The organism is Amycolatopsis alba DSM 44262, assembly GCF_000384215.1.
GTDB classification, from domain to species: domain Bacteria; phylum Actinomycetota; class Actinomycetes; order Mycobacteriales; family Pseudonocardiaceae; genus Amycolatopsis; species Amycolatopsis alba.
The window spans coordinates 1,138,278-1,195,948 of sequence record NZ_KB913032.1 but is presented as its reverse complement, the minus strand read 5'-3'; the positions used below and the strand labels follow the sequence as shown (position 1 = coordinate 1,195,948).

The window sequence follows — 57,671 nt, the reverse complement described above, 5'->3', positions numbered from 1 at the left end:
TCGTTCGCGGCGGTCTCGGTCGCGTAGGACCTCGGCCTGACCGATCACGGCGCCCCGGTACGGGCGCAGGTCGAAGGTGAAGTACGCCTTCGAGGCGTGGAAACCGCGGTCCGTCCATGCACCGACCGGGACGTCTTCACCGGTGGCGGTGAAGGTCTTCGTCGGCGACGACAGATCTGTGTAGACGCCTGGCGCGGACTCGGCGGTCTCGGCGGTGGCCGACGCCGGTGTGGCCGTGAGCAGGGCGGAGAACGCCAGCGTGGCGGCTCCGAGCACGACGGATCTTCGGGCGAACTTGATCATTGATCCCCCTGGAGAAGTGGTGGTTCCACCGGCTTGTCGATCAAGGGGATCGTCGGGTTACCGCGAATCGGGCAATTGGGCCGGACGGCGTAGACTGCCCCAGCGCCGCAGGACGACCGGAGTGACCAGGGTCGCCTCACCGTGTCTCGTGACATCCTGGAACAAGACATATACTTAGCGGAACGAACTAATGCGACCCCATCAGGAACTCAGTCGTTCCGGGCATCCAGATCGTTACCGATCAGCGGGCTTTCGCGTCTGTCCAACTGATGCCGACGTGTTTCACAGGTGTTAAAGTCGCGCTAACGAACGGGCCATCGTCGTCCCGTGCGCATCCCCCGGCCGGCCCGTCCGGCCGCTGAGCACGACGACGAAGGAGGTCCCTTCATGATCTTCTCCGCCATTCCAGGCAAACAGGGGCTTTACGACCCCGAATCCGAACAGGACTCCTGCGGTGTGGCCATGGTGGCCGACGTCCGCGGGCGGCGTTCGCACGGCATCGTCACCGACGGTCTGTCCGCGCTGACGAACCTCGACCACCGCGGTGCCGCCGGAGCGGAGCCGACCAGCGGCGACGGTGCGGGCATCCTGGTGCAGCTCCCCGACGAGCTGCTGCGGGCGGAAGTGGAGTTCACCCTGCCCGCGGCGGACGCCGCAGGTCAGCAGACCTACGCGACCGGGATCGGTTTCCTGCCCTCGGACATCGAGGAGCGGAACAAGGCCATCGCCCTGATCGAGCGGATCGCCGTCGAAGAGGGCCTCGACGTCCTCGGCTGGCGTGAGGTCCCGGTCGACGCCGATCGCGCCGACATCGGCCCGACGGCGCGTTCGGTGATGCCGCATTTCGCGATGCTGTTCGTCGCGGGCGCGGAGACCGGCGGGCGATGTCCCGGCGGGCTCGAACTGGACCGCCTGGCCTTCTGTCTCCGCAAACGTGTCGAGAACGAAAGCGTGACCGCGGGCTGCGGCACCTACTTCCCGTCGCTGTCCTCGCGGACCATCGTCTACAAGGGAATGCTGACCCCCGAGCAGCTCCCGCTCTTCTTCACCGACCTGACCGACACCCGGCTCACCAGCGCCATCGCGCTCGTGCACTCCCGGTTCTCCACCAACACCTTCCCGTCGTGGCCGCTGGCGCATCCGTTCCGGTTCGTCGCGCACAACGGCGAGATCAACACCATCCGGGGCAACCGCAACCGCATGCGCGCCCGTGAGGCGCTGCTCGAATCGGACCTCATCCCCGGCGACCTCACCCGGCTGTACCCGATCTGCTCGGCCGACGCGTCGGACTCCGCCTCGTTCGACGAGGTACTGGAGCTGCTGCACCTCGGCGGGCGGTCGCTGCCGCACGCGGTGCTGATGATGATCCCCGAAGCGTGGGAGAACCACGCCGGGATGGACGCACAGCGTCGTGCGTTCTACCAGTTCCATGCCAGCCTCATGGAGCCGTGGGACGGCCCGGCCTGTGTCACCTTCACCGACGGCACGCTCGTCGGCGCGGTGCTGGACCGCAACGGCCTGCGCCCCGCCCGCTGGTGGCGCACCGCCGACGACCGTGTCGTGCTGGCCAGTGAGGCCGGTGTCCTCGACGTCGCCCCCGCGGACGTCGTCGCCAAGGGCCGCCTCAAGCCCGGCCGTATGTTCCTGGTGGACACCGAAGCAGGCCGGATCGTCGACGACGAAGAGGTCAAGTCCGAGCTGGCGAAGGAACTCCCGTACGAGGGCTGGCTGCACGCCGGTCTGCTGCAGATCGCCGACCTCCCGGACCGCGACCACATCGTGCAGAGCCACGATTCCGTGCTGCGGCGCCAGCTTTCCTTCGGCTACACCGAAGAAGAGCTGAAGATCCTCCTCGCGCCGATGGTGGTCAAGGGCATGGAGCCGATCGGCTCGATGGGCTCGGACACCCCGCCCGCGGTGCTGTCGAAGCGTTCGCGGCTGCTCTACGACTACTTCAAGCAGAACTTCGCGCAGGTCACCAACCCGCCGCTGGACGCGATCCGCGAAGAGCTCGTCACCTCGATGAGCCGGATCATGGGACCCGAGCGGAACCTGCTCGCTCCGGGGCCGGCCTCCTGCCGCCACGTGCAGCTGCCGTATCCGGTGATCGACAACGACGAACTCGCCAAGCTGATCCACATCAACGACGACGGCGACCTCCCCGGCTTCGCGTGCAGTGTCCTTTCCGGACTGTACGAAGTGGACGGAGGTGCCGACGCGCTGGCGTCCGCGATCGAACGGGTCCGGCGCGAGGCCTCCGAGGCGATCGCGGCTGGCGCGCGCACGCTCGTGCTGTCCGACCGCGACTCCGACCACCGCATGGCGCCGATCCCGTCGCTGCTGCTGGTGTCCTCGGTGCACCACCATCTGGTGCGCACCAAGGAAAGGCTCCGCGTCGCGCTGGTCGTCGAGACCGGTGACGCCCGCGAGGTCCACCACATCGCGCTGCTGCTCGGCTACGGCGCCGCGGCGGTGAACCCGTATCTGGCCTTCGAGACCATCGAGGACATGATCTCGACCGGCGCGATCACCGGGATCGAACCCGCCACGGCGATCCGCAGCTACGTCAAGGCGCTCGTGAAGGGCGTCCTGAAGATCATGTCGAAGATGGGCATCTCGACCGTCGGCGCGTACACCGCGGCGCAGGTCTTCGAATCCTTCGGCCTGGCCCAGGATCTGCTCGACGAGTACTTCACCGGGACGTCGTCGAAGCTCGGCGGAGTCGGGCTGAGCGTGCTCGCCGAAGAGGTCGCCACGCGGCACCGCCGCGCGTACCCGGACAACCCGACCGACCGGGTCCACCGCGGACTCGAGACCGGGGGCGAATACGCGTACCGCCGCGAGGGCGAACTGCACCTGTTCACCCCGGAGACCGTCTTCCTGTTGCAGCACGCGACGAAGACCGGCCGCGAAGAGGTGTACAAGCAGTACTCCGACGAGGTGCACCGCCTGTACCGCCAGGGTGGCGCGCTGCGCGGGCTGTTCTCCTTCCGCGAGGGCACGCGCGAGCCCGTCCCGCTGGACGAGGTCGAGCCCGTCGAGGCGATCTTCAAGCGGTTCAACACCGGCGCGATGTCCTACGGCTCGATTTCGGCCGAGGCGCACGAAACGATGGCCATCGCGATGAACCGCATCGGTGGCCGGTCCAACACCGGCGAGGGCGGGGAAGACCCCGAACGCCTCTACGACCCGGAGCGGCGCAGCGCGATCAAGCAGGTCGCGAGCGGCCGGTTCGGCGTCACCAGCGAGTACCTGGTCAACGCCGACGACATCCAGATCAAGATGGCGCAGGGCGCGAAGCCGGGCGAGGGCGGGCAGCTGCCGCCGAACAAGGTGTACCCGTGGATCGCCCGCACGCGGCACTCGACGCCGGGCGTCGGGCTCATCTCGCCGCCGCCGCATCACGACATCTACTCGATCGAGGATCTTGCCCAGCTGATCCACGACCTCAAGAACGCCAACGAAAACGCCCGCATCCACGTGAAGCTGGTGTCCTCGCTCGGCGTCGGCACGGTCGCGGCGGGGGTGTCCAAGGCGCACGCCGACGTCGTGCTGATCTCCGGGCACGACGGCGGCACCGGCGCCTCCCCGATGAACTCGCTCAAGCACGCGGGGACGCCGTGGGAGATCGGCCTCGCCGAAACGCAGCAGACGTTGCTGCTCAACGGTTTGCGTGACCGGATCACCGTGCAGGTCGACGGCGCGATGAAGACCGGCCGCGACGTCGTCATCGCCGCGCTGCTCGGCGCGGAGGAGTACGGCTTCGCGACGGCGCCGCTGATCGTCGAGGGCTGCGTCATGATGCGCGTCTGCCACCTCGACACCTGCCCGGTCGGCATCGCGACCCAGAGCCCGGATCTGCGCAAGCGGTACACCGGCCAGGCCGACCACGTCGTGAACTACTTCCGGTTCGTCGCCGAAGAGGTCCGGGAAACGTTGGCGGCACTCGGTTTCCGCACGCTCGACGAGGCCATCGGGCACGCCGGGATGCTGAACACCGACGAGGCGATCGAGCACTGGAAGGCCTCCGGGCTCGACCTCTCGCCGATCTTCGAGATGCCAGCCGAGACCCCCTACGGCGGGGCGAAGCGGCGCACGCGGACACAGGACCACGGCCTGGAGCACGCGCTCGACCGCACGCTGATCCAGCTCGCCGAGGCGGCGCTGGAGGACGCGCATCCGGTCCGGCTGGAACTGCCGGTGCGGAACGTGAACCGGACCGTCGGCACGCTGCTGGGTTCCGAGATCACCCGCCGCTACGGCGGCGAGGGCCTGCCCGAGGACACGATCCATGTGCTGCTGACCGGTTCCGCCGGTCAGTCGCTCGGCGCGTTCCTGCCGCGCGGCATCACGCTCGACATGGTCGGCGACGCGAACGACTACGTCGGCAAGGGCCTTTCGGGCGGGCGGATCGTCGTGCGCCCGCATCCGGACGCGAAGTTCGCCGCGGAAGGCCAGACCATCGCCGGGAACACTCTCGCCTACGGTGCCACCGGCGGCGAGATGTTCCTGCGCGGCCAGGTCGGTGAACGCTTCTGCGTGCGCAACTCCGGTGCGGTCGTCGTCGCCGAGGGCGTCGGCGACCACGCCTTCGAGTACATGACCGGCGGCCAGGCCGTGGTGCTCGGCCCTACCGGGCGCAACCTCGCGGCGGGTATGTCCGGCGGCGAGGCCTACGTGCTCGACCTCGACCGTGGCAAGGTCAACGAGGAGATGGTGAACCTTCAGGCGCCGTCCTCCGACGACCTCGCCTGGCTCAAGAAGACCGTGCAGAAGCACTACGACCTCACACGTTCGGCCGTGGCCGCATCGCTGCTCGGCGACTGGCCGCGTCGCTCGGCGGCGTTCACCAAGGTGATGCCCCGCGACTACCAGCGTGTCCTTGACGCGGCGAAGGCGGCGCGCGCCGCGGGCCGCGACGTCGACGAAGCGATCATGGAGGCCGCTCGTGGCTGATCCGACGGGTTTCCTCAAGTACGAACGCGAAGAGCCGAATAAGAAGTCCAAAGAGGACCGACTCGCCACGTGGGGCGAGGTGTACGCCGACGTGGAACCCGCCGAGCGCAACGAAAAGGTGCGCAAGCAGGCTTCGCGGTGCATGGACTGCGGTATCCCGTTCTGTCACTCCGGTGGTTCCGGCTGCCCGCTGGGCAACCTGATCCCGGAGTGGAACGACCTGGTGCGCCGCGGCGACTGGGCCGCGGCGAGCGACCGGCTCCACGCGACCAACAACTTCCCCGAGTTCACCGGGAAGCTGTGCCCCGCGCCGTGCGAGGCGGGCTGCGTGCTGTCGATCTCGCCGTTGTCCGGCGGACCGGTCTCGATCAAGCGGGTCGAGCAGACGATCGCCGACCAGTCCTGGGAAGCGGGCTACGTGCAGCCGCAGATCTCGGCGGTGTCGTCGGGGCAGCGGGTCGCGGTCGTCGGCTCCGGCCCGGCCGGGCTCGCCGCCGCGCAGCAGCTGACCCGCGCCGGCCACGAAGTGACCGTCTACGAGCGGGACGACCGGCTCGGTGGCCTGCTGCGGTACGGCATCCCCGAGTTCAAGATGGAGAAGAAGGTCCTCGACCGGCGGCTCGCGCAACTCCGCAAGGAGGGCACGAAGTTCGTCACCGGCTGCGAGGTCGGCGTCGATCTGACCGTCGAGGACCTTCGGGCCGGTCACGACGCGGTGGTGCTCGCCGTGGGCGCGCTGCGCGGCCGGGACGACACGACCACGCCGGGTCGTGAGCTGTCCGGGATCCACCTGGCGATGGAACATCTGGTCCCGGCCAACAAGTACGTCGAGGGCGACGGGCCGTCGCCGGTCGACGCGGCGGGCAAGCACGTCGTCATCATCGGCGGCGGTGACACCGGGGCCGACTCCTACGGCACCGCGACCCGGCAGGGCGCGCTTTCGGTGACGCAGCTGGACCAGTACCCGACGCCACCGTCCACAAGAGACGACGAGCGGTCACCGTGGCCGACCTGGCCGTACATTTTGCGCACCTACCCGGCGCACGAGGAGGCGGGCGAGCGCAAGTTCGCCGTCGCGGTGAAGCGTTTCGTCGGCGACGAGAACGGAAACGTGCGCGCCGTTGAAGTGCAGCAGGTGCGGGTCCAGAAGGATCCGGAAACCGGACGGCGGGAGGTCATCCCGGTCAACGACGAGGTCGAGGAACTGCCCGCCGGTCTCGTGCTGTTCGCGATCGGGTTCGAAGGTGTCGAGCACATGCCGCTGCTGGACGGGCTCGGGCTGTCGCTGACCAAACGCGGCACGCTTTCGTGCGGCTCGGACTGGCAGACCTCCTCGCCCGGCGTGTTCGTCTGCGGCGACGCGCATCGCGGCGCCTCGCTGGTGGTGTGGGCGATCGCCGAGGGACGCTCGGTGGCGAGCGCGGTGGACGCCTATCTCACCGGTGCTTCGGACCTGCCCGCTCCCGTGCACCCGACGGCGCTCCCGCTCGCCGTCGTCTGATCCCGGCGCGCGCCGACAGCGTGGTCGGCGCGTTCCGTCCTGCCCAAGGTGGAGGGCGGGGATCAGCCTCCGGGACGACGCGGTAGGGCCGATGGCCGCGCCAAGCTCGGCGCATGAGAAAAACGCTGGCAATACTGGCTTTCCTGCCACTGGCCGCGGCGCTTCCAGCGACCGCCGAAGCAGCTCCGGCGCTCAAGTGGACGTCTCCCTGCCCGGATTACGGCATGACGCCCTCGCCGACCGCGGGCCTCGAATGCGCGACACTCCAGGTGCCGCTGGACTACGCGGACCCCGGCGGCCGGACCATCGAACTCACCGTGTCCCGCAAGGCGAGCACCTCGCCGAAGCGTCGCGGCGTGCTGCTGATGAACCCCGGTGGCCCTGGGAGCCCCGGCCTGGCGATGCCCGCCCAGCTCGCGCAGCGCCAGGGGAACAGCGGCCTGCTCGAAAGCTACGACGTCATCGGTTTCGACCCGCGCGGGACCACCTACAGCACACCGGTGACCTGTGACCTGACCGAGGAACAGCGGTACATCCTCACCGGCCCGTACGCCGAAGGCCCGCGTGACGTCACCGAGAAGGCGGCGAAGTCCAGGGTGGTGGCGAGGAAGTGTGCCGAGTCGAAGACCGCGGATCTCCTGCCGCAGATGACCACCGCCAACACCGCGCGCGACCTGGACCGGATCCGCGAGGCGCTGGGGGAGCGGAAGATCTCCTACTACGGTGTCTCGTACGGGAGCTATCTCGGCGCTTCCTACGCGTCGATGTTCCCGGCGAAGACGGACCGGATCGTGCTGGACAGCCTCTTGGGTCCCGGCGGGCTGGATGTCCGGGCGCACCAGCGGATCGCGGACGGTTTCGACGACCGCTTCGGCGATTTCACGGCGTGGGCGGCGGCGCGGGACGACCTCTACCACCTCGGGCGGACACCGGCCGAGGTGACGGCGAAGTTCTTCGAACTGGCCGAAAAGCGTGGCCAGGGAATCCGTATCGACACCTGGGGCGCGCTGTACGACGACGCGAACTTCCCCGGTCTCGCCGAGAACTGGGCCTCTCCGACGGTCAAGGCGCAGGGCGGACCGCTCGACAACGACAATCACGCCGCCTTGCAGCTCCAGGTGCTGTGCAACGACTCCGACTGGCCGGAAAGCGTGCGCTACTACCAAAAGGCGGTCGAACGCGCCCGCGTGACGCATCCGATGTTCGGTCCAGCCGCCGCGAACATCACCCCGTGCGCGTTCTGGCCGGTGGAGCGCCGCGAACCCCCGGTGCGGATCACCGATCGCGGACCGGCGAACATCCTGCTGGTGCAGAACCTCCGCGATCCGTCGACGCCGCTGTCCGGTGCTCGTGAACTGCGTTCGGCGCTGGGCGGGCGGGCCAAGTTCGTCACGGTCGACGCCGGCGGGCACGGCGTTTTCACCAAGGAGAACGCCTGCGGCAACGACTTCGTCGTGCGGTACCTGCGGGACGGTGCCCTCCCGGCCGCCGATTCCCACTGCCCGGCTCACCTGGCGAAGTAGATGACGATCATCGTCAGCCAGTAACCGAGGCCGCCGACCAGGATCCCCAGCAGGACCCCGGCGGCGGCTTCGGGGTAGGTGCGTTCGCGCCGGGCGACGAGCGACCAGCACACCCCGGCGACGAGGAGCCAGCCGAGGTGCATCAGCGGTCCGAAGGTGAACGTCAGCACGACGATCGCGCCGGACACGGTCGTGGTGTGCGGCGCGATCCCGAAGCCGAAGGCCTTGAACAGCGACCACACCGCGAGTGTCAGGAGCGCCGCCACGGCCAAGGCGGACAGCGGCCCCCAGCCGGCGGGCCAGGAGGCTCCCCAGGTGACCGCGATCGGCAGTAGGGGAATCCAGATCCACAGCGCCAGAACGTTCGTACCGAGCCGGGCGAGACCATGCACACCGGTGAATCTACCGCCGATTCGCCCGTATGGGCCGAATGGCTCATACCCGGCCGAGGATGCGGCCGAACGGCCGCTTGTACGCACGGTAGCGGGACAAATACTTTCGAACTGTTGTGCAAGTCATACGGCAATTCACCGGTGGCGAAAGGTGGTACGCCATGAAGAGGACGGCTTCCCGGACGGGGATCCTGGCGGCGCTCGTGGGGCTGGCGGTGACAGCGCTGACAGCGGTCGCGAGTCCCGCTCAAGCCGCACCGGCCCACCGTGAAGCGGCGGTCGACGCGAAGGCCGTCGCCGCCTACTGGACGCCCGAGCGGATGCGGTCGGCGGTGCCGATCGAGCAGCTGGTCAAGGCGCCCGCCTTCACGCCGAAAGATGTCGCGAAGGGGCAGAGCGCGATCATCCAGAGCAATCCCAACGGCGGCGGCGCGTGGACGGGGGCGGGCAAGGTCGTGCAGACCGCCGGCCGCGTGTTCTTCACCATGGGCGGGCGGAACGCGTCGTGCTCCGGTGACGCGGTCACCAGCGCGAACGGCAGCGTCGTCATCACCGCCGGGCACTGCGTGAAGTACCAAGGGGCCTGGCACACCAACTGGACCTTCGCGCCCGGTTACGACAATGGCAACACCCCCTACGGCACCTGGGCCGCGAAGGGCACGCTGACCACTCCGCAGTGGGAAGCGAGCGAGGACATGAACTACGACGTCGGCGCGGCCGTGGTCAACCCGCTCAACGGGCAGAAGCTGACCGACGTCGTCGGCGCGCAGGGCATCGCGTTCAACCAGGCACGCAACCAGTCGATGTACACGTTCGGGTACCCGGCGGCGGCGCCGTACGACGGCACGAAGCTGATCTACTGCAGCGGGAGCACGTTCACCGACTTCCTGCTCACGAAGGACCACGGGATGAACTGCAACATGACCGGTGGTTCGAGCGGCGGCCCGTGGTTCCTCAACTTCAGCGAGGCGACCGGCGCCGGCGTCCAGGCCTCGGTGAACAGCTTCGGCTACAACTTCCTGCCGGGCTACATGTTCGGCCCGTATTTCGGCACGGACGCGCAGAACCTCTACAACAAGGCGCAGGCCGCCTGATCAGCGCGCCGCCCGTCCACCGTTTGGGACTTTTGTCCCGGTGGGCGGGCGGCTTTCCACTCGGCATATCCTGGTGCCTGTGAACTGGACAGTGGACGTTCCCGTCGACACGCTCCCCGAACTGCCTCCTCTGCCTCCTGGGCTTCGCGAAAGGCTCGACGACGCGCTTTCCCGGCCCGCCGCGCAGCAGCCCGACTGGCCGGACGCCGAGCTGACGAAGCGGGTCCGCGGCGTGCTGGAAAGCGTGCCGCCGATCACCGTCCCGGCCGAGATCGACAGGCTCTCCGACAGGCTCGCCATGGTCGCCCGCGGCGAGGCGTTCCTGCTGCAGGGTGGTGACTGCGCGGAGACGTTCGAGTCGAACACCGAGCCGCACATCCGCGCCAACCTGCGCACCCTGCTGCAGATGGCCGTCGTCCTCACCTACGGCGCGAGCCTCCCGGTGGTGAAGGTCGGCCGGATCGCGGGCCAGTACGCGAAGCCGCGTTCGGCGTCCACCGACGCGCTCGGGCTGCCCGTGTACCGCGGCGACATCATCAACTCGCTCGTCGCCAAGCCCGAACTCCGCGTGCCCGACCCCGGCCGGATGATCCGCGCCTACGCCAACGCGGGCGCCGCGATGAACCTCGTCCGCGCGCTCACCGGCGCCGGCATGGCGGACCTGCACCAGGTGCACGACTGGAACAAGGACTTCGTGAAGTCCTCGCCCGCCAGCGAGCGCTACGAGGCCCTCGCCGCCGAGATCGACCGCGGCCTGCGGTTCATGTCGGCCTGCGGCGTCACCGACACCTCGCTCCAGTCCACCGAGATCTTCGCCAGCCACGAGGCGCTGCTCCTGGACTACGAGCGCTCCATGCTGCGGATGGACCGTGCGGACGCGGCGAACCCCAAGCTGTACAACCTGTCCTCGCACTTCCTCTGGGTGGGCGAACGGACCCGGCAGCTCGACGGCGCGCACATCGCCTTCGCGGAACTGCTGGCCAACCCGATCGGCCTCAAGATCGGCCCGACGACCACGCCCGAGCAGGCCGTCGAGTACGTCCGGCGGCTCGACCCGCGCAACGAGCCCGGCCGCCTGACGCTGATCGCCCGGATGGGCAACGGCAAGGTCCGCGAGGTGCTGCCAGGGATCGTCGAGAAGGTCGAGGCGTCCGGGCACAAGGTCATCTGGCAGTGCGACCCGATGCACGGCAACACCCACGAAGCGTCGACCGGGTACAAGACCCGGCACTTCGACCGGATCGTGGACGAGGTGCAGGGCTTCTTCGAGGTGCACCGCAAGCTCGGCACCTACCCCGGCGGTATCCACGTCGAGCTCACCGGCGAAGACGTCACCGAATGCCTCGGCGGCGCGCAGGAGATCTCGGACCTGGACCTTTCGGGCCGGTACGAGACCGCTTGCGACCCGCGCCTGAACACGCAGCAGTCGCTGGAACTGGCTTTCCTGGTCGCGGAGATGCTGCGCGGCTGATCCGGGTTCCTCGAACGCGGTGAAGGGGCCTTTCAACGCGAAATTTGCGTTGAAGGGCCCCTTCGCTGCGTCCAGGGCAGGCCTTCGGTTGGGCTCGGGATGTTGCGAAAGCCACTTTCGCAACCATCAGCGTTGCGAAAGTGGCTTTCGCAACACCGCCGGCCACCGGACCGCGCCCGGCCCGTTGCGAAGGGGGCCTTCGCAACGCCTGCGTCCGCCCTGGCGCCCGGCCAGACCCCAAGACGTTGCGAAAGTGGCTTTCACAACCTTCAACGTTGCGAAAGTGGCTTTCGCAACGCCGCAGACCCAGACCCCAAGACGTCCCGAAAGTGGCTTTCGCGACACCGGACGTCCCGAAAGTGGCTTTCGCGACGCATCGCGTCAGCGCCAGCGCCACCCAGGCCCCAAGTACATGAAGGGGGTCCTTCACGTCACGCGCTAAGCGGTGTCCAGCAGCCTCGCGGCCGACTTGAGCACGCCGTCCCGCAGCGAGCCCACATCCGAGACCGCCGCCCCGTTCGCCTGAAGTCCGATGTGGACGGAGTCGCGGTAGGTCGCCACCGCGATCCCGATCGCCTGCCGCGGCGCCAGCGGCACGAACGGGTACACGCCCTCGATCTTCGTCCCGTCGAGGCTGAGCCGGTTGGGCGGCACCGGCACCGTGGTCACCACGAGGTCGAACAGCAGCGGCGCGGCGAGCCCGGCGGCCTTCGAACCGAGCCGGTGCAGCATCGGCGGCATCCGGTCGGCGAGCAGCGGGAACGCGCCGGCGCCCCGGCTGGGGCCCGCTGCCTTGTTCCGGCTCATCTCACGCTGGACGGCCAGTAGCCGTTCCACCGGATCGTCGAGGCCGACCGGCAGGTCGCAGAGATAACCGGACAGCTTGTTGCCGCCCAGTTGCTCGGCGGACCGTCCGCGCATGCTCACCGGGATGAGCGCGCGCAGAGTCCGGTCGTCGGCGCGCTGGCCGCGGTTGATCATCCATTCGCGCAGGGCACCGCTGAGGATCGCCAGCACGACGTCGTTGGCGGTACCGCCGTGGGCCCGGCGGATCCGCCGGAGCTCGCCGGTGTCCAGCCGGACGAAGCCGAGTCGTCGTTCCGTCGACGGCGGCGCGCTGATCGGGGACAGCGGCGAACGGGTAGCGCGGACGACGGAAGACGCGATCCCGGCCGATGCCCCGGCCTGGGCCAGGGTGGTGCCGAGGGCGTCCCTGACAGCGTCCACAGGGGAGCGTGGGGCCGGTGGTTCGGCGCCGCCGCGCCCGCGCTTCGTCACCCGCGGAAGCCCGTCGAGCAGGCCGACGGCGACGGCGTACGCGCCCGCCCCGTCGGTGAGGGCGTGGTGCAGTTTCAGCAGCAACGCGAACTCCCCGTCCGGCAGGCCGGTGACGAGATGCAAGTCCCACAAGGGCTTTCCGGTGTCAAGCGGCCGTCCCATCCACCGCGAAGCGTAGGCGGAGAGTGGGTCCGGTTCGTACAGGGAGCTCAGGTGGTGATGTGAAATATGTTCACTGGCAACGAAATCCGGGTCCTCGGCCCAGATGGCGGCGCCGGGCGGGAACAGCGCGGTGCGAGGGCGCTGACGCAGCTTCTCCAGTCGCGCGGCCCGTTCGGCGAGCAGCGCGGTCAGCTTGCGCGCGTGCACCTGCCCGCGCGGGCGGAAGGTGACCACCGCGCCCATGTGCATGGGCGTCGTTTCGCTTTCCAGGCAAAGGAAAGCGACATCGAGTGCGCTCAGCTGCAGGCCTGACATCATCTGCCTTTCCTTGACGCTCCGGCTAGGGCACAACTGCACCAGCCTGACATGACGGGCGGGTGGTCGTCATGTTTCCGGGGCGCTAACTACCACTGGTTTCACTCGAACGATGGGATCACGTTCGGACATGGACCACGGCTCTGCGGCAGATGGTGGAGAGGGCCCCGCGCGGGATCTCGTTGGCGGATCATCGGAGGAAACCGGCAGACTGCACGACCATGACCGACGAACCGAAGCGTCCCGAACCGCCGCTCACCGGCGACGAGCGCACCCAGCTGAACGGCTTTCTCGATTTTCTCCGCGCCACCGTGGTGTGGAAGTGCTCCGGCCTCACCGACGAGCAGGCCCGGCGGCCGTTCGTGCCCAGTGAGCTGACCACCGTCGCCGGTCTGCTCGGGCATCTGACCCTGGTCGAGCAGTACTGGTTCAACGTGGTGCTCAACGGGCAGGAGGACGTCTGGAAGGAGGCTCTCGAAGCCGATCCCGACGCCGAGTTCCGGGTCGCCATGCAGACCCCGGTCGAGCAGCTGATCGCCGCCTACGAGGCCGAGTGCGAGCGGAGCCGCGAGATCGTCGCCGGGATGAGCCTGGACGACAAGGTCCCCTTCCGCGGCGATCGCGAGGTCAACGTCCGGTTCGTGGTCGCGCACATGATCGAGGAGACCGGCAGGCACGCCGGCCACCTCGACCTGTTGCGCGAACTGACCGACGGTCTCACCGGGGAGTGAGCTTGCGAGGGGGCAGTGTCTCTCCGAGCGCGCTGTCGGATTTCCGTAGCCGGGCCGCGGCACGAGTGGTCACTCACTCAGCCTTGTCGGCGGCCCGCCTCCGCAAATCCGAGGCCTTCGGCCGACAAGAAACGCGCGCGCGTTTCTCACCTGGCCTGCCGACCTCAGGAAACACGTCGGCGGCGAGGGGGCAGCGGGAAGAACCCGCTGGTCCGCTCGACGTACGTCGCGTATCCCGGCCGGGACCGCTGCAAACCCTTTTCCAGCAAAGGTTTTCCGGTGCCCTTGGCCAGCGTGTAGGTCATCGCGATCGGTGACAGGATCGTCGCCGCCCCCACCCAGCTCGAACACGCCAGCAGGTACAGGCCCCACCACACGCACGCGTCCCCGAAGTAGTTGGGATGCCGGGTGTAGCGCCACAGCCCGCTGTCGAGGACCTTCCCCTTGTTGTCCGGGTCGGCCTTGAAGCGGCGCAGCTGGTCGTCGCCGATCGTCTCGAACCCGAAGCCGACCAGCCATACCGCGACGCCGAGCCACGCCGTCACGCCGAAGGAGCCGCCGTACATCGCGAACTGGACCGGCAGCGAGACGAACCAGAGCACCACCGCCTGGACCAGGTAGACGCGGACGAACAGCTTGAGCGCCGGATTCGGGCCGGCGTTCTCCGCCATCCGCACGTAGCGCGGGTCTTCGGGCAGCTTGTGGTTGCGCAGGTGGAGGTGGACGCCGAGGCGCACACCCCAGACCGCGGTCAGCAGCGCGGTGACCACGCGCAGCGCCACGGACCCGTCCCCGAGCGGGGCCGCGACCACCGCGACGAGCGCGAAGCCCGGCCCCCAGAGCGTGTCGACGGTGTCGTACCGCTTGCGCCACCGCGCGATGCCGAAGGTGACGACGAAGGCCGCGAGCGTCGCGCCCGCCGTGACCGCGAGGGTCCCTCCGAGGGACATCAGGACCACTCCCTGGTGGCGGGCAGCGCACTCAAGCCTTCGTCCGAGGAACGGACCGCGAGGATCTGGTCCACGCCCATCCGGTTCTCTTCGAACGCGAGCGCGCCGCCGACCAGGTAGAGCCGCCAGACCCGCGCGCCGGATTCACCGATCAGCGCCACGACGTCGTCCCAGTTGCTCTCGAGCGTTTTCTCCCATGCCCGGACCGTACGCACGTAGTGCTCGCGAAGCGCGTGGACGTCGCGGATCTCGAAACCGGCGGTCTCCAGGTGCCCGAGCGTGCGGCTCAGTGGCCGCATCGTCATGTCGGGGGCGATGTAGCGCTCGATGAACGCGCCGCCGCCCGGTGCCACCGCGCCGCGGGACATCTGCTGGAGCACCAGCCGTCCGGTGGGCTTGAGCATGCAGAACAGGGTCCGCGTGTACTCGGGGTAGTTCTCCTCGCCGACGTGCTCGCCCATCTCGATGGTGGCGACCGCGTCGAACGGCTCGTCCGTCAGCTCGCGATAGTCCTGGCGACGGACCTCGACGCGGTCCTCCAGGTCGTGCTGGGCGAGGCGGCCGCGGATGTGCTGCAGCTGTTCCGCCGAGAGTGTGATGCCGACGGCCTCGACGCCGTGGTGCTTCGCCGCGTGCACCAGGAGCGAGCCCCAGCCGCAGCCGACGTCGAGCAGCCGCATCCCCGGCCGCAGTCCGAGCTTGCGGCAGATCAGTTCGAGTTTGTCCCACTGGGCCTGTTCGAGGTCGTAGCCGTCCTCCTCGGACGTCCAGTACGCCGACGAATAGGCCATCGATTCGTCCATCAGCAGCTGGTAGAAGGCGTTGCCGAGGTCGTAGTGGTGCGCGATCGCGGACTTGTCGCGGAGCAGGGTGTGCAGCTTCCCGGACAGCCTGGCCTCCTCGGCGGGCGGCTTGGGCGGCGGCCCGACGACACCGAGGCTCACCGCGATCCGCGCAGCCTCGGCCCACTCGCGCGGACCGAGTTTCGCGCCGCGCGCGGCACCCGAGCGGCTCAGCGCCCAGATCCGCCGGAATCCGTCGGCGAGGTCGCCCTCGACGTCGAGATCACCTGAGACATAGGCCCTGGCCAGGCCCAATTCACCGGGGGAGTAGAGGAGACGGCGCAGGGCGCGTCGGTTGCGGAGGACCACGGTCGGGGCATCCGGCGGACCGGCGCGTACGCCGTCCCAGGTACGGAGACCGACCGGCAGGGAGCCACCGAGGAGCCGCTCGACGAACGGCACTAGGCGGGACGCGGGACTGTTGGGCATAGTCGTCATTCGACCCCGGACAGGAAAAGGATGGGTCGGACGATGCCCCGGTTCACCCGGTCCAATCCGGCCCGGCCCCTGTTCCGAATCCCTTTCGTGCACAACAAGGGTCTACGCATCGGAGTCATCGGCAGCGGCGTGGCCGGCCTCACGGCCGCCTACCTGCTGCAACGCCGCTATGAAGTACTGCTGTTCGAAGCCGACGACAGGCTGGGCGGGCACGCGCACACCCACGACGTCCCGAGCGCGCACGGCGGCACCGTCGGCGTCGACTCGGGGTTCATCGTGCACAACGAGCGGACCTATCCGAACCTGCTCCGCCTGTTCGCCGAGCTGGGCGTCGCCACCCGCGACACCGAGATGTCCATGAGCATCCGCTGTGACGGCTGCGGCCTCCAGTACGCCGGTGCCAAGGGGCTGAAGGGCCTGTTCGCCCAGCCGCGCAACCTCGCCCGCGGGCGTTATCTGCGGATGCTCGCCGACGTCAAGCGCTTCCACAAGCACGCGAAGCGCGTCCTCGAATCGCCCGAGGCCGGGGACGTCACCCTCAGCGCGTTCCTCGCGATCGGCGGGTACACGAAGTACTTCGTCGACCACTTCATGCTCCCGGTGGTCTCGACCGTCTGGTCGGCCGACCGGAACGACACGCTCCAGTACCCCGCGCGCTACCTGTTCGAGTTCCTGCGCAACCACGGGATGCTGTCGGTCGGCGGGTCGCCGAAATGGCGCACCGTCGTCGGCGGCTCCCGCGAGTACGTCGACCTGGCCGCGAAGCAGCTGACCGCCGTTCACCTGTCGACGCCGGTCCGCTCGGTCAAGCGCACCGGGCGGGGGATCGAGGTCCGCGACGACGCCGACACCCGGCACCGGCTCGACAAGGTCGTCCTGGCCACGCACGCAGACCAGGCGCTGAAGCTGCTCGCGGCGCCGACCGAGGCCGAGAGCGAGATCCTCGGCTCGTTCCGGTATTCCAGCAACGAGGCGTGGCTGCACACCGACACCGGCGTGCTCCCGACGGCGGAATCGGCGCGGGCGGGCTGGAACTACGCCACCCCGGCCTGCGGCGCGAACGCGGGCGCGGTCCAGGTCTCCTACGACATGAACCGCCTGATGCGGCTCGACGAGCCGACCGGCTACGTCGTCACGCTGAACCCCGGCAGCGCTCCCGGCGACGATTCGGTGCTGGCCAAGATGACCTACGAACACCCCGTCTACACCCCGGAATCCGTGGCCGCCCAGCGTCGCCTGCCCGAACTCAACGACGACGTGGTCGCCTTCGCGGGTGCCTATCACGGCTGGGGATTCCACGAGGACGGCTGCGCGTCCGGGGTCCGCGCGGCCGAGAACTTCGGAGTGCGATGGTGACCGTCATGGCTGTGCTCTACGACTCCACGGTGGCGCATGTCCGGCGCAACGATCCGCCGATCTCGTTCGCCCACCGCGTCTATCTGTGGTTCATCGACCTCGATGCACCACCGAAGCTGCCTTGGTGGCTGCGCCCCTTCGCCCGCTTCGACCCGCGAGACCACTTCGCGCCCGAGGACACCTCCAGCATCCGGTCCAAATTGGACCGCTGGCTCGCCGCACGCGGCGTAGACCTGGAGGGCGGCCGGGTGCTGATGCTCGCCGGCGCGCGGATGCTCGGCCACAACTTCAACCCGATCACCCTCTACTGGTGCCACCGGCCCGACGGCGAACTCGAATGCGTCGTCGCCGAGGTCCACAACACCTACCGCGGCAGGCACGCGTATCTCCTGCGTCCCGACGCGGACGGGAACGCCTTCGCGGACAAGGAGTTCTACGTCTCACCGTTCCAGTCGATGGACGGCGAGTACCGGATGGAGGTACCGAAGCCGGAGTCGCTGCTCTCGGTCAAGATCGCCCTCCGCCAGGGCGGGACGACACCGCTGACGGCGTCGCTGCGCGGGGTGCGGCGGCCCGCGACCGTCAAGTGGCTGGCGCATCTGCTGATCACCCGCCCGCTCATGCCGCACCGGGTGTCCGCGCTGATCCGGCGGCACGGGGTCAAACTGTGGGTGAAGAAGGCGCCGATGACCCCGCGGACGCCGCAGACGGCCGGAGGCAGACTTGATGGATGAATCGGCACGTCCGCGCCGGATGGCGCCCGTCCCCGCACCGGACGGCGAACCGGCGGGCCCGACGGCCGAGGACCTGCTCGTGCGGGTCGCGAAGGGGGACGAGCGGGCCTTCGACGCTTTGTACGACCGGCTCGCCGGTCCGATCCTCGGCCTGGTGCGGCGGATCCTCCGCGACGCCGCACAATCCGAAGAGGTCACTCAGGAGGTCATGGTGGAGTTGTGGCGCACGGCCACGCGCTACTCCCCGGAGCGGGGGAGCGCGCTGAACTGGGCCATGACGCTCGCGCACCGCCGTGCCGTCGACCGTGTCCGCTCGGCACGGGCCAGTTCGGAACGCGAGGTCAAGGCGACCTTCGAGGCCGCCCGCGCGAGGCCCTTCGACGAGGTGGCCGAGGCCGTCGCGGCCCGCTGGGAACGTTCGCAGGTGCGCCGCTGCCTGACCAGTCTCACCGAGCTGCAACGGGAATCCGTGCTGCTCGCCTACTACCAGGGCTATACCTACCGCGAGGTCTCAGAGGTACTGCAGACCCCGCACGGGACCATCAAGACCCGTCTCCGGGACGGCCTGATCAGGCTCCGGGACTGTTTGGGGGTGACGGCATGACCATGCCCGAAATGCACACGCTCACCGGGGCGTACGCCGTCGACGCGCTGTCCGAAGTGGAGCGTGCCCAGTTCCAGCGGCACCTCGGGGAGTGCGCTTCGTGCGCTCAAGAGGTCCTCGAACTGCAGATGACCGCGACCCGGCTCGGCGCCGCGATGGCCGAGGACCCGCCGCCCGAACTCAAGCGCCGGGTGCTCGCGGAGACGATGGCGACCAGGCAGCTGCCGCCGAAGACGCGCTTCGCGTCCGGAGAACGCGTCAAGGACCGCCGTCGTGCGCCGGGCTGGGCGATCGCCGCCGTCGCGGCGGCCGTCGTCGGGCTGGCGGGCACCGCCGTGTTCGGCGGCATCGCCTACGACAACCACGCGCAGCTGACCGCCGCGAGGGAACGGGCCGCGCAGTACGCGGACCGGTACACGCCGGTCGCCGACGTCCTTTCGGCCGAGGATCTCCGCACCGGGCACGCCGAAACCTCCGCCGGGGGCGGCGGGACCGTGATGATGTCGCGCGCGAAGGACAGGCTCGTCTTCATGGCGGCTCAGCTGCCGAAGAACGATCCGGGCCGGACGTACCAGGCCTGGCTGATGTATCCGGGTACGGCGCCCAAGCCCGCCGGGCTCATTTCCGGTGGTCAGGACGGTGCGCTGCTGGTCGCCGAGGGTCTCGGCGGCGCCGAGAAGTTCGCGCTCAGCGTCGAACAGGCGGGCGGATCACCGACCGGATCGCCGTCGAAAGACGTCGTCATGGTCATGTCGATGCCCACCTGATCTCCGCTTGTACCAGGCCGCCGTCCGGCGCTTTCTCCGGGGCCAACTCTTGCGCCGGGGAACATGTTGTGGCAAAACACCTTTGCGACACACGGCGTGGCTACTGGATTCGAGCCTGCCTGGTGCATACCGTCCTGCTTCAACGTCGGCAGTTGACATAACTCTCAATCTGAACTTCAGCTCGAGGGTTCGGCACAGGCCCAGCGACCGGCGGGCAGCACGGGCACACACGATCAGGAAGGCGGCCCCGATGACGCCCCCGCACAACTACCTTGCGGTGATCAAGGTCGTCGGTATCGGCGGCGGCGGAGTGAACGCCGTCAACCGCATGATCGAGGTCGGCCTCAAGGGCGTCGAGTTCATCGCGGTGAACACCGACGCTCAGGCACTGCTCATGTCCGACGCCGACGTCAAGCTCGACATCGGCCGGGAACTGACTCGCGGCCTCGGTGCCGGCGCCGCCCCCGAGGTGGGGCAGAAGGCCGCCGAGGACCACCGCGAAGAGATCGAAGAGGTCATCAAGGGCGCCGACATGGTGTTCGTGACCGCGGGTGAGGGCGGTGGCACCGGCACCGGTGGCGCGCCCGTCGTCGCCCAGATCGCGCGGAAGCTCGGCGCGCTGACCATCGGCGTCGTCACCCGCCCGTTCACCTTCGAGGGCAAGCGCCGCAGCAAGCAGGCCGAAGACGGCATCCAGCAGCTGCGCAACGAGTGCGACACCCTCATCGTCATCCCGAACGACCGGCTGCTGCAGCTGGGCGACATCGGTGTCTCGCTGATGGACGCGTTCCGCTCGGCCGACGAGGTCCTGCTTTCGGGTGTCCAGGGCATCACCGATCTGATCACCACGCCGGGTCTGATCAACCTGGACTTCGCCGACGTCAAGAGCGTCATGTCCGGCGCGGGCTCCGCGCTGATGGGCATCGGCTCGGCGCGCGGTGAGGGCCGGGCGATCCAGGCGGCGGAGAAGGCGATCAACTCGCCGCTGCTGGAAGCGTCGATGGACGGGGCGCACGGCGCGCTGCTGTCGATCGCGGGCGGGTCCGACCTCGGCCTGTTCGAGATCAACGAGGCCGCGTCGCTGGTGCAGGAATCCGCGCACCCCGACGCCAACATCATCTTCGGGACGATCATCGACGACTCGCTCGGCGACGAGGTCCGGGTCACCGTGATCGCGGCCGGTTTCGACGCCGGCACGCCGACCCACAAGAAGCTCGACCCGTCGACGTTCGGTTCCCGCTCGAACTCGACCGCGTCCGCCCAGGCGGGCCAGGTCAACGGCGGCGGGGCGACACCGGTGCAAGGCCCGCCTTCGGGTGCCACGCCGGTTCCGTCGACCGGGTCGAACGGCTACCCGGTCGCGCCGCCGCGCACGCACTCGCCGATGCCCGCCCGCAACGAGGGCAACGGCTCGCTGACCGGCGGGCTCCCGCAGTCCGGCGGCGGTTCGCGCGGCTACTCGCCGATCGGGTCGAACTCGACCCACGGCAGCCTGCCCAGCCGGGCCACCCCGGTGCACGACGACCCGTCGGACGACGAGGTCGACGTGCCGCCTTTCATGCGGCGGTAGTTCGCCAGTACGTTCCGTGAAGGCCTCCTTGACTACAGTCGAGGGGGCCTTCACTCAGGTCTAGGAGGAATTCGTGCGGGTACGGCGAGTTGTCACGACAAGGGCGGGCGGGGCTTCCCAGCCGCCTTACGACACCTTCAACCTCGGTGATCACGTCGGTGACGACGCGGGCGACGTCTACGCGAACCGCAAACGCCTCGCCGCCGAACTCGGCCTCACCGAAGACAGGCTGGCGTGGATGGAACAGGTCCACGGCCGGACCGCCACCGTCGTCGACGGATCCGAAACCTCCGCCGCCGAAGCGACCGACGCGCTCGTGACGGCCCAGGCGGGCCTCGCGCTCGTAGTGCTCGTCGCCGACTGCGTGCCCCTGATGCTGGCCGACGCCGAAGCCGGTGTCGTCGCCGCCGTCCACGCGGGCCGCGTCGGCGCCAGGATCGGTGTCGTCCCCGCCGCGATCGAGGCGATGCGCTCGCTCGGCGCCGAACCGGGCCGGACCGAAGCGCTGCTCGGCCCCGCGATCTGCGGCGACTGCTACGAAGTCCCCGCCGACATGGCCGCCGACGTCGAGAAGCACGTGCCCGGCAGCGCCTGCAAAACCCGCAAAGGCACGCCGGGACTCGACTTGCGCGCCGGCCTCTGGCGCCAGCTGGCCGACCTCGGCGTCGGCAAGATCGGCGTCGATCCGCGCTGTACCAACGAAGACAAGACCTTGTTCAGTTTCCGTCGCGACGGCACCACCGGCCGGATCGCCGGAATCACGTGGCTGGACGCGTCGTGAGTGACGCCCGTAAGGGGGAGCTTGCCGCTTCCCTCGCCGAAGTCGAAGAGCGGATCGGCGCCGCATGCAAGGCCGCGGGCCGGGCGCGCGACGAGGTCAAACTGCTCGCGGTCACCAAGACCTTCCCGGCACTCGACGCCGCGCTGCTCGCCGATCTCGGCGCGCTCGACCTCGCCGAGAACCGCGATCAAGAGGCGGGGGCGAAGGCCGAAGAAGTCGCCGGTCTGCGCCCGGACGCCCGGATCCGCTGGCATATGGTCGGCAGTCTGCAGCGGAACAAGGCCAAATCGGTCGTGCGCTGGGCCGACGAGGTCCAGTCCGTCGACTCCGAGCGCCTGGCCGACGCGCTGGGAAAAGCGACCAGGTCGGCGCTCGATTCCGGGCAACGCGATCACCCGTTGGACGTCCTCATTCAAGTAAGTCTCGATGACGATCCGAAGCGCGGGGGCACTCGGGTGAGCGAACTGGGCCAGTTGGCGGAGCGGATAGCCCATGTGGGTGATATACGCCTCCGAGGGCTTATGGCGGTGGCTCCGCTGGGTATAGACCCCGCAGAGGCGTTCGAGAAGCTGGCTCGCGCGTCGGAGCGTCTACGGGAGGATCACCCAAATGCCCGTGAGATCTCCGCCGGAATGAGCAATGATCTCGAGCAGGCGATCGCGCACGGCTCGACCTGTGTGCGTGTCGGAACCGCGTTGCTCGGTGGGCGCGGTTTAGCCTCGCCTTAGGGAATACCGTCTCGTCGTTACGGGGAGTGGCGGCGAGGGCGGGGGAGTACGTGCGGGACGCGGCTAAGGCTAGGGAGAGGCATGAGCGCGCTGCAGAAGCTGAAGGCCTACTTCGGGATGGTGCCCGCGGACGAAGACGGCTATGACGTCGAAGAGGACTACCGGCGAGGTTACGCCTCAAAGGAATATGCCGACGACGAGTACGACTACGACGACGAGCCGCCGTCCCGGTCACGGGGAGGACGTTACCGGGACGTCGATGACACTTATGACGAGCCTGCGCCCCGGCCCCGGTCACGCTCCGTGCCCAGTCCGGAGCCTGCCGTCCACGGGGCATTGGCGATCGACCGCCAGCCGGAGCCGGTCGCGCGGCTTCGTCCGGTCACCGAGCCGGTGCGTGCCGCGGTGCGTGACCCGTTGAGCCGGATCACCACACTGCACCCGACGAGCTACGCCGAGGCGCGCGCGATCGGGGAGCACTACCGGGAAGGCATCCCGGTGATCATGAACCTCACGGAGATGGAGAACGCGGACGCGAAGCGTCTCGTCGACTTCGCCGCGGGGCTCGCTTTCGCGTTGCGCGGATCGATGGACAAGGTCACCAACAAGGTGTTCCTTCTCTCACCGCCCGATGTGGACGTCACCGCGGAGGACCGTCGGCGGATTGCCGAAGGCGGATTATTCCTGCGCGGCTGATCACCCGGTGACCGCTGAGCGCAGCCGGATGTGATTTTGTCGACTCATCGGCATCTCGTGCCCGTCAACTGCGTCTTTTGACGCGGGGCATGGCAGAGTGGTTACGTGAATGCTGTGTTGCTGGTCGTCTGGTACGTGCTGTTCGCCTTCTGGCTCCTGCTGACGGCACGGATCGTCGTCGAACTCGTGCGTGCTTTCGCTCGCGAGTGGCGTCCTGCCGGAGGGGTTGCGGTAACGCTCGAGACCATCTACACAGTGACCGACCCACCGGTTCGTCTGTTCAGACGAATCATCCCGACCGTGCGAATCGGCGGCGTCGGACTGGACTTATCGATTATGGTGCTGCTGTTGGTTGTGTTCTTCGCGATGCAGCTGGCAACGCCAGGGTGATTTTCGGGGAAGCCCCGGTGGACCTGCAGGCCATGGAGTGCGTGAGGTGATCTGATGTCGTTGACCCCCGCTGACGTGCACAACGTCGCGTTCAGCAAGCCGCCCATAGGCAAAAGGGGCTACAACGAGGACGAGGTGGACGCGTTCCTCGACCTGGTGGAGACCGAGCTTGCCCGGTTGATCGAGGACAACAACGAGCTGCGGCAGCAGGTCGAACAGCTCGACAACGAGCTTGAGACCACCCGTGGAGAGCTCGAAAACGCCAAGGCGGGAGCGGTCGGCCCGCCGCCACAGGTGCGCGACGAGCCGTCGCGTCGCCTGGCGCCGGTGCCGCCGCCGCAGTCGGCGATGGAGCAGACCCAGGCCCATTCGATGGTGCCGGACAACGGGGAGCCCAACGTCCAGGCCGCGAAGGTGCTCGGACTGGCGCAGGAAATGGCCGACCGGCTCACCGCCGAGGCCAAGACCGAGTCGGACGGCATGCTCGCCGAGGCCCGGACCAAGTCCGAGCAGCTGCTGTCGGACGCGCGGTCGAAGTCGGACTCGATGGTGAACGAGGCGCGCACCCGCGCCGAGACCATGCTGAACGACGCGCGGACCCGTGCCGAGACCTTGGAGCGCCAGGCGCGCGACAAGGCGACGACCATGGAGCGCGAGGCTCAGCGCAAGTACACCGAGACCATGAACAACATGAACGCGGAGAAGGGCTCGCTGGGCAAGAAGATCGAAGAGCTGCGCACGATCGAGCGGGAGTACCGCACGAGGTTGCGCGGATTCCTCGAGTCCCAGCTGCGTGAGCTCGACGACCGTGGTTCGGCCGCTCCCGCGTCGGCGTCCTCGACGAATTCGGGGCAGCCGGCGTCGTCCTCGGGCGGCGGACAGGGCTACTCGTTCGGCCCCCGCGCCGAAGCTGGCTGATTTCTACACAGTGGAACGGCCTCGGCACTCTCCGGAGGGTCGGGGCCGTTTCGCTTGTTGCTCGTGTTGTAATTCACCGTGCTCTACATCGTCCTGGTACTGGTACTGGCGGCTCTGGGGCTGCTCGTCGCGGCGCTCATCACCGCGAACTCCCTGTGGGCTTGGATCTCCATCGGTCTCTCCGTCGTCGCCGGGTTGCTGCTCGTCTTCGACTGGCTGCGCCGTCGGAAGAAGCGCGCGGCCGAGGCTTCCGAGGAGCCCGAAGAGCCGGAAGACTCCGATGATTCGGATCCGGCCGAAGAGAGCGACGCGGACGAAGAGAAAAAATCCGAGGACGCCGAGCAGACGGCCTTGATACCCGCCGCCGGCGAACTCGACGACACGGAAGAGGCTCAGGAGCCTCAGCGCAACGGCGATCCCGGCGAGGAGCAGAGCGATCCCGCGGATGTGGCGATCGTCTCCGAACTCGAGACCGAGGTCGTCGTCGTCGACGAGTACCCGCGCTATCACGTGACATCTTGCACGTGGCTCGAAGCGCGGGACACCATCCCGCTCGGTATCGGTGAGGCCCGGCAGCTCGGGTTCACCCCGTGCGGGCTGTGCACGCCCGACGCCGAGATCGCCGGGCAGCACCGCGACAAGACCAAGACGGACAGCTAGGCGTTCTTGAGCGCTTGAGCCGCTTCGCCGACGGCGACCAGGTCGGCGGCGATCGTGTCGAGCACCAGGCGCTGTTCTTCGTCGGCGTCCTGCGGCACCGGGATCTCGGCGGCCTCTTCGCTTCCGAGCGCGCGTGCCGCCTCGTCGACGGCATCCGCGACGTCGGCGGGGCCGGACAGCAACAAGAGCGAAGACGCCGTGACGGACAGGCCGCGCAAGGCTTCTGCGGCGTTCTCCAGCGCGTCCCGCTGTCCGGGCGCTGGTTCTTTCGTGCCCGGCTCCGCGGTGAGCAGGCCGTGGTGCGCGACAGTGGCGGCACGGAACTCACGGCCGAGCGTCCGCGGGTCGACGTCTTCGCCGCGCAGTTTCCGTCCCACCGAGCCGAGCAGTGCCTTGGTGGCGCCGATCGCGCTCTCGAACCGTTCCGCCGGACCGGGCTTCGGCACGCAGGGGATCGCGGCGAACCCGAACAGCAGGGCGATGGCGCCGGCGAGGACCATCAGGAGCAGGTACTCGACGAGCACGTAACGCGGATCGAGATGTCTGGTGGTCGCGTTCATGCCGACCGACATCAGGACCATGCAGCCGTTGAACATCGCCGGACGCGTCTGCATGAACGAGAACCCGCCCAGCAGCGCGACCAGCCCGATCGGCAGCAGAAACCCTTGCGGCAGAAGCCAAAGGACAAGAGTGAGCACGACGGCGCCGCCGAGCGAGCCGCCGATGCGCTGCCAGGCCTTGCTGAGGCTGTCCCGCCATTCCGGCTGCATGATGGCGAAAGTGCCGAGCAGGAAGGACACGGTGAGCGGGTCGCCGGGCCGGAAGCTCGCGACCACGAGCGCCAATGCCACCCCGATCCCGCACCGGAGCGCGTGCCGGAACTGCGGTGACTGCCAGGAAAACGCGCCACTCAATTCGATCCGGCGCAGTTCCTTCCGGAGCCCCTTGGGAACGTCCACACGCGACTCGTCGCGTTCGGTCGCCGCGGTCCGGATGGTTTCGAGAGCGTCCCAGAGCGCGGTGACGAGCCTGGCCGTGGCGCCGGGCAGCCCGGTGGGTTCCATGCGTCGCACCGGCTCGACGTCTTTCGGTGCTGTTGCGCTTCTGACCGCCTCGGCGATCCTGGTGGCTTCTTCCTTTGCGGCGTCGAGCGTTTCGCCGATTTCGTCGTGGTTCAGCCGCTTCCGGCGGATCTCCAGCAACCCTGTCGCCGCGCGGTAGCGGAACGTCCCGCCGAGTACACTCGCCGTCCAGCGCCGGGGCCGGTCCGCGAGCCACAGCTTCGCCGCGCGCTCCTGCGTCCCCTCGATGAGTGCGTCCGCCAGTGCCTCACGGGTCTGCTTGGCCGGATCCCGCACGCCCATCAGGATCCGCAGCAGGAGCACGACGCCCACCGCGAGCGCGGGAGCGCCCAGGATCTGCCCCGCCGACGCCGTCCCCGTCAACTGGAAGCCGTACCCGAACAGCGACGCCATCCCGAGCCCCAGCCCGACCGTGACGAATCGCGCGCCGAGCACGGGCAGCATTCCGGCGACGACCACGACCACCACCAGCAACCCGATCGCCGCCCACTGCGACACCGCCCCCAGCAGCCGCGGCACCCCGACGGCCAGGATCAACGCGGGCGCGAACCACGCCAGCAGCCGCAGATCCGCCCACAGCGGACCGCCGACGGCCGCCATGAGGCAGAAAAGCGCGGTGAGGGCCGCCAGGACGGCCGCGTTGCCCAGTCCCAGCAGGAACCCGAGCCCGCTGACGCCGCCGAGGACCACCAGCAGGACGACAAGGAGTCCGGGCCCTTTCATCGGGCCCCGTAGATCGACATACCCGTCAACCTAGAGGCGGTGGCGGGGACGGCAAGTCGGGCCCTTGGGTGCGCTGCGGGTTCGGTGGGGCGGGTGAGGCCTCGGTCCGCTTCTCGTGAGTGGTAAGGATGGTTAGAACCGTCTTGCCACTCACGAGCCCCTGGAGGTTGCTCGTCGGGCGCGCGGTTCCGCGACTCTGCCGGAACGCGTTGCGAAAGCCACTTTCGCAACCTTCATCGTTGCGAAAGTGGCTTTCGCAACAGTGCCTGTCTGTTGGGTTGCGCTGGGTAGGTGGTCGTGAGTGGTAATGGTGGTTCTAGCCATCTTTATCACTCGCGCCTCTTTCCTTCGGCTGGAATCACCTATCCATTCGGTTGATAGCACAGGTGTTCGAATCGGTGTACTATTGATCTTGTGGCCAGCGACAGCACATCCCCGACGACACCCACCGAGTGGTGGCGTGCCGACACCGCGACGCTGCATGCCCGTAAGCAGGAACTCGAAGTCCTCAAGCGGCAGCTGGATGCGGAGCAGAACGCGATCCTGGCGGAGATCAACATCCGCGGTGTTCGCGGCTGCTCGGGTCATTCGACGCTGGCGTCGATGATCTATGAGGATTTCCGTGTCACCGCGAAGGAAGCCGACGATCGGGCCGACCGGGTCCTGGCCCTGTATCCCGGCCCGTCCATTGGCGGTGACCCTGTGCCGCCTTTGGCGCCGTTGACTGCTGCTGCTTCCGCGGAAGGCGCGATCGGCGGCAGCCAGATCGACGCGATCATCAAAACCCTCGCCCGCATCCCCTCCACCGTCCCGGAAGAGGACGTGCGGGGCGGGGAGAAGATCCTGGTCGACTTGGCCCGTCACGCCGGGCCCCGGACGATCGCGCAAGCCGGGCGGCGGCTGCTGGACGAGCTCGACCCCGACGGGAAAGAGCCCCGCAACGACGACCCCAAAGATGTTCGACCGGAGCTACGTTTCGTCAAGCACCGCGACGGCACCCTCGGACTGAAGGGCACTCTCGACCTCGAAACGTATGCGCGGTTGAAGTCCGACCTTGACCCGATGGCCAAACCGCATAAGGCCATCGACGGAGTCCGGGACTCCCGCACCCAGGACGAACGCTACGGGGATGCCTTCACCGACTATGTGCGGCTAAAGACCACCAGCCGGAACTTGCCCGGTCAGGCCGGGGAAGCCACCCACATTCTCGTCACCATGTCGTACGAGGACCTGATCAATGATCTGGGTGAAGCGCATCTGGATCTGGTCGGGCCCATCAGCGCCACCGACGCCCGCATCCTCGCCTGCGACGCCCGCGTCCGCCCCGGCGTTCTCGGTACAGCAGGCGAACCCCTGGACATCGGCCGGTCGAAACGCACCGTGTCCCTGGCCCAGAAATACGCCTTGACCCTTCGTGATGGCGGCTGCGCGTTCCCCGGCTGCGATATGCCGGTGCCACGGTGCACGGCGCACCATATTGTTTTCTGGCGGCACCACGGCGAAACCAAAATCGACAATTTAGTGCTCCTGTGCACCAAGCATCATCGGCTGATCCACCGCAGCGAATGGAAAGTCCAGATCGCCCAAGACGGACTCCCCGAATTCACCGCACCCGCCTACCTCGACCCCACCGGCCAACCCAGACGCAACACCATGCACCTCAGAACATAGGCCGACCTGTGGAGAACAAAGAGCCGTATAACGGCCTACACGTCTGCGGGCTCGCCACCGGCCATTCCCCCGAAAATGTCGGACCCCCGAGGCACACTGCCGACCGTGACTGTCACACAGACTCAAGCCTGGGTCGAATCCCTCGGCGGCCCGCTCATCGTCGTGCCCGTGTCCGCCTTGGCGCACTGGAAGGGAAGCATCGAAGGAGGCGAGGATGACTACGACCGTGCCTGTGCGGTGAACGCCCTCGCGGCCGCCATTCCCATCGGCGAGGCGCAGGGGCTCGTCCTCGGCGACGAACCGGCGACCACCTGCTATCTCCCGGAGCACCGCGCGTTCCTCCGGTGGCTGGCAGCGGATTCCGAGGCCGAGCTGGTTTCCGAGGGTGAGCGGCTCCTCGCCGACCCCGCAACCCCGTGGGAGGACTGCGGGCATTGGGAGGCCGACGGTCCCGCGGTCCTCATCGACTCCGTGACCGCCGGTGCGGAGCTGGGCGTCGAGTTCCCCGCGGGCGGGACACCGGCGGAAGCCCGCGTCGACATCCCGAAAGGACGTTTCAAAGTGCGCGCGATCCACACGGACGGCGAAGCCGCCTGGGCCGGGCTGGTGCAACTCATCGCCGAGGATCACCGCCCGCCGCCGGGGCCCGGCGCAGCTTCCGCACGTCCGGAAGGGAGAGCACCAGCACGCTAGCGGCCACGATCGCGCCGGTCGCGCACCACAACGTCCGTTCGAGACCGAGGCGGTCCGCGGCGGGGCCTGCGGTCGCGGCGCCTGCCGGGGCGAGACCGAAGGAACCGAGCGCTTCGAAGGCCGCAATCCGCGAGAACTTGTCGTGCGGGATCTCCTGTCTGAGCGTGGTCATCCAGTTGACGCTGAAGATCTCCACGCCGATTCCGGCGATCAGGGCGGCCGCGCAGAGCACCGGCAAGGACGCGTCCGCCGCGAAAGCCGCCGTCGGCAACGCGAGCAGCATGGCCGCGGGAACGCCGGAAGCCAGCAGCCGTCGCGGGCGCAGTCGCACCATCAGCAAACCGCCGAGGATCATGCCGGCCGCGTCGCACGAAAGCACGAAACCCCAGTCCCGTGCACCGTCCAAGTGCCGGTCCGCGGCGAGCGGCCCGAGGACGGCGAAGGCGCCGACGCCGAGCGCGTTGACGACCGCGAACTGCGCCACCACGCTCCACAACCACCGGCGGCCGGCGAATTCACGCCACCCTTCCCGTAGTTCGGCGACGAGACCCGCACGTTTGCGAAGCCGCCCTTCGGCCCGCATCCGCGTGCTCAAGCCGCCGGCGATGAGGAACGTGGCGGCGTCGAGGGCGAGCACCGAACCGGGGCCGAAGGCGGACACCAGCAGACCGCCGAGCGCGGCCCCGGCGACCTGCGCGCCGTTGAGCCCGGTCCGGAACAGGGCGAACGCCTTGCTGGCCTGCTCCGGGTCCACGCTGCGCATCAGCAGCCCTTCGGTGGCGGGCATCCGGAACGCGATGGCCAGCCCGTTGAGCGCGGCGAACAGCATCAGTTCCCACACCCGCGCCGAATGCGTGAACACCACCAGCGCGAACGACGCCTGCGCGACCGCGCTCACCAGATTCGCGGCGACGATGACCAGGTGCCGGGGCAGCCGGTCGGCCACGACACCGCCGATCAGAAAGAACAGCACCGCCGGCACTACACCCGATGCCGACACCAGGCCGACCGCGGTGCCAGAACCTCCCGCGTCGAGGATCGCGAACGCCGTCGCGACCGGCGCCGCCGACGAGCCGAGCACCGAGATCACCGCTCCGGCCAGTTGAAGTCTGTAGTCGCGGCCCCGCCACAGGCCGGTCTTCGTTCCCACCAGATGCCCCCAGATAACTTACATTTCGGATAGTTTCAATTGTTACTATCAGGTTTGACCGTATGCTGGTCCGGTGTCAAGTGGAAATCCGTCGGGGGCCGAGCTGGCCGAAGCGCTGATGCGCACGACGCACGCGTTGCGGCGCTTTGCCGGACAGCCCTACGTCCAGCGCGGTTGGTCGACGTCGCGGGTACTGCTGATGCTCGCCGTCGACGAAGCGGGTTCGATGCGCATGGGCGAGCTCAAGGGCCGCCTCGGCGTCACCGGCAGGTCCATCACGTCCCTGGTCGACGGGCTCGAAGACGAAGGACTGCTGCGGCGGTCCGCCGATCCGGACGACCGCCGGTCCATCCGGCTCGAGATCACGCCCAAGGGGCACGAGCATCTCGGTGAGATCAAGGGTCTCCACGACGCGCACGCCGAACGCACTTTCTCGATCCTCAGCGAGACCGAACGCGGCGATCTGCTCGACATTCTCGACAAGCTCCGAGAACACGTCGCCGGGCAACAGCCCGGACCCGAACGGAACCAGGTCCCCGGATAACCCGGTTGCCGCCGCGCGCTACCCTTGAATCATCTGGCACCGATCCGGCGATCACCGGGGAGCCTCCGGAAGAACAGGGCCCACACCCTCAGTAGAACCGGACGGGTACGGCCCGTCACAGCCGTCGAATGAGCGGCCCAGCCGGAACACCACCGGCCGGGCAAGCGGGGTGGTACCGCGGAACGCGCCGGAAACGGCCGTCTCGTCCCCGTGTGGGTGAAAGCCCGTACGAGACGAGCAGTGTCGGATCTGAGGAGCACCGAAGATGTATCCCAAGGCACAGATGGACGGCGAGACCGGCGTCCCGTCCCAGCCTTCGTTCCCCGAGTCGGAAAAGCGCGTCCTCGCGTACTGGGAATCCGATCGGACCTTCCAGGCCTCCATCGACGCCCGCGACCCCGGCGTCAACGGGTCGAACGAGTACGTCTTCTACGACGGCCCGCCGTTCGCCAACGGTCTCCCGCACTACGGTCACCTGCTCACCGGGTACGTGAAGGACCTGGTGCCGCGTTACCAGACCATGAAAGGCAAGCGCGTCGAGCGCCGCTTCGGCTGGGACACCCACGGCCTGCCCGCCGAACTCGAGGCCATGCGCCAGCTCGGGATCACCGAGAAGTCCGAGATCGACGCGATGGGCATCGACGTCTTCAACGACGCCTGCCGCGAGTCCGTGCTGCGCTACACCGGCGAATGGCAGGACTACGTCACCCGCCAGGCCCGCTGGGTCGACTTCGACAACGACTACAAGACGCTCGACCTGTCCTACATGGAGTCGGTCCTCTGGGCGTTCAAGCAGCTGTGGGACAAGGGCCTGGTCTACGAGGGCTACCGCGTCCTGCCCTACTGCTGGCGCGACGAGACCCCGCTGTCCAACCACGAGCTGCGCATGGACGACGACGTCTACGCCAGCCGTCAGGACCCGGCCGTGACGGTCGGTTTCCGCTTGGAGGGCAACGACAACGAGCTCGACGGCACCTACCTGCTGATCTGGACCACGACCCCGTGGACGCTGCCGTCCAACCTCGCGACCGCGGTGCACCCCGACGTCCGCTACGTCGTGGTGGAGTCCGAGGCGCAAGAGGGCAAGCGGTTCCTGCTCGCCGAGGCGCGCGTCGCCTCGTACGCTCGCGAGCTCGGTGAGGAGCCGACGGTCGTCGGGCACTACACCGGCACCGAACTGCTCGGAACCCGTTACGCCCCACCGTTCCCGTACTTCGCCGGACACGAGAACGCGCACCGCGTGCTGTCCGCGGACTACGTCACCACCGAGGACGGCACCGGTGTCGTCCACATCGCGCCCGCCTACGGTGAAGAGGACAAGGCCGTCACCGACGCGGTGGGCATCGTCCCGGTCACCCCGGTCGACGCGCAGGGCAAGTTCGACGCGACCGTCCCGGACTACGCGGGACAGCAGGTGTTCGACGCCAACCCGAACATCATCAAGGACCTCAAGAACGGCACCGGTTCCGCCGGCCGTCAGGGCGCGGTACTGCTGCGCCACGAGACCTACGAGCACCCGTACCCGCACTGCTGGCGCTGCCGGAACCCGCTGATCTACCGCGCCGTCTCGTCGTGGTTCGTCGCGGTGACCGAGTTCAAGGACCGGATGATCGAGCTGAACCAGCAGATCACCTGGTACCCGGAGAACGTCAAGGACGGCCAGTTCGGCAAGTGGCTGGAGAACGCCCGCGACTGGTCGGTCTCCCGCAACCGGTACTTCGGCACGCCGATCCCGGTGTGGCAGTCGGACGACCCGGCGTACCCGCGCACGGACGTCTACGGCTCGCTCGACGAACTCGAGCGCGACTTCGGTGTCCGCCTGGAGAACCTGCACCGGCCCTTCATCGACGAGCTGACCCGGCCCAACCCGGACGACCCGACCGGGAAGTCCACCATGCGCCGGATCGAGGACGTGTTCGACGTCTGGTTCGACTCGGGCTCGATGCCCTACGCCCAGGTGCACTACCCGTTCGAGAACACCGAGTGGTTCGAGCATCACTACCCCGGCGACTTCATCGTCGAGTACATCGGGCAGACACGCGGCTGGTTCTACCTGCTGCACGTGCTGGCGACCGCGCTTTTCGACCGGCCCGCGTTCCGCACCTGCGTCTCGCACGGGATCGTGCTCGGCTCGGACGGCCAGAAGATGTCCAAGTCGCTGCGCAACTACCCGGACGTCAACGAGGTCTTCGACCGCGACGGTTCCGACGCGATGCGCTGGTACCTGATGGCGAGCCCGATCCTGCGCGGCGGGAACCTGGTCGTCACCGACAAGGGCATCCGCGACGCCGTCCGCCAGGCCGTGCTGCCGCTGTGGAACTCGTACTACTTCCTCGCGCTCTACGCGAACGCCGAGGGCGTGGAAGGCAAGTGGCGCACGGATTCGAAGCATGTCCTCGACCGGTACGTACTGGCGAAGACGCACGAACTGGTGACCGACGTCGAGCACGCGCTCGACACCTACGACGTCGCCGGTGCCTGTTCGACCGTCCGTGACTTCCTCGAAGTGCTGACGAACTGGTACGTGCGCCGGTCGCGCGACCGGTTCTGGGCGGGCGAGCAGGACGCGATCGACACCCTGCACACCGTGCTCGAGGTGACGTCGCGGGTGGTGGCGCCGCTGCTGCCGCTGACCACCGAGGTCGTCTGGCGCGGGCTGACCGGCGGCCGTTCGGTGCACCTGGCCGACTGGCCGAACGCGCTCGACCTGCCGGCCGACGCGGCGCTGGTGACGGCGATGGACCGGGTGCGCCAGGTTGCGTCGTCGGCGCTTTCGCTGCGGAAGGCGAACAAGCTGCGGGTGCGGCTGCCGCTGGCCAAGCTGGTCGTCGCCGCGCACGAGGCCGACTCGCTGCGCGAGTTCACCGACATCCTGCGCGACGAGGTCAACGTCAAGTCCGTCGAGCTGACCGCGGACGTCGCCGCCCACGGCGGTTTCGAGGTCGCGGTGAACGCCCGCGCCGCCGGGCCGCGGCTGGGCAAGGACGTCCAGACGGTGATCAAGGCCGTCAAGGCGGGCGAGTGGACGACGTCGGAGAGCGGCGCCGTCGTGGCCGCCGGGATCGAGCTCGTCGAAGGCGAGTACGACCGGCGTCTGGTCGCCAAGGGCGGTGGCGCGGCCGCGGAACTGCCCGGCGGTGCCGGACTGGTGCTGCTCGACACCGAGGTGACCGACGAGCTGGCGGCCGAGGGACTGGCTCGCGACCTGGTCCGGGTCGTGCAGCAGGCCCGCCGTGACGCCGGGCTGGACGTCGCCGACCGGATCGCGCTGACGGTCGACGCGCCGGAAGACGTGGTCACGGCCGCGAAGACGCACGAGGAGTTCATCGCTTCGGAGACGCTGGCGACTTCGGTGGCCTATGGCGACGTCGCCGACGGCTCGGCCGGGACGGTCGGGGAGGGCACCAAGGTGACCGTGGCGGTCGCCAAGGCCTGACCGCGGTCCCGGTCGCCGGGATCACGAAACGGATTCGGAACAGTCGCTTTCTCGCCCCCGTGCCGCCTTGCTGGTGAGCAATCGGCAGGCTGACGCACGGGGGCGCGCGCGAGGGGTGCGCGCCGTACTGGGGGAGAGCGAGTTCATGAGTCCTGCCCGGAAAAGAGGGATCCTGATCGGCGCCGCGCTGGCGGTCGTCGCCGTCGTGGTGGCCGCGGTGGTGCTGCTGGCCAGGGAGGATCGGGCGCCCGCGGCCTCCGGCGGACCGGGGGAGCCCACCGAGAGCGCGTACGGCAGCCCCGCCCAGGTCGCGGCCCGGTTCCTGCAGCGGTTCGACACCGGGGACCTGACCGGTGCGCCGGTCGACGACCCGGCGGCGGCCACCGCCGCCCTGTCCGCGACGCGCGGCGCGCTCGGCTCGGCGCCGGTCAAGACGACCTTGGGCGAGGTCCCGACCACGGCGGGGGACGCGACCACGACGTCGGCCACCTTCCACGCCGCGTGGAGCTTCCCCGGCAACAGCGTCTGGCGGTACGAAGGCAAGCTGGAACTGGTCCGCAACGCCGGGAAATGGGTGGTCCGCTGGGCGATGTCGGTGATCCACCCGAAGCTCGAAGGCGGTCAGCAGCTCTCCCTCGCCCGCGCCACGGCCAAGCCGGCCGTGGCCGACAGGGACGGAAAAGCCCTCGTCGGCGGTGACGCGGCCGGTGTCGCGCCGCTCCTGCAGGGTGCGCTGTCCAAGGTCGCGTCCGAGCAGAACGGCGGCACCGGGACCCCGGCCACGGTCACCGTTTCGCGGGTCGACGCGTCCGGCAAACCGGTCGAAACCCTCTTCGGGCAGGCCACCGAGACCGACAAGCCGCTGGTCTCGACGTTGAGCGTGGCATCGCAGACCGCCGCGCAGAAAGCCGTCGACGGTTTCAAGGGGTCGGCGATCATCGTCGCGATGAAGACCTCGGGCGAACTCCTGGCGGTCGCGCAGAACGGCGCGGCAGGCAACCAGCCGAAGGCACTCAGCGGCCTGTACTCGCCGGGCTCGGCCTTCAAGATCGCCACCGCGACCGCGGCGTTGCAGCAGGGCGGGGTCTCCGCCGACACGCCGGTGGCCTGCCCCGGCAGTGAGCAGATCGGGACACGCACGCTCAAGAACGAGAACGGGTTCGACCTGGGGACCGTTTCGCTGAAGACCGCGTTCGCCGCGTCGTGCAACACGACCTTCGGGCGGCTCGCCGGGCAGTTGCCCGCGGACGGCCTCGCGAAGGCGGCGACGCAGCTCGGCCTCAACGCGGACTTCGAGATCCCCGGTTTGGCCACTGAAACCGGGAAGGTGGAGCCGTCCAGCAGCGGCGACGAGAAGGTCGAGGCCGGCATCGGACAGGGAAGGGTACAGGTCAGCCCGCTGGGCGCGGCGCTGATGGCGGCCACGGTCGCCACCGGGAAGCCGGTGGTGCCGAAGCTGTGGCAGGGGCTGGAGACCAAGGTCAACGCCGGTTACCAGGCCCCGCCCGCCGGGGTGCTGAACCAGGTCCGGGCGATGATGCGCGAGGTCTGCACGACGGGGACCGCGAAGGCGCTGAAGAGCAGCGGCACCGTCTTCGGCAAGACAGGGACAGCGCAGTTCGGTTCGGGCGCCGACGCCAACGGCTGGTTCGTCGGCTATCGCGGGGACGTCGCTTTCGCCGTCCTGCTCGAAGGTTCCAACGACTCCGGACCCGCGGTCGGACTGGCGGCCAAGTTCCTGGCGGGCTGACGGTTCGGCCCTCGCCGAATCGTGGGTCTTCTACGGTGAACGCATGGAAACGATCGCCCTGGCCGAGGTCGCGGCCGTGCTCGCCGATCCGAGCCGAGCGTCGATGTGCCTCGCGCTGCTCGACGGACGTGCCTGGACGGTGACCGAGCTGGCCGGGGCGGCCAAGGTGGCGGCGTCGACGGCGAGCGAGCACGTGACGAAGCTGACCGAGGCCGGGTTCGTGGTCCGGGTCAAACAGGGGCGGCACAGTTACGTCCGGATCGCCGACCCCCGTGTGGCGGAGCTGATCGAGCATCTGGCGCAGCACGCCGAACACCGTCCGGTGAAGGGTTTGCGCTCGTCGGTGCGGGTGAAGCGGCTCGAGTTCGCCCGGACCTGCTACGACCACCTCGCCGGGACGGTCGCCGTTGCGCTGCGGGACGGGATGCTCTCTACCGGGCTGATCGCCGAGGCCGACGGCCTGGCCCTGACCGGCCGCGGCCGTGAGGTGTTCGGCGCTCTCGGCGTGGAGATCGCCGAGAGCCGCCGCCCGATGTTGCGCGACTGTCTCGATTGGACAGTGCGCCGTGATCATTTGGCGGGCCGCGTCCCCGCGGCGTTACTGTCTCACGGAGTGAGCGCCGGCTGGTTGTCCCGTGAGGGCAACCGCGCGGTGAAAGTCCTGCCCGCGGCCGAGAAACCGTTCGCGGACCTCGGTGTCGACCTGGCGGCCCTGCGCAGTCCGTAAAGGACAGTCTGTAACACAGGCTATCCGGACGGTTTTCGACCGGTACACGATCGAGTGACGATCACCGCCTCACTATTCTGGAGCCCTCACGGCGACCGGACGGGAGGCGACATGGAGCAGCTCCCGCTCGTCCTCGGCACCGGTGGTGCGGTCCTGCTCGTCGCGGTGATCGCCGTCCGGGTGTCGATCAAGGTCGGCCTTCCCTCGCTGCTGCTGTACTTGGGGATGGGGGTCCTGCTCGGCGAAGCCGGGTTCGGCATCCACTACGACAACCCCGAGCTCACCCAGTCCCTCGGCCTCGCCGCACTGGTGATGATCCTCTCCGAAGGTGGCCTCACCACCCGGTGGACGGCCGTGAAACCCTCGCTGGGCATCGGGATCGCACTGTCCACAGTGGCCGTGGCGGTGAGCATCGCGGTCACCGGCGCCGCCCTGCACTGGTTGCTGGACCTGGACTGGCGGATGGCGTTGCTCTGGGGCGCGGTGCTGGCCTCGACCGACGCCGCCGCGGTCTTCTCGGTGCTGAGATCGGCGGGTATCGGGAAACGGCTCGTCGGTGCGCTGGAGATCGAGTCGGGGATCAACGACGCCCCGGCCTACATCGCCGTCGTCGTGCTCGCCGAGGGCACGACGGTGGACTGGTCGCTGCCGCTGCTCGTGGTCTACGAACTCGCGGCCGGGCTGGTGATCGGCCTGGCGTTCGGCTGGATCGGGGCGCAGGCGCTGAGACGGGCCGCGCTCCCGGCGACCGGTCTGTACCCGCTGGCCACGATGGCGGTCTGCGTCGTGGCGTATTCGAGCGGGCAGCTCGCCCACGCGTCGGGCCTGCTCGCCACCTACGTCGCGGCACTGGTGCTGGGGAACTCGAAGCTGCCGCACCGGTCGGACACCCTGTCCTTCGCCGAAGGGCTCGGCTGGCTCGCGCAGATCGGGCTGTTCGTGCTGCTCGGCCTGTTCGCCTCGCCGGGCAGGATCTTCGAAAGCCTGGTCCAGGGCCTGGTCGCGGGCGCGGTGGTGCTGTTGCTCGCCCGGCCGCTCTCGGTGGTGCTGTCGGCGCTGCCGTTCAAGATCCCCTGGCGAGAACAGGTGTTCCTGTCCTGGGCCGGGTTGCGCGGGGCGGTCCCGATCGTGCTCGCGCTCATCCCGCTGTCGTCCGGGGTGCCCGGCGCCCAGGAGCTGGTCGACGCGGTGTTCGTGCTGGTCATCGTGCTGACGTTGCTCCAAGGGGCGACGCTGACGCCGCTCGCGAGGGTGCTCGGACTGGCTCAGCATTCCGAAGCGCACGAGATCGACGTCGACTCGGCGCCCCTCGACGAGATGGGCGCGGAACTCCTGCAGGTCCGCATCAACGCCGGATCGAAGATGCACGGCGTCTACCTGGCCGAACTGCGGCTGCCGGTGGGGGCGACGATCAGCCTCCTCGTCCGCGACGGCACCGGCTTCACGCCCAACAAGAACACCCGGCTCCAGGAACGCGACCAGTTACTCGTCGTGACCACCTCCGACGCCCGTGACACGGCCGAACGACGGCTCCGTGCCGTCGACCGCGCCGGACGCCTCGCCAGGTGGAAGGGCGAATCCGGCCAGTAGGTCACGAACCGGCACCAGCTGTTCGTCGGTTGATCTCAGAAAATTCTTCCCTTTTGTACTCCTTTTGGATTACTTTCCCGGCAATCGACTCCATCGAATGGGTGAGTGTCACGGGGTAAGGAGTACGCAAGGTGACGAAACTTCCTGCGCGGTTCGCCGGTCTGGGTGTGGCGGCCGCACTCGTCGGGGTGGTTCTCGCCGCACCGGCGGCGTCGGCGGCCGGCGCGTTCCCCGCGTTCGGGCTGCCCTTCGACGCGGGCCAGTCGGTCTACTCGGCGGGGATCCACTCGGACAACGGGAACTCCGGCGTGAAGAACGCCATCGACTTCAGCCCCGGCGACAAGACCGTCCGCGCTCCGCTGGCGGGCACGGTCCGGATCCAGCACTGCGACGGCGGCGACTGGGTGACCGTCGACCACGACGGCGGCTGGCGGACCGGCTACTACCACATGGAGCGCATTTCGGTCACCGACGGCCAGCAGGTCGCCCCCGGCGACGCTCTCGGCCGGACCGGCAACGCGCTGCCCTGCGGCGGCAGCAGCACCGGCGCCCACGTGCACTTCACCCTGTGGACCCTGCCCGCGGCCACCGCCAAGGGCGGCGACTCGCGCGACTTCGGCGTCGACGCGGGCAACTGGAACGGCCTGTCCTACGACGAGGTCTCGACGAAGGTCGCCGAGGCGCATGGCGAGGCTGTCGACGGCAAGACCTTCGGCGGCTGGCAGTTCACCGCGGGCACCGATCAGTACTCCGGTACCGCGACCGAGGTCTCTTCGCGTTCGATCGTCCCGTTGCCGGGCCGATTCCGCGTCTGACCTCCCGTTGCCTGGCGCGGCGCGGCGCCGGGCAACGGTTCTCCTCGGTTGCGCGATGCGTGACCGGCGTCTCAACATCCGGACAAGGGGTGGCTCGATCGCCGGTCCATCCGCTAACTTCGTTCGTAGGTCACGAGTGTCAGCGTCAAGCCCCGGCTAGCTGACCGGCAACCCTCCTTCCGCGGTGGGGTGCCCCGGGTGAGGACCTGGCCTGTCGCGCGGTGCGACGGGCAAGCGCGGGATCCTCGTCGGGTCCCCTGGCCCGGAGGATGACGATGACTCTCGCTCTCGAACGCACCAGCACCCCCGCCGCTGTCGCGGAAACCATTGTGTCGCAAGAAATTCCGACGGTGGCGTGCGCCGATCTGCGGGTTCCGCTGGTCACCGGCGGCGACATCGGCTACGCCAACCTCGATCACGCGGCGAGCGCTCCCTGTCTGGACAAGGTGCGCGACGCGGTCGACGAATTCCTGCCCTGGTACGCCAGCGTCCACCGCGGCGCCGGATTCGCCTCGCAGATCTCCACCAAGCTTTACGAGCGCACGCGCGGAATCCTGCGGGACTTCGTCGACGCGCGGTCGACCGACACCGTCGTGTTCACCCGCAACACCACCGATTCCTTCAACCTTCTCGCCCGCAGCCTGCCGAAGCACACGTCGGTCGTCGTGTTCGACACCGACCACCACGCCGCGCTGCTGCCGTGGAAGGGTCCGAACGTCCGCCGGATCCAGACCCCGCGCACCCGCCTCGCCGCGGTGTCCGCTGTGGACGAAGCACTCGCGGACTGCCCGCAGGGACCGCGGCTGGTCGTCATCACCGGCGCGTCCAACGTGACCGGGGAACTGTTGCCGGTCAAGGAGATCGCCGCCGTCGCCCGGCGGCACGGCGCCCGGATCGCGCTCGACGCGGCGCAGCTCGCACCGCACCGCAAGATCTCCGTGCGCAAACTGGACGTCGACTACGTCGCGATCTCGGGCCACAAGCTGTACGCGCCCTTCGGTGCCGGCGCGCTGATCGGCCGCGCCGACTGGCTGCGCGCCGCCCAGCCGTACCTCGCCGGTGGTGGCGCGACGAAGCTCGTCACCCGAGACTCCGAAGAGCTCGGCGTGGTCTGGAACGCCGGTGCCGAGCGGCACGAAGCCGGTTCCCCCAACACCGTCGGCGTCTACGCGCTCGGTGTCGCCTGCGAGACGCTGGCCGCGAACTGGGACGCGATCGTCGCCCACGAGGACGAACTCCTGGCGCGGCTGCGTCGCGGTCTCGCCGGTATCCCCGGATTCGCCGAGCTGCGGCTGTTCGACGCGCCGGTCGACCGGGTCGGCACGCTCAGCTTCGTCGTCGACGGCTTCGACCCCGGCTGGCTCGCCGCGGTGCTGTCCGCGGAGTACGGCATCGGCGTCCGGGACGGCGCGTTCTGCGCGCATGTCGCGACCAAACGGCTGATCTCCGCCGCCGGTTCGACAGGCCAGCAGGCCGTGCGGGTCAGCCTCGGCCTCGGCAGCACCACCGAACACGTGGACCGGGTCGTCCTGGCACTGCGCCAGATCGTCGCCCGCGGCGCGCGCTGGCAGTACGAAAAGCCGGAAGGCCGCTGGGTTCCGGAGAACGACCCGCGGGAGCTTCCCCCGTTCTGCGCCTGACCCACTACCCTCGTCCCGCATGGGGAATGAGCGACCGCGTTACTGGTTTCCGCTGGCACTACTGGGATTCGCCCAACTGGCGGTGGTGGCTTCATCCGTCGGCACGGGCCGGTACGAGGGCCGGGCCGGTTATGCGCCTTACGGGACCGGCGGGCTGTACGGCGTCGGCCCCGGCGTGGAGATGAGCCGGGAAAGCAACACCGCCATAGCCGTCGCGTTCGGCGACGTCGGCCGGATGGACGCCTGGTTCTTCGCCGTGTTCGTGATCTACGCCGGTACCGCGCTGTACTACACGCTGCGGATGAGGCGCGAGGGGAGAGTCGTGCCGTGGTGGGTGGTCCTCGTGACCGTCGTCGGCGGGCTGGCCATCATCGCGCTGGCGGATCTGAGTGGCCTGGCGAAGCTCGACATGCCCGGTGACGTGCGGACCGCGGTCCTCCTCACGGTGGGCCTTGCCCTGCTCGCCTGGCTGGAGAGCAGCGTGCTCGTGCTGGTCGTCACCGCGGCCTACGTGCTCTGCGCGGTCGTGCTCGCCCAAGGACAGCTCGCGTTGCTGCTGTCGTCGCTGGTCGCGCTCGCCGGGGCGTTCGCGGCACTGCTGAGCAGGCCGAAGGCGGCCGCCGAGGAGGCCTGAGCAAGCTCAGTGGACAATGGGGGTGTGAGCACAGAGCCCGAAACCGCGCCACCGGCGCCGCCGCTGCCCAAGAAGCGCGTCGTCGTCGTGTTCGTCGTCGCCGCGGTGCTGTGGGGGATCGACCTCCTCACCAAGCAGATCGCGGTGTCGACGCTGGAGGGCAAGCGGCCGGTCGAGTTCCTCGGCGGGCTGGTGTACTTCCAGCTGGTGCGCAACCCCGGTGCCGCCTTCTCGATGGCGACCGGGCTGACCTGGGTGCTCGCGCTGGTCGCGGTCGCCGTCGTGGTCGCCATCATCTGGCTGGCCCGGCGGCTGCGCTCGGTCGGCTGGGCGATCGGCCTCGGCCTGGTGCTGGCAGGCGCGCTCGGCAACCTGACCGACCGGATCTTCCGCGCCCCCGGCCCGCTGCAGGGGCACGTGGTCGACATGATCTCCGCGTTCGCGCCGAACGGGCAGGGCTGGGCGATCTTCAACGTCGCCGACTCCGCGATCTGCGTCGGCGGTGTGCTCATCGTGATCCTCTCCTTGCTGGGCAAGGACTACGACGGATCGTCTACAAAGGACAAGAAGAAGGCGGCAAGCGAATGAGCGCGCGGATGTTGCCCGTTCCCGACGGGCTCGACGGCATGCGCGTCGACGCGGGACTGGCGAAACTACTGGGACTCTCCCGCACTGTCGTGGCGGAGCTGGCCGAATCCGGCGAGATCTTCCTCGACGGCAGGCCCGCCGGGAAGTCGGACCGGCTGTCCGCAGGCGGGCTGCTCGAAGTGACGCTGCCCGACCCGGCCTCGGCCATCGAGGTCGTCGCGGAGCATGTCGAGGGCATGCAGATCCTGCACGACGACGACGACATCGTGGTGATCTCGAAGCCGGTCGGCGTCGCCGTGCACCCGAGCCCCGGCTGGACCGGGCCGACCGTCGTCGGCGGGCTCGCCGCCGCCGGGCTGCGGATCGCGACCTCGGGAGCGGCCGAACGCCAGGGCGTCGTCCACCGGCTGGACGCCGGCACCACCGGCGTGATGGTCGTGGCCAAGAGCGAGCACGCGTACACCGTGCTGAAGCGGGCGTTCAAGGAACGCACCGTCGACAAGGGCTACCACGCCATCGTCCAGGGCCATCCCGATCCGACGCGCGGCACCATCGACGCGCCCATCGACCGGCACCCCCGGCACGACTACAAATTCGCCGTCGTCCAGGGCGGGCGGCCCAGCGTCACGCATTACGAGGTCGTCGAGGCCTTCCGTGCCGCGTCACTGGCCAAGATCAAGCTGGAGACCGGCCGCACCCACCAGATCCGCGTGCACTTCTCGGCGCTCAAGCACCCGTGCGTCGGCGACCTGACCTACGGCGCCGACCCGGTGCTCGCGCGGAAGCTCGGGCTTTCCCGGCAGTGGCTGCACGCCAAGACGCTCGGTTTCGCGCATCCGTCCGACGGGCGCTGGGTCGAGTTCGAGTCCGAGTACCCGGACGATCTGGCGAACGCATTGCGGATCCTGCAGGACGAGAACTGAGTCCTTCCGCCTCGTTGAGATGCTTGTGATCTTTTGTGCTTGCTTGGCTGCCATCGATCGGACAGCGATTGATCGGACAGTGAACAGGCTGCTACCTTGAGTGGCGCCAGCGAGGGCTTGGAGGGACGGCATGACTCGACCTTGGGAAGCGGATCCTGCGGCCGCGTTCGCGCGGCGGCTGGGCAAATCGGCGAAAGAACTGGACAAGTCGGACATCCGGAATAATTGCCCAGATATTTGGGAACTGGACAATGGTGATGTCGCCGTGATCGGACGAAACTTGACATCGGCATACTCTGCAAGGCTGCCGAATGGTGTGTCGTTGGGGAGTGACGAGGACCTGGTTGTAATCCCCAGGGCGACGCTCATCGCGGCGAAGGCGGACATTCCTGATGCTTGATTTTCTCGGTGCGGCGCCGGGAGTTCGTTTGACGCAGGATGCCTATAATGTCGACTACAATGAAAGATTCGACCGTTCGCCGAGTCAGTCGTCGTGGAAGCTTGAGCGGAGGCAAGACTTCCGGCAACCTGGTCACGCTCGATGGGAAGCGTTCGCTCGCGGTGACTGGGACGAAGCCCTCCGGCTGACGGCTGAACTGCGCCCTGCGCACGAAAAACTCTTCCGGGAAGCGGCTGATCGCGGCATCGACCTGTTTCGTTTGCGAGTCATTGAACGGCCGCTCACGCCATATGTTCACTGGGAACTGTATTCCCTGAAAATGAGTGCTGAGAGTGGAGAGAAAATTCGCGTCGTTGGCTCGGAAGCTGTTGTCGAATATGAACAAGACGGCTTGCTTCCTGAGCTGCTGACGGTGGGGCCGGATGTGGTCTACGAAATTCTCTATGAAGAGAGTGGAACACCGAACGGTGGAATCCGGTACGATGGTGTCGAGACAATGCTGAAATGTAACGACTTCATTGAGAAAATATACGAAAAAGGCGAGGACTTGATCAGTTACTTCGATCGGGAAATTGCGCATTTGCCACCGCCGGGACGGGTGTGACGAGTTCGGATGAGCAGGATGAGTATCCGCGAAATGCGGGTACTCATTCGGAGCTGTCCGGAACAGCGAGCGACGTGGTCCAGGCGGGCGCAATTCACGGTGACGTCCACTTCCACGGGACGCCTCAGGCCTCGAGTCGAGTCCCGCGACAGCTGCCAGGCGATGTGCGTGGATTCGTGAATCGCGCCGCTGAGCTCGAACGTCTCGACAGCGTTCTCGTGGATGGTGAGGCCATCGCGGTCTCAATGGTCGTCGGTACAGCAGGGGTCGGCAAGACCTCTTTGGCCCTGCATTGGGCGCACCGGGTGCGCGACAGATTTCCGGACGGGCAGCTGTACGCGAACATGCGTGGATATGATCCGGGGCTACCGGTCACGGCAACGCAGGTACTCGATCGATTTCTGCGGTCACTCGACGTTCCGCCGACCGCGATCCCGTCCGAGCTCGATGAAATGGCCGCGATGTTCCGGTCCCTGCTGGCGGACCGGCGCATGCTGGTTTTCCTTGACAACGCTGCGACGGTAGGGCAAGTGCGCCCGTTGTTGCCCGGAACGGTCGGCTGTTTGGTGGTGGTGACGAGCCGCAGCCGCCTTTCGGGGCTGTTCGTGCGCGATGGTGCGCATCGGGTGAGCCTCGATGTCCTGACCGCAGAGCAAGCCGTCGCTTTGTTGCGTGCGGTGACCGCGGGCTACCGGGCAGAGGACAACGAGGTCGAACTTTTCGAACTGGCCCGGTTGTGCGCGCGGCTTCCCCTGGCTCTGCGCATCGCGGCGGAACGCGCTGTTCGTCGTCATCGGATACCGCTCGGTGAATTGGTCGAGGATCTGCGCGACGAGTCCGGACTCTGGGATGCCCTGTCCACAGGTGACGACGAGGAGAGCGACGCGGTTCGCACCGCGTTCGCCTGGTCGTATCGAGCTTTGACCGCGGATTCCGCTCGACTGTTCCGGTTGCTGGGTCTGCATCCCGGACCGGAGTTCAGCGCGGAGGCCGCAGCGGCATTGGCGGGCATTCGTGGTGGGCAGGCCAAACAGCAGCTGGACATTCTCGCCGGAGTGCACCTTGTCGAACAGAGTGGGTCTGATCGGTACCAGTTCCATGACCTCTTGCGTACCTATGCGACCGATCAGGCGCGGGACGAAGAGTCGTCGGAGGAGCGTGCCGAAGTCCTGGGTCGAATCTTGGACTGGTATCTGCATACCGCGGATTCCGTGCAGGTTGCGGTCAACCCAGCCGAACCTCGGGTCCAGCTCGTCCCGGCCGACGTGAGTGTGGTTCCCCTGACGTTTTCCGATCAGGAAAGCGCACTCGGTTGGTTTGAGACGGAGCGCGCCAACCTGGTAGCCGCTGTCCAGGCCGCCGCTGCCGCGGGGCTGTCCCGGATCGCCTGGCAGCTGGCCGTGGTCCTACGCGGCACCTACCTCGCGGTCATGCCCGTGGACGACTGGTTCGTCACTTCCGAGATCGGGTTGCGTGAGGCGCGAAAGCTCGGGGACCGGGCGGCTGAGGCACAATTGCTGGAGAGCCTGGCGATGGTGTGCTATCGAGCGCGTCGGCTTGCGGACAGTGAACAGTACTACGGTCGTACCCTCGAGGTCTGCCACGAGCTTGGCGATCGTTTCGGCGAAGCCCTCGCTCAGAACGGACTGGGTCTTCTCTGCTTCGAACGGAGGGATTTCATCGCGGCCCGGCATGCCTACGAAATCAGCATGACCGTGATGAGAGAGCTGGGCGAAGTCTATTGGGAGGCGCTGGCGGCGGCGAACCTCGCTCAGGTCGCGCTGGAGAGCGACGCGTTGGAGGAGGCGAGGCGGCTGGTCTTGTGGGCATTGGACAGCTACCGGGCACAGGGAATACGGGTCAGCGAAGGGCATGCCTTGTATCTCCTCGCCATGATTCAGCGTGAGCAAGGTGATCTGGCCGGGGCGATGCATTCGATCGAGCAAGCACTTTCCCAAGCCCGTGAACTGTCGAGCCGCGCACGAGAAGCCTATTGGTTGATCGAGCTCGGTCGTATTCTGCGGCTGCAGGGGCGTCCCGAAGACTCACTTACCGCCTCCCAACGCGCGGCCGTGTTGCAGCGGCAGCAAGGTGACCGAGGTCGTGAAGCGCAGGCTTGGGACTGCACCGGTGAGGCGTACATGGCGTTGGGGCGGCCGTCGGAAGCGGCCGATTTCCACAGGCTGGCGGTTGCCGTGCATCGCGAGCAGGCCGATCGGTGGCAGCTGGCACTTTCACTGAACCACCTCGCGTATGCGCTGCACGCGGCAGGTGAAGCTGTGGAAGCTCGTAGGCACTGGACCGAAGCCGCTGCGCTGCTGGTTACGTTTCCCGATCCGAAGGCCCGGAGACTTCATGAAGAAGTCGTCCGGCGGTCGACCTGAACCGCGCTCAGTCGTCGATCGACCAGGTCAGCGTGCGTTCGTCCGGTTCCGGCCGCGGCGACCAGCGCACGGCGACCACGCGGGTGGCGTCCGGCAGCACGTAGACGGTGTGCCCGCCGAGCGTCTCGCCGGGCCGGACGCCGATCTTGTGCGGCGGCCGCGAGGTCAGCGAGACCGGCGCCTTCGCGATCGGCTTGCCGTCCGCGCTGAGCAGTTCGAGGTAATTGTCCGGCAGCGACACGAACGGGATGTTCCCGCGGTTGGTGATCTCGGTGTGCACCACGACCGACCGTTCCCCGGCCTCCAGGGAGTAGCCGGCCGCGCTGAACAGGTAGTCCGCCGGGTCCTGGACCTCGAGCAACTGGACGGTGAGCTGCTCGCCCTCCAGGCCCTGGGTCTCCATGACGTCGCCGGTCTTGCCCTTCTTGCCCTCCGGGACCGGCCGGGGCGCGGCGGCCTGCTGCTCGTCGCCGCGGGCCCAGGACGCGGTCTGCGGAACGCCCCAGGTGCTCATCACCGGGTCCGCGGGCGCCATCGGGGGCGCGAACTGCTGCTGCGGGGCGGGCGGACGCGGCGGCGGCTGCTGGGGCGGCGCCATCGGCGGGCGCACCGGGGCCGACGGCGGACCGGGGTAGCGGCCCGACGGCGTGCCGTGCACGTTGTACGGGCCCGACGGCGTCCCCTGGACGGTGTACGGCCCGGAAGGGGTGCCCTGGACGTTGTGCGGCCCGGACTGCCCCGGCGGTCGCTGAGGCTGCTGAGGTTGTGGGGGCTGCTGAGGTTGCTGAGCCCACGAGGGCGGCGAGCCCGCGATGGCGGCCCGTAAGCCGTTCGGGTCGCTTTCCACGCCCACGAGCAGCGGCAACCCGCTCCCGGAGAGGGCGACCAGACGGTACGCGACCTCACGCGGATCCATGCCCACCTTGGCCGCGAGTTCGTGCACGGCCGCCTTGCCCAGGTCCGCGAGGGCGGCGAGCAGGCGGATGTCCACGGGATCGGTCACGGCCACGACCGGCAACGCTACCGTCTCGCCCCCGGCGCCGCGGGAGTGGCCGTCCGGTGCGGCAAATCCCGGCTTCGGTAGGTCGCGCTCTCCATTAGGGTCGGGGATACCGCCTCCACCGACCACTGGGGAAGAAACACATGAGCGCAGTCTCCGCCCTCGCCGACGAGTTCGTCGAAGCCCTCTTCGACGCCGAGCCGGTCATGCCCGCTTTGCAGGGCTTCCGTCCGGAGTCGACGGGGCTCACCGATCTCAGCGAGGCGGCGGGAAACGCTTTCCGCGCGAAGCTGGCCGACTTCGCCGAGCGGGCCGAGGCACTCGGCGCCGAGGGCCTGAGCGCGGAGGAGAAGACCACCCGTGACGTCCTGATCGCGACGGCGCGGGCGAGGATCGCGCTGCTGGACTCGCGGTTCGTCGAGTTCACCGTGAGTGACCTGTTCATCTCGCCCGCCGCCGAGGTGCTCACCGTGCTGCCGATGATGTCGGTCGGGACGGGCGCGCAGGCGGAGGCGCACCTGGGGCGGATCGCCGCGATCCCGGAATATCTGCGGCAGGCCGCGCAGCGGCATCGTGACGGCGTCGCCCGTGGCCTGCTCCCGGTCGCGTACCTCGTCGACGCCACCGTCGCGTACCTCGACCGGCACCTCGCCGAGCCGTCGGCCGATCCGCTGCTGCGCCAGCCCGCGCCCGACGACGACTTCGAGACCCGGCGCGCCGCTCTGCTGCGCGACGTCGTCCGGCCCGCGATCGCCGAGTACCGCGACGTGCTCGCGAACGAGATCGCGCCGCACGGCCGCCCCGAGGACAAACCCGGCGTCTGCTGGCTGCCCGACGGCGAGCACATCTACGCCCTGCTCGCCGAAATGCACACCACGACCGTCCGCACCCCGCGTGAGCTGCACCAGACCGGGCTCGACGTGATCGCGGAACTCGCCGCCGAGTACCGCGAGTACGGCTCCCGCGTCTTCGGCACCACCGACCTCACCGAGATCTTCACCAAGCTCCGCACCGACCCGGCGCTGCGCTGGTCCAGCGCCGACGAGCTGCTCGACTCCGCTCGCGCGGCCATCACCAGGGCCGAAGCCGAGGCGCCGAACTGGTTCGGCCGGATCCCGCCGCAGCCGTGGACGGTCGAGCCGGTCCCCGCCGAATCCGCGCCCGGCGCGCCCGCCGCGTACTACATGTGGCCCGCGGTCGACGGCTCCCGGCCGGGCATCTACTTCGCCAACACCCACAAGGCGGAGGAGCGGTTCCGGCACGCGGCCGAGGCGACGGCGTTCCACGAGGCCATCCCCGGCCACCACTTCCAGCTGAGCCTCGCGCAGGGACTCAGCGAGCTCCCGGTGCTGCGCCGCATCGGCGACTTCAACGCCTACGCCGAGGGCTGGGGTCTCTACACCGAGCGCCTCGCCGACGAGATGGGCCTGTACTCCGACGACGTCGCGAAACTCGGCATGCTGACCATGGATTCGATGCGCGCCGGTCGCCTGGTCGTCGACACCGGGCTGCACGCGCTGGGCTGGAGCCGTCGGCAGGCCATCGACTTCCTCACCGAGAACACGCCGATGGCGCTGGTCGAGATCGAGTCCGAAGTGGACCGGTACATCGCCTTCCCCGGTCAGGCACTGTCGTACATGGTGGGGAGGCTGGAGATCCAGCGCATCCGCGCGGAAGCCGAACTGACGCTGGGCAGCCGGTTCGACATCAAGGCCTTCCACGACGTCGTGCTCGGTGGCGGCGCGCTGCCGCTTTCGGTGCTCGACGGGGTGGTCCGCGACTGGGTCGCCGGACACGGCGACACCCCGAACGGCCTCGCCGAAGAGCTGATGGAACTCAAGTTCGAAGAGCTCCCGCTGTGGCGTTCGCTGCTCGGGCTTCCCGGTGACGAGGGTGCCATGCCGGATCCGAGCGCGGAGGCCGCCGCCGAGCGGCGCGCGTCGGCGGTCGCCATCGCCGAGCGGGCCAAAGCCCTTGGCACCGAAGGTCTTTCCCCGGTCGAGGCGGTCACCCGCGAGGTCGTGATCCAGCAGGCGGAGGCGATGGTCGACGCGACCGACGCCCGTGCCTCCGAGTTCTCGGTCAGCGACGGCCTCGCCTCGCCCGCGCTGTTCCTGCTCAACGAGCTCGCGGTGCTGACGCTGAACGACGAGGAAAGGGTCCGGGGCTATCTGCGGCGGCTGGACGGGATCGGCGGCTACCTGGACGCCCTCATCGTGCGCCAGCGCGCGGCGGCGGCCGACGGGCTGGTCCCGCCCGGTTTCCTCGTCGAAAGCGGAATCGCCTACGTGGAGCGCTATCTCGGTGACGAGGCGGGTGACCCGCTGGCGCTCACCGCGTCCGTTTCCGTGGAGGGCTACGAAGCCGAACGGGACCGCCTGCTGGCCGAGGTCGTCCGCCCCGCTTACGTCCGGTACCGCGACTTCCTCGCCACCGAGCTGCGTCCCGTGGCGAAGCCCGAGGAGGAGCCGGGCTTGTGCGCGCTTCCCGGCGGGCAGGAAAAGTACGCCGCGCTGATCCGGGCGCACACCTCCACCAGGCGCACCGCTCAGGATCTGCACGACACCGGCCTCGACATGATCGCGAAGCTGGCCGACCAGTACCGCGAACTGGGCGAGAAGATCTTCGGTACCAAGGATCTCGGCGAGATCTTCGAGCGGCTCCGCACCGACCCGGCTCTTCGCTGGCGAGACGGCGACGAGCTGCTCCAAGCCGCGCGCGACACCATCGCCCGCGCCGAAGCCGTTGCCCCGCAGTGGTTCTCGACCATTCCCGAGGAGCAGTGCCAGGTCGAGCCGGTCCCGCCGGCCGAGGCTCCCGGTGGCACGCTCGCGTACTACATCGAGCCGTCGCTCGATGGTGCGCGGCCGGGCGCCTACTACGCGAACACCTACGAGGCCGAGCTGCGCCCGAAGCACACGAGCGAGGCGATCGCCTTCCACGAAGCCGTTCCGGGGCACCACTTCCAGATCTGCATCGCGCACAAGCTCAAGGGCCTGCCGATGCTGCGCGGTCACGCCGACGTCAACGCCTACGTCGAGGGCTGGGGTCTCTACGCGGAGCGCCTCGCCGACGAGATGGGCCTGTACTCCAGCGATCTGACGAAGTTCGGCATGCTCACCCAGGACTCGATGCGCGCCGGTCGCCTGGTGGTCGACACCGGGATGCACGCGCTCGGCTGGAGCCGTCAGCAGGCCGTCGACTACCTCGCCGAGAACACGCCGATGGCCAAGGTGGAGATCGAGGCCGAGATCGACCGCTACGCCGCGTTCCCTGGACAGGCGCTGTCGTACATGGTGGGACGGCTGGAGATCGAGCGGATCCGCGCCGAGGCCGAGGCCGCCCTCGGCGACCGCTTCGACATCAAGGGCTTCCACGAGGTCGTGCTGAGCAACGGGATCCTGCCGCTGCGGGTGCTGGACGACGTGGTGAAGGCCTGGGTGGCCGCGCAGTGAGCTGACCGCACACAGTCAGCGGTATCTCGACGAGTCAGGCCGTCATTACCCTCGCCCGATGGTGACCGCAGCCCAGGCGAAGGCCAAGTACGACCAGCTCGTCGACCGCTACGAGGACATCTTCTTCTACGTCGCCGATGTGGGGAGGGACCTCGTCGAGTTCGCGGATCCGGCGCCCGGCGCCCGGCTTCTGGACGCCGGGGCCGGGCGCGGGGCGGTCGCGCGCGCGGCGCTGGCCAAGGGCTGCGCCGTCACCGCCATCGACGCGTCACCGCTGATGATGCGACGGCTGGCCGAAGAGCATCCGGAGATCTCCGCGAGCGAAGGGGATCTCTACCGGACGGGGTTCGCGGACGGGTCGTTCGACCTGGTCACCGCCGGGTTCGTGATGCAGGTCCTCGACGATCCGCTGGGTGCGCTCACCGAGTTCCGGCGGGTATTGGTGCCGGGAGGAGCCGTCGCGCTGTCCCTCGAACGTCAGTCCGTCGGCAGGCTGGCGTGGTTCCAGGACCTGAGCGTGGAGTTCTTCGCGCCCGGCGGCGCCGCCGAACCGCAGGACGCGCGGCGCGGGCCGCTGACTCACGACCGGCTCGACGCCTTGCTTGGCGAAGCCGGTTTCGTGGACCTGACGCGGGAGACCGTCGAGCTGCCAAAACCACTGTCCGGTCCGGACGCGCTGTGGGACTGGATGATGCCGCGAGGCCTCGCCGAAATGGTCCCGGCGCTGCCGCCCGAGCGCGGCGCGGAGTTCCGCCGCCGGTTCCTCGAGGGAGCGCGGCGGATGCACGAAGACGGCGGCATCGTCCTCGAGTTCGCGGCGACCCTGCACCGGGCATACTATCGCTAAGCGAACGCTCAGTAACTTGTGAGGAGATGCCGATGAGGATCGGGACCGCGATCAACTACGCAGGTGGCTTCGCCGAGAGCGTGGCGGACATCGTCGAGCTGGAGAAGGCCGGACTGGACATCGTCTTCGTCCCCGAGGCCTACTCGTTCGACGCGGTCAGCCAGCTCGGCTACGTCGCGGCGAAGACCGAGCGGGTCCAGATCGCCTCCGGCATCTTCCAGATCTACACGCGCACGCCGACGCTGACCGCGATGACCGCCGCCGGGCTCGACTTCGTCTCCGACGGCCGGTTCACCCTCGGCATCGGCGCGTCCGGCCCGCAGGTCATCGAGGGTTTCCACGGCGTGAAGTACGACGCGCCGCTCGGCCGCACCCGCGAGATCATCGACATCTGCCGTCAGGTGTGGCGGCGGGAGAAGGTCGTGCACTCCGGCACGCACTACACGATCCCGCTGCCGCCGGAGCAGGGCACGGGCCTCGGCAAACCGCTGAAGCTGATCAACCACCCGGTGCGCGAGCGGATCCCGATCCTGCTGGCCTCGATCGGCCCGAAGAACGTCGCGCTCACCGCCGAACTCGCCGAGGGCTGGGAGCCGATCTTCTTCCACCCCGAGAAGGCCTCCGAGGTCTGGGGCGCGTCGCTGGCCGAGGGCAAGGCGAAGCGCGACCCGTCACTGGGTGAGCTGGACACCTTCGTCGGCACCGCGCTGGCGATCGGGGACGACGTCGACGGGCTGCTGGACCACCTGCGCGGCATGCTGGCGCTGTACATCGGCGGCATGGGTGCCCGCGGCAAGAACTTCTACAACAGTCTCGCTCAGCGGTACGGCTACGAAGCCGAAGCCAAGCTCATCCAGGATCTGTACCTGGACGGCAAGAAGGACGAAGCCGCCGCGGCGGTGCCGAAGGAGCTGATCAAGGCGATCTCGCTGATCGGTCCCGAGGGGTACGTCAAGGAGCGGCTGGCCGCCTTCCGTGAGGCCGGCGCGACCACGCTCGTGGTCAACCCGATGCTGCCCGGCCGCGAGGCCCGCGTCGCCCAGGTTTCGAAGCTTCGCGAACTCGTTGGTTAGCCACGCGAAGGAGTCGAACCTCTCACCTGTATCGATACGGTATACTTGACCTGCGCCGGTGTACCCCCATCGTGGTCAAAAACCGGGCTTCCGGTGGAAAGACAACGTAAACCACGCCTGAACGGCCGGAAAATCCGCCATTATCAGGAGTGGAAGCGAGACCTCGGGGGAATACGTTCGCGACGAAGGTGAGGTGCCTCGCGTGCGCAAGCAGATCGGCGAGCCGTCCGCCGCGGTCCTGGATGTCGGGTCGTTCAGTGCACGGCTGGTGGTACTGGCCAAGGGCGGTTCACCGCTCGATCCCGTGCTGAGCCACCAGACACGGCTGCGGCTCGACAGGGAACTCGACGATGACGGAAACCTGACCAGGCGCGGCATCGACGCGGTCTCGTCCGCCGTCGAGGCGGGCAAGACCATGGCCGCCAAACACGGTGTCGAGGATGTGTACCCGCTCGCCACGTCGTCGATCCGAGACGCGGCGAACGTGAAGCAGGTCGTCTGCGACGTCGCGAAAGCGACCGGGGTCAAACTGCGGTTCCTCACCGGCCGCCGCGAGGCCGAACTGGCCTACGTCGGCGCGCGCCGGTGGTACGGCGCTTCGGCGGGCGGGCTGCTGGTGCTTGACATCGGCGGCGGCACCGTCGAACTCGCCGCGGGGAACGCCGAGGAGGCCGGGTTCGCGCATTCCCTGCCGCTCGGGGCCCGCTCGCTGACGCGGGACTGGTTCGCCACCGAGTGCCCGTCGCCCAAGGTCGTGCGGGCGATGCGGGACCACGTGCTCGACGAGGTCCGCGACGCGATGCAGGACGTGCTGCCGGAGATCCGGGATCACCGCGCCGTCGGCTGCTCCAAGGTGCTCCGGCAACTCGCCCGGCTCGCCGGTGACAGGCCGTCCCGCTCCAGGGAACTGCACCTCGACGACCTTCGCGCGTGGATCCCGAGGCTGGCGAAACTGCCGGCGAAAAGCCGCGCCGAACTGCCGGGCATCTCGCGGCAACGCTCGCACCAGGCGCTCGCGGGCGCGATCGTCGCCGAGGCGCTGCTGACGCTTTCCGGTGGCCAGGTCGCCATCTGCCCGTGGTCCACCAGGGACGGACTGCTGCTCGGCATGCTCGACGGGCTGGTCACGCTGGACGGCAAACCGGCGAAAGCCGCCTGACAAATCCACTTGAAAGCTGGCGTATCCGGCCGTGAACGGGTACCCCGGACATATGAGGGAAAGCAAGAAGAGCTTCGGGCAGGACGACGAAGAAGACCTCGACGACCTGCGCGGGATCCAGCCGAAGACCGACGTGCCGAGCGCGCCCAACCGTGACCTCGGCCCGCACGGCACCGAGGAGGTCGACGGCGTGCCGGGCAGCGGCGAAGTGCCGATCGAACCGCCGGACTGAGCTGTCAGGTGCTCTTCGGCCGCCTTCGCGCCGGAGCGCGGCCCGGAGGTTGCACCGGGGCCGGACCCGGATCGAGCGCCGGGATCGGCAGCCGCACCGGCTCGGAGTTCACCGTGAAGGTCTCGCCGTGGTGCGCCAGTTCCAGCGGTTCCCCGGTGATCACGTGATACGTCGCGCCCTCACGGTCGATCTCGACCTGGAACCGGGTGCCGCGAAAGGTCAGCCGGAACGCGATGCGCTCCAGTTGCGGCGGTAGCCGGGGGGCGAAGGTCAGCCGTCCGCCGTGGTCGCGCAGCCCGCCGAACCCGGCGACGGTGCCTTGCCACGCGCCTGCCAGTGAGGCCAGGTGCAGGCCGTTGCGGACGTTGTTGTGCACGTCGTGCAGGTCGGTGAGCGCCGCTTCGGCGAGGTAGTCGTAGGCCAGTTCGAGATGTCCGACCTCGGCGGCCACCACGGCCTGCGTCCCCGCCGACAGCGACGAATCCCGCACTGTCCGAGCCTCGTAGTAGGCGAAGTCGCGTGCTTTCTCCTCCGGTGTGAAGGAATCCCCGCACAGGTGCAGCGCGAGTACCAGGTCCGCCTGCTTGACCACCTGCTTGCGGTACAGGTCGAAGTACGGGAAGTTCAGCAGCAGCGGGTAGAAATCCGGTTCCGTTGCCTCGAAATCCCACTCGTCGTGCTCCAGGAACCCTTCGGACTGCGGGTGGACGCCGAGGTCCTCGTCGTAAGGCACGAACATCGCTTCGGCAGCTTTGCGCCACTGCGCGACCTCGTCCTGGGTGACCTCGAAAGCGGTCGCCACGTCCTCGTGCGCACCGCAGATTTCGGCGGCGTAGAACAGGTTCCGGCGTGCCATGAGGTTCGTGTAGACGTTGTTGTCCGCCACCGCGGAGTACTCGTCCGGGCCGGTGACACCGTCGATCCGGAACCGGCCTCGCCGGTCGAAATGCCCCAGTGACAACCACATCCGCGCGGTTTCGAGGAGCAGTTCCGCGCCGCAGGTCCGCATGAAGTCGTCGTCGCCGGTGGCGTTGAGGTAGCGCACGACGGCGTCGGAGATGTCCGCGCTGACGTGGAACGCCGCCGTGCCCGCCGGCCAGTACGCCGAGCATTCCGCGCCGTTGATCGATCGCCAGGGGAACGCGGCGCCGCGCAGACCGAGCTGGGTGGCCCTTTCCCGCGCTTTGTCCAAAGTGGAGTGACGCCAGCGCAGCGCGTCCCTGGCGGCGTCCGGCATGCTGTAGGTGAGCACGGGCAGGACGAAGGTCTCGGTGTCCCAGAACGCGTGCCCGTCGTAACCGGGACCGGTCAATCCCTTGCCCGCCAAGGCCCTCGCCTCACCGCGGGCGCCGGCCTGCAGGAGATGGAAGAGCGCGAACCGCACCGCCTGCTGCAGTTCCGGATCGCCGTCGATCTCGATGTCCGAGGTCGCCCAGAAGTCGTCGAGGAACTCCTTCTGCTCGGCGAGCAGGCCCTTCCAGCTGGTCTGCCGGGCCCCGGCCAGCGCGGCCTCGACCTGGGCGCGCAAGGCGGGCACCGAACGCTGCGCGGACCAGCCGTAGGCGAGGAACTTGGTGATCCGCAGCCGTCCGCCCTTGGGCACGTCGGCGGCGATGGTGAGCCGCGCCAGGTCCTCCTCGGCCTCGATATGCGTGCGGACGCCGTCGGAGACGTCGATCTTGTGGTCCATCGCGGCGGCCATCCGCAACCCGGACCGGCGGGTCTGGTGCACCAGCACGGCGTGGTACTCCTCCGCGTGGTGGTATTCGCCGACCAGCGGCGACTCCAGCGCCGCCGCGACCCGCGGATCACGCGTGTCGGACTCGACCGGTTCGTTCGCCAGCAGATCCGACTGCACGACCAGCTGGAGTTCGTCGTCGAGCGGTTCGACCTCGTACCGGATCGCGGCGACGGCCCGCTGGGTGAAGGAGACCAGGCGTTCGGTCTTCACCCGGACCCGGCGCCCGGTCGGCGACGACCACACGGTGTCGCGCGCGAGGGTGCCCTTCCGGAAGTCGAGGACGCGGTCGTGGTCGGTCGCCTGCCCGTACCGCATGTCGAGCGGTTCGTCCTCGACCAGCAGCCGGATGACCTTGCCGTCGGTCACGTTGACGACGGTCTGCCCTTCTTCCGGGTAGCCGTAACCGGTTTCCGCGTAGGGAAGGTCGTGCTGCTCGTAGAAACCGTTGAGATAGGTGCCCGGCAGGCCGCGGGGCTCGGCCTCCTCCAGCGTGCCGCGCAGGCCGATGTGCCCGTTCGACACCGCGAACGCCGATTCGGTGCGCTGCAACGCGTCGACGTCCATGCCGTGCCAGCGCAGCTCCCACGGCGAGACCTCGTAGCCGCGGAGAAACGATTCGGTCACTTGCGGTCCTCCAGGAGCTCGGCTAGGTCGTCCACCACGACGTCGGCACCATGCGACAGCAGTTCGCCCGCCTGGTGCGCGCGGTTCACCCCGACCACGTAACCGAATCCGCCGTCCTTTCCGGCCCGCACGCCCGCGAGCGCGTCCTCGAAGACGGCCGCGTTCGCGGGGGCGACATCGAAGGCTTCGGCGCCGGCGAGGAACGAATCGGGGGCGGGCTTGCCGCGCAACCCCTTCTCGGCGATCACGATCCCGTCGATCCGCGCTTCGACGAACTTGGTCAGGTCGGCGGCGTCGAGCACCTTCGCGCCGTTGGCCGACGACGTGACGACGCCGATGCGCAGTCCGGCCGCCTTTGCCGCTTCCAGGTACCGCACGGAACCTGGGTACGGGGTGACGCCCTCGTCGTCGATGATCTTCAGCACCAGCTGGTTCTTGCGGTTCCCGACGCCGTTGACGGTGGCGGCGTCGATGCCGTCGTCCGGCTTCCCCTCCGGCAGTTCGATCCCGCGCGAGGTGAGGAAGGTGCGGACGCCGTCCGCCCTCGGCCTTCCGTCGACGTAGGCCGCGTAGTCGGTGTCGGTGAACGGAGAGAACGTGTCACCGTCGCGGGTGCGCAGGAAGTCGTCGAACGTGCGTTTCCACGCTGCCCGGTGCTGGGCGGCGGTTCCGGTCAGCACGCCGTCGAGGTCGAAGAGGCAGGCCGTGATGGTGCCGGGCAGACCGATCATGCCTCCGAACGCTACCCCGGCTCGCCGGTGCCCGCGCGGGTCACGAGCGCGACGTGCCGCGCGGCCCGGTCCAGCGGATCGGGTGACCGGCGGATCCGGCTTACCAGCAGGGCGCCTTCGAGGTTGTTCACGATGGCCGTCGCGAGGTCTTCGGTGTTCTCGGCGTCGTGGCCGTCGAGCAGCTCCACCAGCAGGACATGCCAAGCGGCGAACGCGTGCCGGCACGCCTCGGTGATCGCGGGCGACGCGTGCGCCATCTCCAGCGTGATCGTGGCGAGCGGGCAGCCGCCGCGGT

47 protein-coding genes and 1 riboswitch (1 of these 48 only partly in view) are annotated in these 57,671 nt (G+C 68.6%); of the genes, 37 read left to right on the top strand and 10 right to left on the bottom strand.

The genetic code is table 11. The annotated features are described in order from the left end of the window. The first annotated feature begins 690 nt into the window (after window positions 1-690). From gltB to AMYAL_RS0105420, 3 genes are all read left to right on the top strand, one after another. Window positions 691-5,259, top strand: coding sequence for a glutamate synthase large subunit (gene gltB / locus AMYAL_RS0105430; protein WP_020630299.1), 4,569 nt, complete (start codon window positions 691-693; stop codon window positions 5,257-5,259). Then, window positions 5,252-6,760, top strand: a complete 1,509-nt coding sequence (locus AMYAL_RS0105425; RefSeq protein WP_020630298.1) for a glutamate synthase subunit beta — start codon at window positions 5,252-5,254, stop codon at window positions 6,758-6,760. Before gltB ends, AMYAL_RS0105425 begins: the two co-directional genes overlap by 8 nt. 113 nt (window positions 6,761-6,873) lie before the next feature. Further along, window positions 6,874-8,283, top strand: a complete 1,410-nt coding sequence (locus AMYAL_RS0105420) for an alpha/beta hydrolase (protein ID WP_026466771.1) — start codon at window positions 6,874-6,876, stop codon at window positions 8,281-8,283. Here AMYAL_RS0105420 and AMYAL_RS0105415 read toward each other — a convergent pair. Then, window positions 8,268-8,675, bottom strand: coding sequence for a hypothetical protein (locus AMYAL_RS0105415; RefSeq protein ID WP_020630296.1), 408 nt, complete (start codon window positions 8,673-8,675; stop codon window positions 8,268-8,270). The genes AMYAL_RS0105420 and AMYAL_RS0105415 overlap by 16 nt on opposite strands. Before the next feature lie 161 nt (window positions 8,676-8,836). Here AMYAL_RS0105415 and AMYAL_RS0105410 point away from each other — a divergent pair, with 161 nt between their 5' ends. Together AMYAL_RS0105410 and AMYAL_RS0105405 are read left to right on the top strand one after the other, a co-directional pair. Next, window positions 8,837-9,769, top strand: coding sequence for a trypsin-like serine peptidase (locus AMYAL_RS0105410; protein ID WP_020630295.1), 933 nt, complete (start codon window positions 8,837-8,839; stop codon window positions 9,767-9,769). Window positions 9,770-9,848: 79 nt separating this feature from the next. Beyond that, window positions 9,849-11,240 carry a class II 3-deoxy-7-phosphoheptulonate synthase gene (locus AMYAL_RS0105405; RefSeq protein WP_026466770.1) on the top strand — a complete coding sequence of 464 codons (1,392 nt, stop codon included), beginning with the start codon at window positions 9,849-9,851 and terminating at the stop codon, window positions 11,238-11,240. A gap of 438 nt (window positions 11,241-11,678) precedes the next feature. Here AMYAL_RS0105405 and AMYAL_RS0105400 read toward each other — a convergent pair whose 3' ends face one another. Next, window positions 11,679-12,998 carry a wax ester/triacylglycerol synthase family O-acyltransferase gene (locus AMYAL_RS0105400; protein ID WP_020630293.1) on the bottom strand — a complete coding sequence of 440 codons (1,320 nt, stop codon included), beginning with the start codon at window positions 12,996-12,998 and terminating at the stop codon, window positions 11,679-11,681. A gap of 218 nt (window positions 12,999-13,216) precedes the next feature. On the opposite strand from AMYAL_RS0105400, the gene AMYAL_RS0105395 reads away from it, so the two are divergent. Further along, window positions 13,217-13,726 carry a DinB family protein gene (locus tag AMYAL_RS0105395; RefSeq protein WP_020630292.1) on the top strand — a complete coding sequence of 170 codons (510 nt, stop codon included), beginning with the start codon at window positions 13,217-13,219 and terminating at the stop codon, window positions 13,724-13,726. Between the two features lie 164 nt (window positions 13,727-13,890). Here the strand turns inward: AMYAL_RS0105395 and AMYAL_RS0105390 are convergent, their stop codons facing one another. Together AMYAL_RS0105390 and AMYAL_RS0105385 are read right to left on the bottom strand one after the other, a co-directional pair. Beyond that, entirely contained in the window at window positions 13,891-14,676 is a 786-nt protein-coding gene (locus AMYAL_RS0105390) for a DUF1295 domain-containing protein (RefSeq protein ID WP_026466768.1), read from the bottom strand. After that, a complete protein-coding gene (locus tag AMYAL_RS0105385; RefSeq protein ID WP_026466767.1) occupies window positions 14,676-15,947 on the bottom strand; it encodes an SAM-dependent methyltransferase in 1,272 nt (423 codons plus the stop codon). The genes AMYAL_RS0105390 and AMYAL_RS0105385 overlap by 1 nt, the downstream gene beginning before the upstream one ends. A 42-nt stretch (window positions 15,948-15,989) precedes the next feature. Here AMYAL_RS0105385 and AMYAL_RS0105380 point away from each other — a divergent pair, with 42 nt between their 5' ends. From AMYAL_RS0105380 to AMYAL_RS0105330, 11 genes are all read left to right on the top strand, one after another. Next, the gene (locus AMYAL_RS0105380; protein WP_245192805.1) at window positions 15,990-17,312 is read left to right on the top strand and encodes an NAD(P)/FAD-dependent oxidoreductase; all 1,323 of its coding nucleotides are present in this window, start codon (window positions 15,990-15,992) and stop codon (window positions 17,310-17,312) included. Then, a complete protein-coding gene (locus tag AMYAL_RS0105375) occupies window positions 17,306-18,046 on the top strand; it encodes a DUF1365 domain-containing protein (RefSeq protein ID WP_020630288.1) in 741 nt (246 codons plus the stop codon). The genes AMYAL_RS0105380 and AMYAL_RS0105375 overlap by 7 nt, the downstream gene beginning before the upstream one ends. Next, complete coding sequence (gene sigK / locus AMYAL_RS0105370; RefSeq protein ID WP_026466765.1) at window positions 18,039-18,650, top strand: ECF RNA polymerase sigma factor SigK; 612 nt, start codon at window positions 18,039-18,041, stop codon at window positions 18,648-18,650. Before AMYAL_RS0105375 ends, sigK begins: the two co-directional genes overlap by 8 nt. Then, entirely contained in the window at window positions 18,647-19,417 is a 771-nt protein-coding gene (locus tag AMYAL_RS0105365; protein WP_020630286.1) for an anti-sigma factor, read from the top strand. Before sigK ends, AMYAL_RS0105365 begins: the two co-directional genes overlap by 4 nt. A gap of 250 nt (window positions 19,418-19,667) precedes the next feature. Further along, the gene (ftsZ, locus tag AMYAL_RS0105360; protein ID WP_020630285.1) at window positions 19,668-20,987 is read left to right on the top strand and encodes a cell division protein FtsZ; all 1,320 of its coding nucleotides are present in this window, start codon (window positions 19,668-19,670) and stop codon (window positions 20,985-20,987) included. Between the two features lie 73 nt (window positions 20,988-21,060). Further along, window positions 21,061-21,768: a peptidoglycan editing factor PgeF gene (gene pgeF / locus AMYAL_RS0105355; protein ID WP_020630284.1), complete on the top strand. Its 708-nt coding sequence runs from the start codon at window positions 21,061-21,063 to the stop codon at window positions 21,766-21,768. Further along, window positions 21,765-22,496: a YggS family pyridoxal phosphate-dependent enzyme gene (locus tag AMYAL_RS0105350; protein WP_020630283.1), complete on the top strand. Its 732-nt coding sequence runs from the start codon at window positions 21,765-21,767 to the stop codon at window positions 22,494-22,496. The genes pgeF and AMYAL_RS0105350 overlap by 4 nt, the downstream gene beginning before the upstream one ends. 81 nt (window positions 22,497-22,577) lie before the next feature. Beyond that, window positions 22,578-23,192, top strand: a complete 615-nt coding sequence (locus AMYAL_RS0105345; protein ID WP_020630282.1) for a cell division protein SepF — start codon at window positions 22,578-22,580, stop codon at window positions 23,190-23,192. 114 nt (window positions 23,193-23,306) lie between these two features. Beyond that, the gene (locus tag AMYAL_RS0105340) at window positions 23,307-23,582 is read left to right on the top strand and encodes a YggT family protein (protein ID WP_005155180.1); all 276 of its coding nucleotides are present in this window, start codon (window positions 23,307-23,309) and stop codon (window positions 23,580-23,582) included. Window positions 23,583-23,636: 54 nt separating this feature from the next. Then, entirely contained in the window at window positions 23,637-24,500 is an 864-nt protein-coding gene (wag31, locus tag AMYAL_RS0105335) for a DivIVA-like cell division protein Wag31 (protein WP_005155178.1), read from the top strand. Between the two features lie 78 nt (window positions 24,501-24,578). Continuing rightward, window positions 24,579-25,160, top strand: coding sequence for a hypothetical protein (locus AMYAL_RS0105330; RefSeq protein WP_020630281.1), 582 nt, complete (start codon window positions 24,579-24,581; stop codon window positions 25,158-25,160). Here AMYAL_RS0105330 and AMYAL_RS0105325 read toward each other — a convergent pair. After that, complete coding sequence (locus AMYAL_RS0105325; RefSeq protein ID WP_020630280.1) at window positions 25,157-26,965, bottom strand: FUSC family protein; 1,809 nt, start codon at window positions 26,963-26,965, stop codon at window positions 25,157-25,159. The two genes, AMYAL_RS0105330 and AMYAL_RS0105325, sit on opposite strands and share 4 nt — an antisense overlap. Window positions 26,966-27,379: 414 nt before the next feature. On the opposite strand from AMYAL_RS0105325, the gene AMYAL_RS0105320 reads away from it, so the two are divergent. Together AMYAL_RS0105320 and AMYAL_RS0105315 are read left to right on the top strand one after the other, a co-directional pair. Next, window positions 27,380-28,636 carry an HNH endonuclease signature motif containing protein gene (locus tag AMYAL_RS0105320; RefSeq protein ID WP_020630279.1) on the top strand — a complete coding sequence of 419 codons (1,257 nt, stop codon included), beginning with the start codon at window positions 27,380-27,382 and terminating at the stop codon, window positions 28,634-28,636. A gap of 105 nt (window positions 28,637-28,741) precedes the next feature. Continuing rightward, on the top strand, window positions 28,742-29,329 hold the full coding sequence (locus AMYAL_RS0105315) for an Imm21 family immunity protein (RefSeq protein WP_020630278.1): 588 nt from the start codon (window positions 28,742-28,744) through the stop codon (window positions 29,327-29,329). On the opposite strand, the gene AMYAL_RS0105310 is transcribed toward AMYAL_RS0105315, so the two are convergent. Further along, the gene (locus tag AMYAL_RS0105310; RefSeq protein ID WP_020630277.1) at window positions 29,250-30,479 is read right to left on the bottom strand and encodes an MFS transporter; all 1,230 of its coding nucleotides are present in this window, start codon (window positions 30,477-30,479) and stop codon (window positions 29,250-29,252) included. The genes AMYAL_RS0105315 and AMYAL_RS0105310 overlap by 80 nt on opposite strands. 73 nt (window positions 30,480-30,552) lie before the next feature. Between AMYAL_RS0105310 and AMYAL_RS45705 the strand changes: the two genes are divergently transcribed. From AMYAL_RS45705 to AMYAL_RS0105255, 13 genes are all read left to right on the top strand, one after another. Beyond that, a complete protein-coding gene (locus AMYAL_RS45705) occupies window positions 30,553-31,023 on the top strand; it encodes a MarR family winged helix-turn-helix transcriptional regulator (RefSeq protein WP_245192803.1) in 471 nt (156 codons plus the stop codon). Window positions 31,024-31,288: 265 nt separating this feature from the next. Continuing rightward, window positions 31,289-34,459, top strand: a complete 3,171-nt coding sequence (gene ileS / locus AMYAL_RS0105300; protein WP_020630275.1) for an isoleucine--tRNA ligase — start codon at window positions 31,289-31,291, stop codon at window positions 34,457-34,459. A gap of 145 nt (window positions 34,460-34,604) precedes the next feature. Beyond that, window positions 34,605-36,209, top strand: coding sequence for a penicillin-binding transpeptidase domain-containing protein (locus tag AMYAL_RS0105295; protein WP_020630274.1), 1,605 nt, complete (start codon window positions 34,605-34,607; stop codon window positions 36,207-36,209). A 43-nt stretch (window positions 36,210-36,252) separates the two neighbouring features. Continuing rightward, window positions 36,253-36,936: an ArsR/SmtB family transcription factor gene (locus AMYAL_RS0105290; RefSeq protein ID WP_020630273.1), complete on the top strand. Its 684-nt coding sequence runs from the start codon at window positions 36,253-36,255 to the stop codon at window positions 36,934-36,936. Window positions 36,937-37,047: 111 nt separating this feature from the next. Then, window positions 37,048-38,526, top strand: coding sequence for a potassium/proton antiporter (locus tag AMYAL_RS0105285; protein WP_020630272.1), 1,479 nt, complete (start codon window positions 37,048-37,050; stop codon window positions 38,524-38,526). 131 nt (window positions 38,527-38,657) lie between these two features. Next, window positions 38,658-39,341, top strand: coding sequence for a M23 family metallopeptidase (locus tag AMYAL_RS0105280; RefSeq protein ID WP_020630271.1), 684 nt, complete (start codon window positions 38,658-38,660; stop codon window positions 39,339-39,341). A gap of 128 nt (window positions 39,342-39,469) precedes the next feature. Then, a riboswitch (SAM riboswitch) is annotated at window positions 39,470-39,584 on the top strand. Between the two features lie 32 nt (window positions 39,585-39,616). Next, window positions 39,617-40,981, top strand: a complete 1,365-nt coding sequence (locus tag AMYAL_RS0105275; protein ID WP_020630270.1) for an aminotransferase class V-fold PLP-dependent enzyme — start codon at window positions 39,617-39,619, stop codon at window positions 40,979-40,981. Between the two features lie 19 nt (window positions 40,982-41,000). Continuing rightward, complete coding sequence (locus AMYAL_RS0105270) at window positions 41,001-41,615, top strand: hypothetical protein (RefSeq protein WP_157358200.1); 615 nt, start codon at window positions 41,001-41,003, stop codon at window positions 41,613-41,615. 24 nt (window positions 41,616-41,639) lie between these two features. Next, a complete protein-coding gene (gene lspA, locus AMYAL_RS0105265) occupies window positions 41,640-42,203 on the top strand; it encodes a signal peptidase II (protein ID WP_020630268.1) in 564 nt (187 codons plus the stop codon). Beyond that, complete coding sequence (locus AMYAL_RS0105260) at window positions 42,200-43,126, top strand: RluA family pseudouridine synthase (protein WP_020630267.1); 927 nt, start codon at window positions 42,200-42,202, stop codon at window positions 43,124-43,126. The genes lspA and AMYAL_RS0105260 overlap by 4 nt, the downstream gene beginning before the upstream one ends. 130 nt (window positions 43,127-43,256) lie before the next feature. After that, window positions 43,257-43,526, top strand: coding sequence for a hypothetical protein (locus tag AMYAL_RS48325; RefSeq protein ID WP_084702090.1), 270 nt, complete (start codon window positions 43,257-43,259; stop codon window positions 43,524-43,526). After that, window positions 43,519-44,130, top strand: a complete 612-nt coding sequence (locus tag AMYAL_RS49200; protein WP_157358199.1) for a DUF6879 family protein — start codon at window positions 43,519-43,521, stop codon at window positions 44,128-44,130. The genes AMYAL_RS48325 and AMYAL_RS49200 overlap by 8 nt, the downstream gene beginning before the upstream one ends. 176 nt (window positions 44,131-44,306) lie before the next feature. Beyond that, on the top strand, window positions 44,307-46,514 hold the full coding sequence (locus AMYAL_RS0105255) for an ATP-binding protein (protein ID WP_020630266.1): 2,208 nt from the start codon (window positions 44,307-44,309) through the stop codon (window positions 46,512-46,514). A gap of 7 nt (window positions 46,515-46,521) precedes the next feature. Here the strand turns inward: AMYAL_RS0105255 and AMYAL_RS0105250 are convergent, their stop codons facing one another. Continuing rightward, window positions 46,522-47,523: an AsnC family protein gene (locus AMYAL_RS0105250; RefSeq protein WP_026466763.1), complete on the bottom strand. Its 1,002-nt coding sequence runs from the start codon at window positions 47,521-47,523 to the stop codon at window positions 46,522-46,524. Between the two features lie 134 nt (window positions 47,524-47,657). Here AMYAL_RS0105250 and AMYAL_RS0105245 point away from each other — a divergent pair, with 134 nt between their 5' ends. The 5 genes from AMYAL_RS0105245 to AMYAL_RS0105225 all read left to right on the top strand — a co-directional run bounded on the left by AMYAL_RS0105245 (window position 47,658) and on the right by AMYAL_RS0105225 (window position 54,280). Further along, window positions 47,658-50,969 (top strand): DUF885 domain-containing protein, encoded by a 3,312-nt coding sequence (locus AMYAL_RS0105245; protein WP_020630264.1) that lies wholly within the window; start codon window positions 47,658-47,660, stop codon window positions 50,967-50,969. A gap of 58 nt (window positions 50,970-51,027) precedes the next feature. Beyond that, on the top strand, window positions 51,028-51,816 hold the full coding sequence (locus AMYAL_RS47760) for a class I SAM-dependent methyltransferase (RefSeq protein WP_020630263.1): 789 nt from the start codon (window positions 51,028-51,030) through the stop codon (window positions 51,814-51,816). A gap of 32 nt (window positions 51,817-51,848) precedes the next feature. Then, complete coding sequence (locus AMYAL_RS0105235) at window positions 51,849-52,889, top strand: LLM class F420-dependent oxidoreductase (protein WP_020630262.1); 1,041 nt, start codon at window positions 51,849-51,851, stop codon at window positions 52,887-52,889. Window positions 52,890-53,091: 202 nt separating this feature from the next. Next, window positions 53,092-54,048, top strand: coding sequence for a Ppx/GppA phosphatase family protein (locus AMYAL_RS0105230; protein ID WP_020630261.1), 957 nt, complete (start codon window positions 53,092-53,094; stop codon window positions 54,046-54,048). A gap of 52 nt (window positions 54,049-54,100) precedes the next feature. Further along, on the top strand, window positions 54,101-54,280 hold the full coding sequence (locus AMYAL_RS0105225; RefSeq protein WP_020630260.1) for a hypothetical protein: 180 nt from the start codon (window positions 54,101-54,103) through the stop codon (window positions 54,278-54,280). A gap of 4 nt (window positions 54,281-54,284) precedes the next feature. Here AMYAL_RS0105225 and AMYAL_RS0105220 read toward each other — a convergent pair whose 3' ends face one another. The 3 genes in view from AMYAL_RS0105220 to AMYAL_RS0105210 are tightly spaced (at most 56 nt apart) and all read right to left on the bottom strand, a layout consistent with a single transcriptional unit that may run on beyond the window. Continuing rightward, window positions 54,285-56,585, bottom strand: a complete 2,301-nt coding sequence (locus AMYAL_RS0105220; protein WP_093976438.1) for a glycoside hydrolase family 65 protein — start codon at window positions 56,583-56,585, stop codon at window positions 54,285-54,287. A 56-nt stretch (window positions 56,586-56,641) separates the two neighbouring features. Then, complete coding sequence (locus AMYAL_RS0105215) at window positions 56,642-57,376, bottom strand: HAD family hydrolase (protein ID WP_020630258.1); 735 nt, start codon at window positions 57,374-57,376, stop codon at window positions 56,642-56,644. 11 nt (window positions 57,377-57,387) lie between these two features. Continuing rightward, window positions 57,388-57,671, bottom strand: the 3' end of a protein-coding gene (locus AMYAL_RS0105210) for a TetR/AcrR family transcriptional regulator (protein WP_245192801.1). It continues 295 nt past the right edge of the window; 284 of the gene's 579 nt are visible here — the last part of the coding sequence; its start codon lies off the right edge, out of view — the gene reads right to left on this strand; the stop codon is at window positions 57,388-57,390.

What these genes read in the sequence shown, in the direction of transcription:
- ftsZ (WP_020630285.1), top strand. Translation starts at nt 19,668, where the DNA reads ATGACGCCCCCGCACAACTACCTTGCGGTGATCAAGGTCGTCGGTATC.
- AMYAL_RS0105260 (WP_020630267.1), top strand. Translation starts at nt 42,200, where the DNA reads ATGAGCGCGCGGATGTTGCCCGTTCCCGACGGGCTCGACGGCATGCGC.
- AMYAL_RS0105285 (WP_020630272.1), top strand. Translation starts at nt 37,048, where the DNA reads ATGGAGCAGCTCCCGCTCGTCCTCGGCACCGGTGGTGCGGTCCTGCTC.
- AMYAL_RS0105400 (WP_020630293.1), bottom strand. Translation starts at nt 12,998, where the DNA reads ATGATGTCAGGCCTGCAGCTGAGCGCACTCGATGTCGCTTTCCTTTGC.
- ileS (WP_020630275.1), top strand. Translation starts at nt 31,289, where the DNA reads ATGTATCCCAAGGCACAGATGGACGGCGAGACCGGCGTCCCGTCCCAG.
- AMYAL_RS49200 (WP_157358199.1), top strand. Translation starts at nt 43,519, where the DNA reads ATGCTTGATTTTCTCGGTGCGGCGCCGGGAGTTCGTTTGACGCAGGAT.
- AMYAL_RS0105365 (WP_020630286.1), top strand. Translation starts at nt 18,647, where the DNA reads ATGACCATGCCCGAAATGCACACGCTCACCGGGGCGTACGCCGTCGAC.
- AMYAL_RS0105290 (WP_020630273.1), top strand. Translation starts at nt 36,253, where the DNA reads ATGGAAACGATCGCCCTGGCCGAGGTCGCGGCCGTGCTCGCCGATCCG.
- AMYAL_RS0105225 (WP_020630260.1), top strand. Translation starts at nt 54,101, where the DNA reads ATGAGGGAAAGCAAGAAGAGCTTCGGGCAGGACGACGAAGAAGACCTC.
- AMYAL_RS0105395 (WP_020630292.1), top strand. Translation starts at nt 13,217, where the DNA reads ATGACCGACGAACCGAAGCGTCCCGAACCGCCGCTCACCGGCGACGAG.
- AMYAL_RS0105410 (WP_020630295.1), top strand. Translation starts at nt 8,837, where the DNA reads ATGAAGAGGACGGCTTCCCGGACGGGGATCCTGGCGGCGCTCGTGGGG.
- AMYAL_RS0105295 (WP_020630274.1), top strand. Translation starts at nt 34,605, where the DNA reads ATGAGTCCTGCCCGGAAAAGAGGGATCCTGATCGGCGCCGCGCTGGCG.
- AMYAL_RS0105215 (WP_020630258.1), bottom strand. Translation starts at nt 57,376, where the DNA reads ATGATCGGTCTGCCCGGCACCATCACGGCCTGCCTCTTCGACCTCGAC.
- AMYAL_RS0105325 (WP_020630280.1), bottom strand. Translation starts at nt 26,965, where the DNA reads ATGAAAGGGCCCGGACTCCTTGTCGTCCTGCTGGTGGTCCTCGGCGGC.
- AMYAL_RS0105220 (WP_093976438.1), bottom strand. Translation starts at nt 56,585, where the DNA reads ATGGACGTCGACGCGTTGCAGCGCACCGAATCGGCGTTCGCGGTGTCG.
- AMYAL_RS0105345 (WP_020630282.1), top strand. Translation starts at nt 22,578, where the DNA reads ATGAGCGCGCTGCAGAAGCTGAAGGCCTACTTCGGGATGGTGCCCGCG.
- AMYAL_RS0105270 (WP_157358200.1), top strand. Translation starts at nt 41,001, where the DNA reads ATGGGGAATGAGCGACCGCGTTACTGGTTTCCGCTGGCACTACTGGGA.
- AMYAL_RS0105420 (WP_026466771.1), top strand. Translation starts at nt 6,874, where the DNA reads ATGAGAAAAACGCTGGCAATACTGGCTTTCCTGCCACTGGCCGCGGCG.
- sigK (WP_026466765.1), top strand. Translation starts at nt 18,039, where the DNA reads ATGGATGAATCGGCACGTCCGCGCCGGATGGCGCCCGTCCCCGCACCG.
- AMYAL_RS0105390 (WP_026466768.1), bottom strand. Translation starts at nt 14,676, where the DNA reads ATGTCCCTCGGAGGGACCCTCGCGGTCACGGCGGGCGCGACGCTCGCG.
- wag31 (WP_005155178.1), top strand. Translation starts at nt 23,637, where the DNA reads ATGTCGTTGACCCCCGCTGACGTGCACAACGTCGCGTTCAGCAAGCCG.
- AMYAL_RS0105385 (WP_026466767.1), bottom strand. Translation starts at nt 15,947, where the DNA reads ATGCCCAACAGTCCCGCGTCCCGCCTAGTGCCGTTCGTCGAGCGGCTC.
- AMYAL_RS48325 (WP_084702090.1), top strand. Translation starts at nt 43,257, where the DNA reads ATGACTCGACCTTGGGAAGCGGATCCTGCGGCCGCGTTCGCGCGGCGG.
- AMYAL_RS0105245 (WP_020630264.1), top strand. Translation starts at nt 47,658, where the DNA reads ATGAGCGCAGTCTCCGCCCTCGCCGACGAGTTCGTCGAAGCCCTCTTC.
- AMYAL_RS0105275 (WP_020630270.1), top strand. Translation starts at nt 39,617, where the DNA reads ATGACTCTCGCTCTCGAACGCACCAGCACCCCCGCCGCTGTCGCGGAA.
- AMYAL_RS0105375 (WP_020630288.1), top strand. Translation starts at nt 17,306, where the DNA reads ATGGTGACCGTCATGGCTGTGCTCTACGACTCCACGGTGGCGCATGTC.
- AMYAL_RS0105380 (WP_245192805.1), top strand. Translation starts at nt 15,990, where the DNA reads ATGCCCCGGTTCACCCGGTCCAATCCGGCCCGGCCCCTGTTCCGAATC.
- AMYAL_RS0105235 (WP_020630262.1), top strand. Translation starts at nt 51,849, where the DNA reads ATGAGGATCGGGACCGCGATCAACTACGCAGGTGGCTTCGCCGAGAGC.
- gltB (WP_020630299.1), top strand. Translation starts at nt 691, where the DNA reads ATGATCTTCTCCGCCATTCCAGGCAAACAGGGGCTTTACGACCCCGAA.
- AMYAL_RS47760 (WP_020630263.1), top strand. Translation starts at nt 51,028, where the DNA reads ATGGTGACCGCAGCCCAGGCGAAGGCCAAGTACGACCAGCTCGTCGAC.